59 protein-coding genes, 1 tRNA gene and 1 pseudogene (1 of these 61 cut by a window edge) are annotated in these 57,671 nt (G+C 38.3%); 9 read left to right on the forward strand and 52 right to left on the reverse strand.

Annotated elements, in window-relative coordinates:
• The 5 genes from IGL70_RS09090 to map form a co-directional block, all read right to left on the reverse strand.
• A protein-coding gene (locus tag IGL70_RS09090; protein WP_002286453.1) for a glycosyltransferase crosses the window boundary here: on the reverse strand, positions 1-748 show its 5' portion. Its footprint begins 80 nt before the window's first position; only the first 748 of its 828 coding nucleotides appear in the window; its start codon is at positions 746-748; the stop codon falls past the left edge of the window.
• On the reverse strand, positions 748-1,548 hold the full coding sequence (locus IGL70_RS09095) for a glycosyltransferase (protein ID WP_002286455.1): 801 nt from the start codon (positions 1,546-1,548) through the stop codon (positions 748-750). Before IGL70_RS09095 ends, IGL70_RS09090 begins: the two co-directional genes overlap by 1 nt.
• Entirely contained in the window at positions 1,541-2,680 is a 1,140-nt protein-coding gene (locus tag IGL70_RS09100) for an MraY family glycosyltransferase (RefSeq protein WP_002286457.1), read from the reverse strand. Before IGL70_RS09100 ends, IGL70_RS09095 begins: the two co-directional genes overlap by 8 nt.
• Before the next feature lie 75 nt (positions 2,681-2,755).
• Positions 2,756-3,679: a YihY/virulence factor BrkB family protein gene (locus IGL70_RS09105; protein WP_002286461.1), complete on the reverse strand. Its 924-nt coding sequence runs from the start codon at positions 3,677-3,679 to the stop codon at positions 2,756-2,758.
• Between the two features lie 31 nt (positions 3,680-3,710).
• Entirely contained in the window at positions 3,711-4,475 is a 765-nt protein-coding gene (gene map / locus IGL70_RS09110; protein ID WP_002294533.1) for a type I methionyl aminopeptidase, read from the reverse strand.
• Positions 4,476-4,632: 157 nt separating this feature from the next.
• Here map and IGL70_RS09115 point away from each other — a divergent pair, with 157 nt between their 5' ends.
• Positions 4,633-5,073, forward strand: a complete 441-nt coding sequence (locus IGL70_RS09115) for a flavodoxin (RefSeq protein WP_002297963.1) — start codon at positions 4,633-4,635, stop codon at positions 5,071-5,073.
• Between the two features lie 177 nt (positions 5,074-5,250).
• On the opposite strand, the gene IGL70_RS09120 is transcribed toward IGL70_RS09115, so the two are convergent.
• On the reverse strand, positions 5,251-5,820 hold the full coding sequence (locus IGL70_RS09120; protein WP_002286467.1) for a TetR/AcrR family transcriptional regulator: 570 nt from the start codon (positions 5,818-5,820) through the stop codon (positions 5,251-5,253).
• 255 nt (positions 5,821-6,075) lie between these two features.
• Between IGL70_RS09120 and IGL70_RS09125 the strand changes: the two genes are divergently transcribed.
• A complete protein-coding gene (locus IGL70_RS09125; protein WP_002286469.1) occupies positions 6,076-7,308 on the forward strand; it encodes an aminopeptidase in 1,233 nt (410 codons plus the stop codon).
• Positions 7,309-7,690: 382 nt separating this feature from the next.
• Positions 7,691-7,804 (forward strand): annotated as a pseudogene (locus IGL70_RS09130) (tyrosine-type recombinase/integrase); the annotation flags it as partial.
• A 45-nt stretch (positions 7,805-7,849) separates the two neighbouring features.
• Here IGL70_RS09130 and IGL70_RS09135 read toward each other — a convergent pair.
• A tRNA-Arg gene (locus IGL70_RS09135) sits at positions 7,850-7,923 on the reverse strand.
• Between the two features lie 153 nt (positions 7,924-8,076).
• Between IGL70_RS09135 and IGL70_RS09140 the strand changes: the two genes are divergently transcribed.
• Positions 8,077-8,241, forward strand: coding sequence for a hypothetical protein (locus IGL70_RS09140; RefSeq protein WP_002286676.1), 165 nt, complete (start codon positions 8,077-8,079; stop codon positions 8,239-8,241).
• A 70-nt stretch (positions 8,242-8,311) separates the two neighbouring features.
• Here IGL70_RS09140 and IGL70_RS09145 read toward each other — a convergent pair whose 3' ends face one another.
• The 11 genes from IGL70_RS09145 to sfsA all read right to left on the reverse strand — a co-directional run bounded on the left by IGL70_RS09145 (position 8,312) and on the right by sfsA (position 18,717).
• On the reverse strand, positions 8,312-9,493 hold the full coding sequence (locus IGL70_RS09145) for a GNAT family N-acetyltransferase (protein WP_002286589.1): 1,182 nt from the start codon (positions 9,491-9,493) through the stop codon (positions 8,312-8,314).
• A gap of 122 nt (positions 9,494-9,615) precedes the next feature.
• Positions 9,616-10,029 (reverse strand): DUF3284 domain-containing protein, encoded by a 414-nt coding sequence (locus IGL70_RS09150; protein ID WP_002286592.1) that lies wholly within the window; start codon positions 10,027-10,029, stop codon positions 9,616-9,618.
• Positions 10,029-10,211 (reverse strand): DUF3188 domain-containing protein, encoded by a 183-nt coding sequence (locus tag IGL70_RS09155; RefSeq protein ID WP_002286596.1) that lies wholly within the window; start codon positions 10,209-10,211, stop codon positions 10,029-10,031. The genes IGL70_RS09150 and IGL70_RS09155 overlap by 1 nt, the downstream gene beginning before the upstream one ends.
• A gap of 30 nt (positions 10,212-10,241) precedes the next feature.
• Complete coding sequence (locus IGL70_RS09160) at positions 10,242-10,463, reverse strand: hypothetical protein (protein WP_002286598.1); 222 nt, start codon at positions 10,461-10,463, stop codon at positions 10,242-10,244.
• 67 nt (positions 10,464-10,530) lie between these two features.
• Complete coding sequence (locus tag IGL70_RS09165; protein ID WP_002286601.1) at positions 10,531-11,991, reverse strand: PTS sugar transporter subunit IIC; 1,461 nt, start codon at positions 11,989-11,991, stop codon at positions 10,531-10,533.
• Between the two features lie 107 nt (positions 11,992-12,098).
• Positions 12,099-12,419 carry a PTS lactose/cellobiose transporter subunit IIA gene (locus IGL70_RS09170; protein WP_002286604.1) on the reverse strand — a complete coding sequence of 107 codons (321 nt, stop codon included), beginning with the start codon at positions 12,417-12,419 and terminating at the stop codon, positions 12,099-12,101.
• Between the two features lie 29 nt (positions 12,420-12,448).
• Positions 12,449-12,766, reverse strand: coding sequence for a PTS sugar transporter subunit IIB (locus IGL70_RS09175; protein WP_002286606.1), 318 nt, complete (start codon positions 12,764-12,766; stop codon positions 12,449-12,451).
• A gap of 151 nt (positions 12,767-12,917) precedes the next feature.
• Positions 12,918-15,620, reverse strand: coding sequence for a sigma 54-interacting transcriptional regulator (locus IGL70_RS09180; protein ID WP_002326050.1), 2,703 nt, complete (start codon positions 15,618-15,620; stop codon positions 12,918-12,920).
• 62 nt (positions 15,621-15,682) lie between these two features.
• Positions 15,683-16,960, reverse strand: a complete 1,278-nt coding sequence (locus tag IGL70_RS09185) for a DEAD/DEAH box helicase (protein WP_002294535.1) — start codon at positions 16,958-16,960, stop codon at positions 15,683-15,685.
• Positions 16,960-17,973, reverse strand: a complete 1,014-nt coding sequence (locus IGL70_RS09190; protein WP_002286612.1) for a Gfo/Idh/MocA family protein — start codon at positions 17,971-17,973, stop codon at positions 16,960-16,962. The genes IGL70_RS09185 and IGL70_RS09190 overlap by 1 nt, the downstream gene beginning before the upstream one ends.
• A gap of 15 nt (positions 17,974-17,988) precedes the next feature.
• On the reverse strand, positions 17,989-18,717 hold the full coding sequence (gene sfsA, locus IGL70_RS09195) for a DNA/RNA nuclease SfsA (RefSeq protein ID WP_104765411.1): 729 nt from the start codon (positions 18,715-18,717) through the stop codon (positions 17,989-17,991).
• 164 nt (positions 18,718-18,881) lie between these two features.
• Here sfsA and IGL70_RS09200 point away from each other — a divergent pair, with 164 nt between their 5' ends.
• The 3 genes from IGL70_RS09200 to zwf all read left to right on the forward strand — a co-directional run bounded on the left by IGL70_RS09200 (position 18,882) and on the right by zwf (position 21,593).
• A complete protein-coding gene (locus IGL70_RS09200) occupies positions 18,882-19,223 on the forward strand; it encodes a DUF4828 domain-containing protein (RefSeq protein WP_002294538.1) in 342 nt (113 codons plus the stop codon).
• Between the two features lie 181 nt (positions 19,224-19,404).
• Positions 19,405-20,052 (forward strand): metal-dependent transcriptional regulator, encoded by a 648-nt coding sequence (locus tag IGL70_RS09205; RefSeq protein ID WP_002286616.1) that lies wholly within the window; start codon positions 19,405-19,407, stop codon positions 20,050-20,052.
• Positions 20,053-20,066: 14 nt separating this feature from the next.
• Positions 20,067-21,593: a glucose-6-phosphate dehydrogenase gene (gene zwf, locus IGL70_RS09210; protein ID WP_002286618.1), complete on the forward strand. Its 1,527-nt coding sequence runs from the start codon at positions 20,067-20,069 to the stop codon at positions 21,591-21,593.
• A gap of 48 nt (positions 21,594-21,641) precedes the next feature.
• Here zwf and ileS read toward each other — a convergent pair whose 3' ends face one another.
• From ileS to IGL70_RS09295, 17 genes are all read right to left on the reverse strand, one after another.
• Positions 21,642-24,440 (reverse strand): isoleucine--tRNA ligase, encoded by a 2,799-nt coding sequence (gene ileS, locus IGL70_RS09215; RefSeq protein ID WP_002286621.1) that lies wholly within the window; start codon positions 24,438-24,440, stop codon positions 21,642-21,644.
• Between the two features lie 261 nt (positions 24,441-24,701).
• The gene (locus IGL70_RS09220; protein ID WP_002286622.1) at positions 24,702-25,409 is read right to left on the reverse strand and encodes a DivIVA domain-containing protein; all 708 of its coding nucleotides are present in this window, start codon (positions 25,407-25,409) and stop codon (positions 24,702-24,704) included.
• 20 nt (positions 25,410-25,429) lie between these two features.
• A complete protein-coding gene (locus tag IGL70_RS09225; RefSeq protein WP_002286624.1) occupies positions 25,430-26,212 on the reverse strand; it encodes an RNA-binding protein in 783 nt (260 codons plus the stop codon).
• 48 nt (positions 26,213-26,260) lie between these two features.
• Entirely contained in the window at positions 26,261-26,539 is a 279-nt protein-coding gene (locus IGL70_RS09230) for a YggT family protein (RefSeq protein WP_038809215.1), read from the reverse strand.
• A gap of 23 nt (positions 26,540-26,562) precedes the next feature.
• Positions 26,563-27,162, reverse strand: a complete 600-nt coding sequence (locus IGL70_RS09235) for a cell division protein SepF (RefSeq protein ID WP_002286627.1) — start codon at positions 27,160-27,162, stop codon at positions 26,563-26,565.
• Positions 27,163-27,175: 13 nt separating this feature from the next.
• On the reverse strand, positions 27,176-27,853 hold the full coding sequence (locus IGL70_RS09240) for a YggS family pyridoxal phosphate-dependent enzyme (RefSeq protein WP_002324421.1): 678 nt from the start codon (positions 27,851-27,853) through the stop codon (positions 27,176-27,178).
• 16 nt (positions 27,854-27,869) lie between these two features.
• Positions 27,870-29,111, reverse strand: coding sequence for a cell division protein FtsZ (gene ftsZ / locus IGL70_RS09245; protein ID WP_002286629.1), 1,242 nt, complete (start codon positions 29,109-29,111; stop codon positions 27,870-27,872).
• A gap of 22 nt (positions 29,112-29,133) precedes the next feature.
• The gene (gene ftsA, locus IGL70_RS09250) at positions 29,134-30,459 is read right to left on the reverse strand and encodes a cell division protein FtsA (protein WP_002286631.1); all 1,326 of its coding nucleotides are present in this window, start codon (positions 30,457-30,459) and stop codon (positions 29,134-29,136) included.
• A 155-nt stretch (positions 30,460-30,614) separates the two neighbouring features.
• Positions 30,615-31,835 carry a cell division protein FtsQ/DivIB gene (locus tag IGL70_RS09255; protein WP_073981140.1) on the reverse strand — a complete coding sequence of 407 codons (1,221 nt, stop codon included), beginning with the start codon at positions 31,833-31,835 and terminating at the stop codon, positions 30,615-30,617.
• A gap of 14 nt (positions 31,836-31,849) precedes the next feature.
• Entirely contained in the window at positions 31,850-32,938 is a 1,089-nt protein-coding gene (murG, locus tag IGL70_RS09260) for an undecaprenyldiphospho-muramoylpentapeptide beta-N-acetylglucosaminyltransferase (RefSeq protein ID WP_104873852.1), read from the reverse strand.
• Between the two features lie 25 nt (positions 32,939-32,963).
• A complete protein-coding gene (gene murD / locus IGL70_RS09265; protein ID WP_002325464.1) occupies positions 32,964-34,325 on the reverse strand; it encodes a UDP-N-acetylmuramoyl-L-alanine--D-glutamate ligase in 1,362 nt (453 codons plus the stop codon).
• Positions 34,326-34,338: 13 nt separating this feature from the next.
• A complete protein-coding gene (gene mraY, locus IGL70_RS09270; protein ID WP_002286639.1) occupies positions 34,339-35,301 on the reverse strand; it encodes a phospho-N-acetylmuramoyl-pentapeptide-transferase in 963 nt (320 codons plus the stop codon).
• Between the two features lie 25 nt (positions 35,302-35,326).
• A complete protein-coding gene (locus IGL70_RS09275) occupies positions 35,327-37,519 on the reverse strand; it encodes a penicillin-binding transpeptidase domain-containing protein (RefSeq protein WP_002286640.1) in 2,193 nt (730 codons plus the stop codon).
• Positions 37,520-37,921 (reverse strand): cell division protein FtsL, encoded by a 402-nt coding sequence (ftsL, locus tag IGL70_RS09280; protein ID WP_002294542.1) that lies wholly within the window; start codon positions 37,919-37,921, stop codon positions 37,520-37,522. It abuts the gene before it with no gap.
• A gap of 4 nt (positions 37,922-37,925) precedes the next feature.
• The gene (rsmH, locus tag IGL70_RS09285) at positions 37,926-38,885 is read right to left on the reverse strand and encodes a 16S rRNA (cytosine(1402)-N(4))-methyltransferase RsmH (RefSeq protein ID WP_002286642.1); all 960 of its coding nucleotides are present in this window, start codon (positions 38,883-38,885) and stop codon (positions 37,926-37,928) included.
• A 20-nt stretch (positions 38,886-38,905) separates the two neighbouring features.
• Positions 38,906-39,337 carry a division/cell wall cluster transcriptional repressor MraZ gene (gene mraZ / locus IGL70_RS09290; RefSeq protein ID WP_049142243.1) on the reverse strand — a complete coding sequence of 144 codons (432 nt, stop codon included), beginning with the start codon at positions 39,335-39,337 and terminating at the stop codon, positions 38,906-38,908.
• Between the two features lie 169 nt (positions 39,338-39,506).
• Positions 39,507-39,875: a DUF3397 domain-containing protein gene (locus tag IGL70_RS09295; protein WP_002286647.1), complete on the reverse strand. Its 369-nt coding sequence runs from the start codon at positions 39,873-39,875 to the stop codon at positions 39,507-39,509.
• 170 nt (positions 39,876-40,045) lie between these two features.
• Between IGL70_RS09295 and IGL70_RS09300 the strand changes: the two genes are divergently transcribed.
• Positions 40,046-41,002, forward strand: a complete 957-nt coding sequence (locus tag IGL70_RS09300; RefSeq protein WP_002286649.1) for a magnesium transporter CorA family protein — start codon at positions 40,046-40,048, stop codon at positions 41,000-41,002.
• A 72-nt stretch (positions 41,003-41,074) separates the two neighbouring features.
• Positions 41,075-41,191, forward strand: a complete 117-nt coding sequence (locus tag IGL70_RS09305; RefSeq protein WP_002291876.1) for a DUF4044 domain-containing protein — start codon at positions 41,075-41,077, stop codon at positions 41,189-41,191.
• A 54-nt stretch (positions 41,192-41,245) separates the two neighbouring features.
• On the opposite strand, the gene recN is transcribed toward IGL70_RS09305, so the two are convergent.
• The 17 genes from recN to IGL70_RS09390 form a co-directional block, all read right to left on the reverse strand.
• Entirely contained in the window at positions 41,246-42,928 is a 1,683-nt protein-coding gene (gene recN / locus IGL70_RS09310; protein WP_104873853.1) for a DNA repair protein RecN, read from the reverse strand.
• Positions 42,929-42,945: 17 nt separating this feature from the next.
• Positions 42,946-43,395, reverse strand: coding sequence for an arginine repressor (locus IGL70_RS09315; protein WP_002286653.1), 450 nt, complete (start codon positions 43,393-43,395; stop codon positions 42,946-42,948).
• Positions 43,396-43,501: 106 nt separating this feature from the next.
• Positions 43,502-44,320, reverse strand: coding sequence for a TlyA family RNA methyltransferase (locus IGL70_RS09320; RefSeq protein ID WP_002286655.1), 819 nt, complete (start codon positions 44,318-44,320; stop codon positions 43,502-43,504).
• 8 nt (positions 44,321-44,328) lie between these two features.
• On the reverse strand, positions 44,329-45,219 hold the full coding sequence (locus tag IGL70_RS09325; protein WP_010728499.1) for a polyprenyl synthetase family protein: 891 nt from the start codon (positions 45,217-45,219) through the stop codon (positions 44,329-44,331).
• Position 45,220: 1 nt separating this feature from the next.
• The gene (locus tag IGL70_RS09330; protein ID WP_002286657.1) at positions 45,221-45,445 is read right to left on the reverse strand and encodes an exodeoxyribonuclease VII small subunit; all 225 of its coding nucleotides are present in this window, start codon (positions 45,443-45,445) and stop codon (positions 45,221-45,223) included.
• Between the two features lie 4 nt (positions 45,446-45,449).
• Complete coding sequence (xseA, locus tag IGL70_RS09335) at positions 45,450-46,787, reverse strand: exodeoxyribonuclease VII large subunit (RefSeq protein ID WP_002294545.1); 1,338 nt, start codon at positions 46,785-46,787, stop codon at positions 45,450-45,452.
• Positions 46,788-47,642: a bifunctional methylenetetrahydrofolate dehydrogenase/methenyltetrahydrofolate cyclohydrolase gene (locus IGL70_RS09340; RefSeq protein ID WP_002286660.1), complete on the reverse strand. Its 855-nt coding sequence runs from the start codon at positions 47,640-47,642 to the stop codon at positions 46,788-46,790.
• 96 nt (positions 47,643-47,738) lie between these two features.
• Entirely contained in the window at positions 47,739-48,188 is a 450-nt protein-coding gene (gene nusB / locus IGL70_RS09345; protein WP_002286662.1) for a transcription antitermination factor NusB, read from the reverse strand.
• Positions 48,181-48,606: an Asp23/Gls24 family envelope stress response protein gene (locus tag IGL70_RS09350; protein ID WP_002286664.1), complete on the reverse strand. Its 426-nt coding sequence runs from the start codon at positions 48,604-48,606 to the stop codon at positions 48,181-48,183. Before IGL70_RS09350 ends, nusB begins: the two co-directional genes overlap by 8 nt.
• Positions 48,607-48,851: 245 nt before the next feature.
• Entirely contained in the window at positions 48,852-49,916 is a 1,065-nt protein-coding gene (locus tag IGL70_RS09355; protein WP_002286665.1) for a M24 family metallopeptidase, read from the reverse strand.
• 171 nt (positions 49,917-50,087) lie between these two features.
• Positions 50,088-50,333, reverse strand: a complete 246-nt coding sequence (locus IGL70_RS09360) for a GlsB/YeaQ/YmgE family stress response membrane protein (protein WP_002286666.1) — start codon at positions 50,331-50,333, stop codon at positions 50,088-50,090.
• Positions 50,334-50,471: 138 nt separating this feature from the next.
• Positions 50,472-50,846, reverse strand: a complete 375-nt coding sequence (locus IGL70_RS09365) for a DUF956 family protein (protein WP_002286668.1) — start codon at positions 50,844-50,846, stop codon at positions 50,472-50,474.
• 82 nt (positions 50,847-50,928) lie between these two features.
• Positions 50,929-51,843, reverse strand: coding sequence for a PTS system mannose/fructose/sorbose family transporter subunit IID (locus IGL70_RS09370; protein WP_002286670.1), 915 nt, complete (start codon positions 51,841-51,843; stop codon positions 50,929-50,931).
• Between the two features lie 20 nt (positions 51,844-51,863).
• Positions 51,864-52,667 (reverse strand): PTS mannose/fructose/sorbose transporter subunit IIC, encoded by an 804-nt coding sequence (locus IGL70_RS09375; protein WP_002294546.1) that lies wholly within the window; start codon positions 52,665-52,667, stop codon positions 51,864-51,866.
• A 32-nt stretch (positions 52,668-52,699) separates the two neighbouring features.
• Positions 52,700-53,689: a mannose/fructose/sorbose PTS transporter subunit IIB gene (locus IGL70_RS09380; protein WP_002289456.1), complete on the reverse strand. Its 990-nt coding sequence runs from the start codon at positions 53,687-53,689 to the stop codon at positions 52,700-52,702.
• A gap of 102 nt (positions 53,690-53,791) precedes the next feature.
• Positions 53,792-54,283: a mannose/fructose/sorbose PTS transporter subunit IIB gene (locus IGL70_RS09385; protein WP_002289455.1), complete on the reverse strand. Its 492-nt coding sequence runs from the start codon at positions 54,281-54,283 to the stop codon at positions 53,792-53,794.
• Positions 54,284-54,473: 190 nt separating this feature from the next.
• Positions 54,474-57,281 carry a sigma 54-interacting transcriptional regulator gene (locus IGL70_RS09390; RefSeq protein WP_181042709.1) on the reverse strand — a complete coding sequence of 936 codons (2,808 nt, stop codon included), beginning with the start codon at positions 57,279-57,281 and terminating at the stop codon, positions 54,474-54,476.
• Between the last annotated feature and the right edge of the window lie 390 nt (positions 57,282-57,671).

Here is a 57,671-nt window from a genome sequence, read left to right on the forward strand (position 1 = left end):
CTGTTCTTAACAATAATTGTCGTCGGTGACTGGATAAATGCCTTTGATCATATTCATGATAAAATCGATTTTCTGCTTGTAAAATAGAACGGTATCGATTACTTGAAACTTTTTCATAGTCTAAAACCGAAAGATCATGTTCCATTCGTACAGGAAGGATCTCCACAGTTTTTTCCAACTGATCCACTTTCCAAAACAGCCAATGATCCAAAAAATCTAAAGAAAAAGCAGGATTAAACCCGCCAATCTTTTTTAGAAATTTGACAGACCAGGCAACACCTGAATTGATTGCCATGATTCGTTCAGCTGTTGGGCCTTCAACTTCTACTGCTTGAGCTGTACGATTGATATAACGATCTGAATATAGGGGAGAAACTTGTCGGCTCCCAGAAAAAATCATCGGAACTGCAGCAACACATTCATCTGTAAAGGTTACTTTACGCAATAGTTCAAAATAATCGTCGACTAGCCTCGTATCCTGATCCAGAGTGACGAGACAACGTGTTCCTTCATCTGCTTGAGACAACGCAAAATTATAAGCCACCGCTAAACCAGGATTTTGCGGATCATGATGGTAAACGATATTTTCTTTTTCAAACAGCTCATTTTGCTGCCTTTGAGGACTATTATCGTAAATAATAAGCTGAATTTGCTTTTCGCTAAGTGCTTTGCTTAATGGTCCATAAGCTGGAGATTGACTGAATAGTTGCTGATAAAGCACAACGACTACTAATATTTCTGGTTTCATCAGAAAAAACGCCACCCCCACTTATTGAAAAATTTCATCATAGAAGTCAAAAACACGCGAAACAGTTTTGCATTTCGATGCGCACCCTTCCCGTAAAAATGGATAACTGCATAAAAGGGTGTGTACAATAACTTGTAACCTGCTTTTTCAAAACTCAAACACAAGTCGTTGTCTTCAAAGTACATGAAGAAACGCTCATCAAACCCCTTTATCTCTTTAAATTTATCAATATCAGCTACCATAAAACTACCTGAGATCATCCGTACATAACTATTAGCATCAGTAGGCAATCCTCGGCATTCAAACACAGCCAGTCGTTTGTCAAACTTTTTTTTGACCCATTTGAAAGGCACAAAGCGCAAAACGTAATCAAAAACAGCCAGCTGCTCACGGATGAGGTGCTGAGTTGTTCCATCTTCATTAAGAATCTTAGGTGCTAACATCGCACATTCCGGATGTTCTTTCAATAACAAGACCAATGCTGTAACTGTCTCTTCATCCACTAAAATATCTGGGTTACAAATAATGCCATAGCGAGAATCGCTAGCTATCAGATTGTGATTATGTCCATAACCAAATCCGGAATTTTCATCATGAAAATAGATATCGATGTAGGGATATTTCCTATACTCTGTTAGTCTTTTTTTGTACTCGGGAAGTGAATTGTTGTCAAAAATTCGGATTTTTACTGCTGTTTCATCTTTTACAGTTGAAATAAAATTATCTAGTGTCCGAAAAATTTTATCACTGTTTGCCGTCACAATACTAATAAGGATCGGCTGGTTTAATTTGTTATTCATCTATATGACGGTTCCATTTCTTCAAATATTTCTGTTTTACTTGCGTACGGTACTCTTTATTCCCTAAAAATCGCAATGTTTTTAAAATAAACTGATGTTTCTCATTGATCAGACCAATCAATTCAAATAATAAAATTGCAGCAAACAACATGGCAATAATCAATATGATCGTTCCGATTCTTCCAGTATAATTCATGACCATAGCTGTGAAAGAAAACATCAAAGCCATCGCATAAATCGTCAGGACAGCACCTTTATGAGTAAAGCCTAAACTGATTAGTCGGTGATGAAGATGTTTTTTATCTGCTGTAGAAAAAGAAACACGGTTTGCTTTTCTCCTAATGATAGCAAAAAACGTGTCTGTTACCGGCACTCCCATGACGATCAGCAAAGAAATCGATGAAACAAAAGTCACGTTCTTCAGCCCTTGTAGTGAAAGGACGGCCATCATAAACCCTAGGAATAGAGCTCCTGTATCGCCTAAATAAATCTTTGCCGGATAAAAATTGTAAGGAAAAAAACCGATAATACTTGCTACAAGACAGAAAATAACAACTGGAATATACACTGTAGAAGCATGGAGGAAAAAATATCCAATGATTCCTATCGTAATTAAACCGATCAATGAAATCCCTGCCGCCAGCCCATCCAAACCGTCAATCAGATTGACCGCATTCGTGATACCGAAGATCCAAAAAATCGTTACGGGAAAACTAAGCCAGCCTAGTTGGATATATCCAATAAAAGGAAGCGTGAAGGAATCAATACGTATATCTGCTACAAAATAAATAATAAGAGAAGCAATCAAGATCCCTATACTTTTTTGTTTAGGTGTCAGCTCATATTTATCATCGAGCACTCCTGTGACTATGATTACTAAAGAAGCAATCAAGATCGGTACAATATACGATTGAGGGATAATTTTACGGAATAAGAATAAAGTCGATATAACAAATGAAATAAAGATAGGCAGTCCGCCCGCTGAAGGCATTGGAACTTTATTTATTCTTCTTTCATTTGGTTTGTCGACCATACCTGTTTGTACTGAAATGATTTTGAATACAGGTGTTAATATCAGTGATAATAAAATTGTCAGAAAAAATCTTATAACCATACTAAAAGAAACAAGCATATGGGCACCTACTTTAATTAAGAGTCATAATTATTATAAATTACTGATATAAATTTACAATAAGAACTCTTGTTTCTACTTTTTTTTATGAGAAAATTTAGTTTTCAATTTATTGAACCATTTTCGGCTTGGATCTCGACGTTTTTTGATTTGATGACCCGTCACGTATTCTTGAACAACTGCATTGATGATTCCGCCCAAAATGATGATCGTAGCAGCAAAATTAAGCCAAAGCATGAGTACAATAAAACTTCCTATGATCTGATAACCGCTGATCCTCGTTGCAAAATACCTAGCATAGATACTAAACACTTGTGATAACAGCATCCAGCCGACAGTAGCGAAGATCGTGCCCGGAATGATCGTCTTCAACTTCAACTGAGCATTAGGGACAATTAAATAAATCAAGAACATGATGACAAATAAAGCTACCAATGTGATTGGCCACTTCAAAGTTTGGAACTGATCGATAAAGTTCACGGGTATTTGTACGATTGGCTGAATAGCATCCAAAATCAGCTGTCCCAACCCAAGAACGATAGTTACCCCACTAATAGCAATCATGAACAAGACAATGACAATTAGTGAGAAGAAACGGACGATCAAAAAATTTTTTCTATTTTCTACGCCATACGCTTTATTCATCGCAATTTGCAAAGCATTGATACTTTGACTTGCAGACCATAAAGCCGCTAATGCAGAAACGGATAACAAGCCTCCTGAACTTTGTGTCAAAAGGTCTTTGATTGCAGGACCGATAAACTGGTAAACGGTCTCAGGAATCACTTCTCGTAAATAGGTCAGTACAGTCTCTTGATCGATGTGGAGAAACGGTAAAATATTACCAAAAGCAATAATCAATGGAAATAAAGACAAGAGTAAATAATAAGCAACGACGACAGAGGTCGTACTCATTTCTGAATCAGTGATGCGCTTTTGAGTCGTCTCAATAAAGCGCATCAGATTTTCATTTTGTTTTATTTTGTTCCAAACTTTCATGTACCTCTCCCGTACCTATTGACTGGCTAGATCAATAAGTGCCTTCTTCTCCTTGTGATGTCAAAATTCTTGGACCATCTTTAGTAATAGCCAATGTATGTTCATATTGGCAAGAAAGTCCGCCGTCTCTTGTATACGCAGTCCAGCCGTTAGGATCCATTTTCATTTTCCAAGTTCCGGTATTAACCATAGGTTCGATCGTGATAACCATGCCTTCTTTCAACCGCAACCCTTTTCCAGCTTCTCCGTAATGAGGAACTGCTGGTTCTTCATGAATCGTAGGACCAACGCCATGACCAATAAAATCACGAACGATCGCTAGATTTTCGCCTTCTACATAAGTTTGGATAGCATGACCGATGTCACCAATCCGATTCCCTACTTGTGCTTGCTCAATACCGATGTACAAAGCTTTCTTCGTTACTTCCATCAATCGGTCGATCTCAGGTGTAGATTCTCCAACTACATAGGCCCAACAAGAATCAGAAATGCCGCCTTTCAAATCGATACACATATCGACTTTTACCAAATCACCGTTTTTCAAAGGCTTTTTACGAGGGAATCCATGACAAATTTCATCATTTATACTGATACAAGTCGCATATTCATACCCTTCAAAGCCAATTTGCGCAGCAATTCCGCCATGACTCTCGATATAGTTTCTGACAAATACCTCAATATCCCAACTTGTGATTCCAGGTTTTATAAAATCACGCAGATTTTTATGTACATCTGCTAATAAAGCTCCAGATTCTGCCATCATTTCAATTTCACGTGCTGATTTTAAAGTAATCATATTTTCGTCTCCTTTTTACAAATCCCTCTCATTTTAACATAGCGGCATACATTTAGCCAAATGACATTCCCCAGGTGTCTCTAGGTTTTATTTTCTTTTCAATGATGTTTTGGTATAATTCATAATTGTTAAATAATTATAAACGAGGAGGCACATCATGGCTTTAGCAAAAATCGTATATGCTAGCATGACAGGAAACACTGAAGAAATCGCCGATATTGTTGCAGAAGCATTTGAAAATCTGGATATCGAAGTCGAAATCAACGAATGTACCCAAGTAGATGCAGATGAATTCGAGGAGGCAGATATTTGCGTAGTAGCTACTTATACATACGATGATGGCGATCTGCCTGATGAGATCGTAGACTTTTATGAAGACTTGCAAGAATTGGATCTATCGGGAAAAATTTACGGTGTCTGCGGATCTGGTGATACTTTTTACGATGAATTCTGCAAATCGGTGGATGATTTCGATGCTGCTTTTGCAAAAACAGGCGCATCAAAAGGAGCCGAAAATGTTAAAGTGGATCTGAATGCTGAAGAAGAAGATATCGAAAATTTAGAAGCTTTCGCTAAAGAACTAGTCGCAAAAATTTAATATACTTGCAATAAAAGAGCCATCCAGATTTATTCAATCTGTACGGCTCTTTTATTCATTGCATTCATGGAAGAGTTCTTCGGGAGTTAAAAATGCATACGCTGTAAGAAAAACGAACTTTTCCTTATTTTGACACATCTCTTGTTATCTACTGATTTGTGGAAATTTTGAGTATATTCAATCGATTTCGATTGGTTCTTTGAATTTCAAGATAGCATCTATACTGTCTTGGATCATCTTTTCAATCTGTTCATCAGTTGGATGGATGATGCTTGAAGACATCAAAGCTGCGATCCCAGTAGCTATGATCCATGTCCCATTATACAAAGATTCGATCTGCTCTTCTGAAAGATTCACATAAGCTGGATCGCGTTTCACTGTATTCACAAAGTAAGTATAAGAGAAATTCTGCATCTCTTTTCCTCCACCATATTCTTCTAAGTACAGTGAACGATACAACTTCTTCTCTCTTCTTGCAAAATGGATATAATTAAAAGCAAGATCGATAATCGTATTCCCTGTATGCTCAACAGTGAACACTTCATATTGTAAATGATCATAGATCTGCTCAAAAAGAGCTTGTCTCAAGTCATCCATATTTTTAAACTCAAGATAAATCGGTTGCGTGGAACAATTCATTTTGTTCGCGATGTTTCTCGCAGTAAATCGTGTAAATCCATCGGTGGCAGCTACTTCATAAGCAGCTGCCAAAATCTGTTCTCTAGTAATCGTCTTTTTTCTTGCCATATTTTTTTAATCTCCTTAATTTTTTTATAACGCTTCCACCATTGATTAATTTCATTGTAACATGTTTTTTTTGATATGCAAAATTAGTTTTTGATTTTCTTCACAAGCTGAAATAGCAAGTAGTAACATATATCATGAAACTTAACCTTAAAAAAATAACCTCCTTTTTTTATTTAAAGCCTCATTGTTTGAATCATAATTAAATGGTATCATGCTAATAGTTACCAGAAAAAATGGTGAGGAGGAATTTTTATTATGTTATCTGATTTTAATGAACTTCTAAAAAAATATGCACGCTTAATTGCAGAAACTGGCGTAGCCACAGAAAAAGGACACACAGTTGTTTTACAGATCAGCGTGGAACAGGCACCCCTTGCTCGATTGATCACACAAGAAGCTTATAAACTAGGAGCCGCTGAGGTTATCGTTCAATGGACTGACGACCAGATCCAAAGAGAATTTCTTTTACATGCTGCAACGGATCGTATTGAGAATGTACCACAATCTAAAATCGATCAAGCGGATGAATGGCTTGAAAAAGGAGCAAGCAGGATCAGCGTTGTTTCTGCCGATCCCGATGCATTTGCTGGTGTAGATAGCCATCGAGTAGCGTCTTATCAATCAGCGAATGGCAAAGCACTAATGAATTTACGCAAGGCAACTCAAGCAAATAAAGTCAGTTGGACTGTCGTGGCTGCGGCTGGTAAACAATGGGCAGCAAAAGTCTTCCCAGAACTGCCAGAAGAAAAACAAGTTGAGGCATTATGGGATCAGATTTTCAAAACGACTCGTGTCTATGAAGAAGACCCTGTCTTAGCATGGAAGAAGCATGATGAAAAATTAGCAAAAAAAGCAGAAGAATTGAATCGAGAACAATTTTCTGCCCTTCACTATACTGCTCCCGGTACAGATATCATTATCGGATTGCCTAAAAACCATCTTTGGGAAGGCGCTGGAAGCTATAATGCTCGTGGAGAAAAATTCATGGCAAATATGCCGACGGAAGAAGTGTTCACAGCACCTGACAGTCATCGAGTAGATGGTTACATTTCAAGTACAAAGCCACTGAGTTATGCTGGCACCATCATCTCGGGTATGAAATTTACTTTTAAAGATGGAAAAGTTGTTGATTTTTCTGCCGAACAAGGAGAAGATGTCTTAGCAAAACTGCTTGATACAGATGAAGGTGCGCGTCGTTTAGGAGAAGTCGCACTTGTACCTGACCCTTCACCTATTTCTCAATCTGGCATCATCTTTTTCAATACATTATTTGATGAAAACGCATCGAATCACTTAGCACTAGGTTCTGCTTATGCCTTCAGTGTGAAAGGCGGTACAGAAATGTCCGATGAAGAATTAGCAGAAGCTGGATTGAATAGAAGTCAAACCCACGTAGATTTCATGGTAGGATCTGACAAGATGGATATCGACGGAATCCGTGAAGATGGCTCTACAGTACCGATTTTCCGAAATGGCGATTGGGCTTGAGTATACTTTCGCACACATGCAAAAAATAATATAAAGCATAGAATAAAGGATCTAAGCTATTGGCTTAGATCCTTTATTTCGCTAAACAACCCCACCGTTTTTTTATATGGTACTTTGAAAAGGAAAGTTGTAAGTATTAACCCATCAGCTATTACTAAAAATAATAAAAAGTCATCTCCAGTTCATTCCCATTGGCTTTACGTAAAGCTTCAAGTTATACCGCTAGAGTTAAGAACGATATATCTTTCGTTGGATAGGACTGGTATAAGCCAATCGAAATCGTTTAATTCGAATCTATTGAAGTATGAAAATCAACTACACCGTCGACCTAGTAAGTTTTTCTTTAGTAATCAATTTTTCCCTATTTTCTCTTCGACTGTTTATTGATGGACTAAGACATACGCATGCATCTATTTTACTTTATCAAGGAGTAAATATACTTAGCGTATCGAAACGTTTAGGACATAGCAGTTTAGAAACTACAATGTCTACTTATACAAAATAACCCCCTGTACCGCAAAGGATACAGGGGTTATTTGTACGTTCCTGACTGGAATTGAACCAGCGACCTATCGCTTAGGAGGCGATTGCTCTATCCTACTGAGCTACAGGAACAATTTCAATAAATCAATTGTAGCTTGTTTGTTTTTTACTTGCAAGCTTATCTGCTAAAAAAATCAGCTTATAAGTTAGGCAAAACGTTTTCACTAGTCCTTAACAGATGATAAACTAGAGGTAGAATGAAATAATGTAGGGAGGTTCTTTCCAATGAATGATAAGCCAAAAGAAAAAGTATACGCAGAACGCTTAGATTCATCTAAAAAAAATCGGGAAAAGATTACGAAAGAAGCAATCCAAGACCACAAAAAAGAAAACCCTAAAACAAAAGAAAACAAAAAATTCAAATTTACGAAAAAAGAGGATTTACTTTAACATTTTCCTTCAAATGCCAAATGAAAAACAAAAGGGTGGTGACAAAAATATTGTCATCACCCGTTTTTTATCAAAAATAGTCATTAAGAATTGGCTGTTGCTGTGGCAAGATTGAGCTTAACGTTTCTTCATATTCTTTTGTCACCTGTATTCTTTCTTGGAATACCAACTCTTCCACTTTACGATACCCTAATAATAGCTGCGTGATATGTTGGATACTTCCTCGAACGATTGGGAGTTTTGTTTGTTCTACTTTTGAGAGATGATTTTTTCCATTTTCGATTGTTACTTCCACGATTCCTTCATTCCATTTCGCATAATGATCTTCTTCTATTTGTAGGGCAAATGCAGCTTGTCTCTTTTTAAATGGATAATTTTCCAAAAACAAAGAAATATCTACGATCCTCGCCATCATATAAGGTGTGATCATTACAGAAGCAAATGGATTTTCTAATAGATAATTTTGATCATTACCGCCGTAGCCGCATGAATATTCAAATGTTTCAAAAGCACCATTGTGAGAACTTACGAAGCGAACAAGGCTGCAAAAAGCATCATGATCCAAAAATCCCCACTCCGCAATAATAAAGGAAGACGTTGCAAGCTGATAAACGATATATCCCGTTGCTTCCTCATTATCATCAAAATGCAAAGCAAACTGGTAATTGCCTTTTTGCTTGAATTTATACGTATACCACCAGTCTTCGCGCTTCAGACCAGCTCGTTGGTTTTCCGGCATCTGTTCATAAATTCTTCTGATTGCAGCTTTTGCATCTTCAAAATCCATACGCTTTATTTTTCCAGATTTTTTTTTGATAAACGGCACATCACGACTGTTTAGTTGATAACTGATTTTATCAAATGATTGTTCATAGCCATAGCGCCGATAGAAGGGATAGGAGAATGGCGCCAGATAAGATAAGCTTACTTTACGATCACGGCAATCTTCAAGGATCTTTTCCATGATCTGATTGATCCCGCCTTGTCCCCTTGCTTCTGGATAAGAAGCAACATAGCCAATGCCGGCCATTAGGTACTCTTGTCCGTAAAAATTCACTGGAAAAGGGGTCGCCATGACTTGACTTGTTAGCCGATCCTCCTCATCAAAAAATCCGTAATTCCAAGAATTCTCCGCAAGTGTACGAAAACGTTCTCGCCTTTCAGGTGTATCTGCCCCATTAAATGCATAAGTGGCTAAATCAAACATTTCCTCAATCGAAGATACACCTAGCTCTCTTACTTTGTTTGTCATTTTGCTGCCCCTTCCTACAAAAAAGCTAGTGAGGATTCGCAGGAAAGATCTATCTTCCTATGAAAAATTCCTTCTAGCTTACTTCATTTTTCAATAACTAAATAGTACCATGTTTCATTGATTTAATACGTTGCTTCGATCATATCTAGCATTTTTTTGAAACGTCTCCGTTTAAAATACATCAAGATTGTTCCTAAAAGCATATCATTCAACTTTTGAAGCATGCCATAAGACTCCATTTTTTCTGTGTAATGAACCTCACAGGTCGAATCGTCCAATGGTTTGATTTGATAATGAACGACGAATTCATTCTTCGTTGTCGATGTACGAAACTTATAAGACTGGTTTTCAATGACTTCTTCGATTTTTATGCGAGCCCGGTTATTTTGCGAGAATTGTTTGACGTACTCCAAATTTTTCAGCTGTTTTCTAGTTACTGATTTGCCGGTCGCTTTACGTACATCGAAAAGGACAGAGTCCATAACTTTATCGTAAAAAAACGATGCTGGAATATTTAATTTTTTCGTGATTTCCATTAGTTATTTTTCTCCTTTGCTTCTTCTCTTTTTTTCCCCTTCATGAAGAAATAGATTCCTAATCCTGTTAGAAAAAGACCTGTGACCATACTATACAAATCATACCTTTGCGAATGTGGATTCAAACTATACAACACGATCAAAGAACCAATACTACATAAAAATAAACCGTTTTTTATCATCTCAACCATCCTATCTTTTTAAACCATTTTCTAAACAGCTGTTGATTGAAAATAAAGGACTGTTCCCCAAGGCTGTGCTTTGATTAGTTCCTTTGCTTTTTTAGCCGCAACTTCCGGATCTTCTGCACTTGTTTCAAAGAACAGCTTGATTCCTTGTTTTTCTTTAAATGTAAAAGTCATTCCTTCTTCATTGTATCCTTCTAACAATTCTTTGATTTCATCTTGTTGCATTGCACTGGCAATTGTAATCATTTCAGTTCCTCCTCGAAAATTCATTATGAGGAACGAAACTTAAAGCGTCCCGCTCCTCACGTTCATCTTATTGTTGTTCGCCTGCGGCAGGGTCCATTTTGTTTGCAGAGATGACAAATGGTGCCCAAATCAAGAAAGTCACGACCATACATACTAATGTTACGATCGGTGCCCGCCAATCCGCTCCTGTTGCTAAGAATGACAATAAGAACGGCGGTACTACCCATGTGACTTGCTGCGATACCGGAGCGACTAGGCCAAGATAAGTAGCTGTCCATCCAATTGCTGTTGCTACTACTGGAGCAATCAAGAATGGGATAAACATGATTGCATTCAATACGATTGGCAGACCAAACATCACTGGTTCGTTGATATTGAAGATACCAGGCCCAATGGATAATTTAGCTACTGTTAGATAATCTGCACGTTTAGAGAAAATCAAGATAGCTATCAGTAAGACGATCGTTCCGCCTGATCCGCCAAACCATGCAAAAGCATCGAACGATCCGCGGACCCACATATAAGCTTTTCCATCTTCGATTGCATCTAACACGGCTGGTGTACCAGTTTTTCCGTTATAACCTTTTTGGAAAATATCAATATTGATTAGTTGTGCTTGTCCCCAGATTCCCTCTAGCACTGGTGCCAATACATTTGGTCCATGAATACCAAAGAACCAGAATACTTGAACAAATACTGTGACGATCAATACTGCTCCCAACCCTTGAGATAATCCTAGGAATGGTTCTGCAATATATTTTTGCACCAAATCAATGATCAGTTGCCCATCAGCTACACGACCTACGATATAATTGATAATAGCAATGACGTATAAAGCGATCGTCGCTGGTAAAATGGCTGCAAATGCTTTAGATACTGCTGGTGGTACTGAATCAGGCATTTTGATCGTAATGTTGGCAAGCATCAATTTACAAAAAATAATGACTGAAATAGCTCCCATGATCATAACTGTAAAATAAGCGTTTCCATTCAAATGATCTAGTTTTAGCCAACCCCATAATCCAACTGACAGTGTGCCATCTGCAATCGTTGCACCAATCTCAGAACTATTGATTGCATCTGCGACATTTGAAGGAACATTCACATCTAATGCTGCTGATAATGCTGGACCAAAGGAAATACCTTGAATCAAGGTAGCTAAACCAACGATCCCCCCAGCTAGATCATTTACTCCATAAGCTCGGGCAAGATTATACCCCCAAGAAAAGGCAAAGATCAATCCGGCGATTGCTAGTGTACCGTTCCAGACAAAACCATTGATTCCGATGATGACATTCAATACGGCAAAGATTCCTTTGTCTGCTGCTAAACTGTCAGCATAGGTACTGTTAAACTGTTGCGGTAAATCACGAATAATTGCATTGATCATTACAGCGACTGATCCCGCCATTGTTGCGGGCAGTGTGCCGATAAAAGCATCACGCAAAGCAACTAAATGTTTTTGCGCTCCGATTTTTGCGGCAACCGGCAGGATGTATTTCTCCATCCAACTTGATAGTCCGTTCATTTTTTACTTCCTCCTATAAGTTTTTTATATAAAGAGAGTTCTCCTTATAACAAAATAAAAAATCCGTTCAAAAATTTTTCTTCTTCCGTTCAAAAAAGAAGTTGTATTTATTCGCTGTATACGCGACGATAAAGTTCGATGATTTCTTTTGCTAAATCAGTAAACGCAATAGATGTCATTAAGTGATCTTGACTGTGAACAGTCAATAATGTCACTTGCATATGATTTCCTTGTGCTTCTTGTGTCAACATGTCTGTTTGTGCATGATGCGCTTGTATAAGTGATTCTTCTGCATCAGCGATTTTCCTATCCGCTAACTCAAAATCACCGATTTTAGCAGCCGCAATCGCTTCCATTGCATCGCTCTTTGCATTACCGCCAAACATGATTAACCCCATGATGGCTTCTAGATTTTGTTGATCTTCCACGTTGTTATACCCCCAACTGCATACTTGATTTATTTCATTAGATTTTCTGCTTGTGCAAGAACTTTTTCTCCGTTCATCATGCCATAGTCTTGCATATTGATGACATCTAATGGAATACCTTTAGGCGCAAGTTTTTGTTCAAATTGAGCTTTCATGAAACGTACTTGAGGACCTAATAATAATACATCGACATTCTTAGATTCTAAATTATTATCTGCATCTGAGGCAGAGACCGCAAAAATATCGGCTTCCATCCCTTTTTCTTCTGCTGCTTTTTGCATTTTTGTGACCAATAAACTCGTACTCATCCCTGCTGAACAAACTAACATGATTGTTTTTTTTGCCATTTTTAACACTCCTTTTATTTTTTTACACTTTTATATAACGCAAGAAGCATGCCAATAAAAAAAAGAGCTGAAATAGCGTTTTCATGCTTTTTAGCTCTTTTTTATAGTGCGCACACAGATGTTTAGTGTGTAAACAGTATGATTAGTGTGTTCATTTTTTTATTTTATTTTCAAGAAACATTTGTGTAAGAAATGCGATATCATCTTCTGGAATTTTTACCTGATATTTTCGTTCTAGTGCCATCAAGTTTGCCCGAACGATATCCATTTCCAAACGATAAATTTTTGAGAAAATAGACAGTTTCTCAAATTGCCGATGGCTTTCTTGTTTGATCAATCCGTCTAACATGAAGGCTAAATGGATAACGATTCCAGTATCTACTCCAGGTTCCACGATAATCGACAAATCGGTCTGGATCTGCTGAACTGTCTTTTGCAATGAACGGATCAGTTCATCAATAGAAAAGACATCGCTTAATGATCCAGCAAGTGAATCGACAATTTTAGCTGTCGGGATCTCATCATCAGCTATACGCTTTAAAATATTTAGTTTTTCATCATCAAAAACGTCATAGGCTGAAAAAAATGGGATATTTTGATAATCAACATCAACTGTTCCCGCAATTGCTTTGATCTCATATTCTTCCAATAAGGCATCGATGTGTTTTTTGAATGATTCACGTTCTAAAAACTGCATCTGGATCAGTTCTACCTTATTTTGATTAATCACTGGCATAATACGCTGATATAATTTGGCAGCTACTCCTTCACCAGTAAAGCATGTCACGATTACGGCTTTTTTACGCTGTAAAGTTTCAGACTTTTCCGCTTTGAACTGATCACGTACGATCGATTCAAAGGAAAGCTGGATATTTTGATAAATATCTTCTAAGCTTCTTCCAACACTTGCCATCCGTATCGCTTCTATCACAATCATGGTACTTGTCATCGTGATAGCTTTCGTCCGAATGCCAGTCTCTTCATAAATCAAATCACTGAAGGTGTTTAATGATCCCATATCTGTTAACAAGAGTAGGCCATTCGTCAAATGCTCTTGATAGTTTTTGACATATTGTAACACTTCTTCATACATTGTTTGAACTTCCATAACCAGTGGCATATTAAAAGCTTTCCCTACTTTTGTTCCTAATAGTTCTTGTGCCATCTCCAACATGCTTGAAGCAGTCTGTCTGCCGTGCATCAATACGAGAACATCTACTTTGTTTTCTTTAACAGGCTCACTTTCTCCTAGATTGATAGAAAGAAACATACTAATAAAGCCGATTTCATCAAAAGGAATCTCAACTTGTTCTTCTTCTTCAATGATCGTTGAAAGATCGATTGCTACCTGGAATTCCCTCTTAAAATTTTTTCGTACGTTATTCAAATCTGGATGGACGATCATATGACCTTCTCTCACACGATCCAATGTACTTTGCAAATGCAAAGCAAAAGCAAAACGAGCTTTTTCATTATAAATACGGTCTAACCGTTTTTCAGCCACATCATACAATTGATTGGTTAACCGCCAGATTTCATCTGGCAAAAGATCTTTGGGAATCGAACTTTTAGTCAATTCTTTGACATATGTCTGGAAATAAGCATCCACATCTTTTGAAATGAGGGTCTCTAGATCAATGTTCTCCACACCGGTTTCGGAAAGAGAAGTGACTTTTTCCTCAATATCGTTATAGACCTGCATGTTTCGTTCTGGATCTTGTGACCAGACAACATCAGCAAATCCTGGTTCAAATGTCAAATACTGACTTTTGCTGTCCATGAATCGGTCGAGACGTTCCGGTATTTCCTTGATTTTCAGTAATCCTTTTTGTACTTGAAGGGAAAGTTCTTCTTTTCGAATGATTAGCTTTTTCTCATGATGAGTACGGTAATGTAAAAAAGATTTTGCACAGACTAGTTTCAAGTCTCGTTTCACTTGACCGATATTTCCTTCCGCATCATAAAGCATGAAGGCAAGAATCGCTTCTTTTTCGATATCGATACGTTGATTCAAACGATTCGCTTCTTGTTTGATAAAAAGAGAGATGATTTCATAACGCTCATCCAGTGAACGTGAAGCAAGATTCGGCAAGGTGATTGCCATAGGAATCCGTCGATTGAACGTAGATAAGAAACTTTCTGAAGATTCAGTCGTCGCCCCAATGATCTGAACAGATGCTTCATGTACTTGTGCACTTTCTCCAAGCGGACGGTAAATACCTTTATCAATGAAAGTAAACAGCATTTCCTGCCCTTCCGGCGGTAAACGGTGGATCTCATCTAAAAACAATATACCGCCGTCTGCTTTGGCTATTAGACCGGGACTATCTTGAGCTGCTCCTGTGTAAGCCCCTTTTTTGATCCCAAAGATGTGTCCAAAGAGCAGTTGCGGATTTTGAGCATAATCCGCACAATTGAAAGAAACAAATGGCGCATCTGCAGAAAGCATCTCTGAATCGATTGCAAAATGATACATACATTCAGCAAACATCGACTTCCCTGTACCAGTTTCTCCAAAAATAATCGTATGCAACCCCCGCGGTGGATAAAGAATCGCAGCTTTTGCCTGCTGTATGCTGACTTTTAAAGAATCATTTTCTCCAACGAGTGTTTCAAAAGTCACTTGCGTAGAAGAGTCGACATGCACTTCATCAGATTTTGACTTTTCCGTTGGCAAAGAGTAAACGACTGGTCGGCCAGCGGTTTTTACAATATGATGGGCCTTGTATAGTTCACTTAAATATCGGCTTGCATTGCTTCGATCGATAGTTAAGCGCTCAGCTACATCACTTGCTGTCAATCCTTGTTGGTTTTCTGTCAATAGCTGCAAGATCTCTTCTTGACGTTCTTTCACATAACCCCTCCTCTGGCAACCAATTTTGTTCCCGTTTTCATAATCATAGCATAAAAAGGCGCTTATTTGCGCCTTGCTCCTTTATTTCTCTCTTTTTTTGATTTATTTTTAACTTTTTTTCTTATTTTTTCTTTGTTATATTCTGGGTTCTGCTCCTTTCCAGAAAAAGTTTTCGCATACTTTTTATTTACTGCAGGAGCTGCATCTTCTTTGGTTGGCTGCTCAGTTTGCAGCTTACCTCCGTATAAAAAAATCTCTTCAAGTGTTATATTTGATGGACGTAAAAGCCGTTTTAAATCTCTTAGATTATTATCTTGTACGAGTGTAATTACTATTCCTTCATTACCCATTCGACCAGTTCTTCCCGAACGATGCAAATAAGCTTCTTCACTTAACGGAACTTCTGCATTCACTACATAAGGAAGACCTGTAATATCTAAACCTCTAGCCGCCACATCTGTGGTCAAAAGTGCTCTGACCATTTTCTTTTTGAATTGTTCTAGCGCTGCTTTTCGGAGTAGCTTGTTCTGATCAGAGGCCAGACTTCCTACCGGTACACCTCTATACAGCAATTTTTCTTCCATCACGCCTAATTCAGTCAGTTGATTAAAGAAAATCAGACCATGAAAATCTTCTATATGCGTGAGACGTCTCAAATAGTCATCTTTCTTTCGTATCGGTACACGTAAAAAGTAATGTCTCAGTCCTTTTCGAGAATCGTCCTCTGCTGTCACGTCAATTGTCTCAAACGTTTTCCCAGTGATTTTTTCAATGCTTTCAAGGGAACGATCTGCTGTCGCTGAAAAAAAGGCTAGCTGATACTCTGTTGGAGCTTGATGAAGAATTTGATCAATGATTTGGCTGTTCCCAGCGTCAAATAGCTGGTCTGCTTCATCAAATACCATTGTTTTCACTTGATGTGCTTTTATTTTTTTTGCTTTCATCAATTCCAGTATTCTTCCTGGTGTACCAATCAAGATTTCTGGTTTTTTCTTCAACCCCTCAATCTGACGTTTGACGTTGGCTCCGCCCACCAAAGATTGGACTTTCAACTCTTTGTCTTTTCCCCATTCACGTGCAACATCTGCTACTTGAATAGCTAGTTCTTGAGAAGAAGCAAAAATGACCAACGCACTTGCTTCACCTGGTTCCACGTTTAGTAGTAGAGGCCAAAGATAAGCCAGTGTTTTACCTGAACCTGTAGGAGAAACCGCTACTATACTTTGTTTATTACTTAGTGGCTGAAAAACTGCTCGTTGAATAAGAGAAGGTGAGATAAACCCTTTATCCTCATATTTTTTCTGCCAATTTTCGGGAAATACTTGTACAAATTCGTTCATTAAAAATCTTCCTCATTATCTGCATCGAATTTGATGCCGCCATTTTTTCTTAAATCATAAATCACTTGGTTCACATTTCTAGCTAGCTCGATCCACTCTTCATACAACAATCCCCAAGCTGGATCTTTCGGATGAGCCATGACATTGGCAAAATCCTCTGCTTCATCTGCCATTGGATTTTCTGCAGCTGTTACCGCCAAATCAATGATTTCTTTATGCGCGCGATCATGAAATTGTGCTTGTTCAATTGCATTGACTCCATTCATCACTAGCGTTCCTGAGTCAAAATAAATCTCTGATGGTAAATAAGAATCACCGATTTTACCTGGCTGGATCGATACATCAAAATTCTCATAACGTAAGATCCCCCATCCAAGACCATCTACACCAGTAGAAATCTTTCTTGGGAAATAATGGACTTCTTTTGGCATTCCAAACCAAGCAACAGCTGCATATACAAGGTAAACACCTAAATCCATCAATGCACCACCTGAGAAATGAGTCGAGAAGATATTCGGTTCTTCTCCATCTAATACTTGGTCATAGCGCGAAGAATATTTCATATAGCTGAAATTTGCACCGATTATCTCGTCTTTTAATGGTAAGTAATCGGCAATCTTTTTAAAACCTGATTCATGGATATTTCTTGCTGCTTCAAAAAAATACACATTGTGTTCATTTGCCAAATGGATGATTTCATCCATTTCTTTTGGCGTCGAAAAAGCTGGCTTTTCAACTATCACATTTTTTCCTGCCAAAATTGCTTGCTTAGCTTGACTAAAGTGAAGACTATTCGGAGAAGCAATATAAATGGTGTCCATATGAGTAATATTGAAAAAAGTCTTCAAATCTGTTGCGAATTCGATATCCCCTTCATAATGAGAACCAAATTCCTGTGCTTTTTCCAAATGTCTAGAATATACCGCTGTCAATTCATATTTTTTTGTGCTTAAAGCTGCTTGGACAAATTGATGAGTAATCCAATTTGTTCCGATAATACCTAAGTTGATCATTATTTTACCTTCTTTCTATTGTATAGGATCTTCAAAAGGGATATCTACATCAAATGGAATGGCCTGCTTGACAGTTACCTCATCTGCCGATACTTGACAATTATAGGCGAGGATTTGAACTCCGCTTTGCTGCGCATGTCGAACCATATCAGCTAGTGCTGGTTGCATTTCTTCATGGATCGTTGCCAGATGAAGATGTTCGAATTGAGCAATAAACAAGACATAAGCGGCATAACCATCTTGTGCGGCATACGTTAATTCTCCTATATGTTTCAATCCTCTGAGTGTGGGCGCATCAGGAAAAGCACCAATCGCTTTATTTTCAAGTGTCATACCTTTGACTTCAACAAATGCTTTTTGTCCGACCACCGTCTCTAAATAAATATCAAATTTGGAGTGAAGATAAGTTACTTCACGCTTGTATACCGTAAATGGACCAGTTAATCCTGGTAAAAGGATCGTGCCGTCTAAAATACCATCAATTGCCAGCCGATTAGGCAATTGACTATCGATATTAAACCAGTCACCCTTCTTTTTTACAGCAATCAGATCATAGGCGGTTTTCCGTTTAGGTCCAGGAACAAATACAATAGCCACTTCAGCGCCTGGTATCAGGACCTCTTTTCCTCTACCTGTATTTTTGACATGCGCAATAATTATTTCTCCGTCTTTTTTCATACAATGTGCTATAAACCGATTCGGGCGGTCAATAAAAAAAGCTATTTCCACTTGCTGATACTTCAAATTATGTCACCTTTCTTCCTACTATGTATCCTATCATAATTTGTAGAAAAACAGTAAAAAAACCAGTCGAAAGTCTTAGAGAAATTTTAGCTTTTATTCGGTACAATGAAATAAAGAAGAAAGAATATGTCTATGCGATTATTTTCTCATAAAGGAGTGATTTGGTGATAAAAAAAATGATCTATTTTCTTGGTTCACTCATTACCGTTCTCTCAAGTTTTATTTACTTGAAAAAGAAAAAACAAGCGGAAAAGTCAGAAGGACTCTCAAAGTATCAAGGTACATGGTTCTTTAGTGATAGCCAGCAAAAACAACAATTACAGATTACATCTGATTACACGTTTTTGATCAACGGTCAGTCTCTTGGCACATCTGTGGTAGAAATAGATGAATATCGTTTAGTCGTACGTGATCAGTATGGTTTTTATCTTATCTTTTCTTATCCCGAACAAACTCTTTATGACGAATCTGCAGACACTTCATATAAGTTGTTATCTGAAAAATAGATCCTTCCCAATGTATATATATCCTTTATAAACGAAAGAATGAGTCTTCTCTATCATCTTTCGTTTTTTGTTGTAAAAACGTCTAAAAATCCTTTGTTTTTTATTTAGAAAAATAGTCAATTAACGTTTTTTTTGTTACACTTACTAATGATGGTTTTTTACCATGAAAGGATGATCGAATATGACACCAAATCGAGAAGATTATTTGAAAATCATTTTAGAACTAGGTGGAGATACAACGAAAGTCAACAATAAACAAATCGTATCTAGTCTAGATGTCTCAGCTGCATCTGTCAGTGAAATGATTTCTAAACTTGTGAAAGAAGAGCTTGTAGAACATTCCCCTTATCAAGGTGTACAATTGACTGCAAGCGGACTGCAAAAAGCTAGCAGTCTGATTCGCAAACATCGCTTATGGGAAGTTTTTTTAGTTGAACATTTAGACTATAGCTGGAATGAAGTCCATGATGATGCTGAAGTATTGGAACATGTGACTTCGGAACATCTTGCAGATCATTTAGAAAACTATTTGAATCATCCTGAACATTGTCCTCATGGAGGATCGATTCCTAAAAAAGAGGAAGTTGTCCATGAAGAACGCCGACAAACATTGGAGTCCTATCCTGTCGGTACAAAAGTGCGTATCGCACGAGTGCTTGATGAAAAAGAATTGTTGGATTACTTAGTCACTATTGACCTGAATATCAACGAAGAATATGAGATCGTTGACATCGCAGCTTATGAAGGACCGATCACTATCCAAAATGATAGAAAGAAAATCCCCGTCAGCTTCAAGGCGGCCAGCACGATTTTTGTCGATAAAATATAAAGGAGTGTATCCACATGTCTAATGAAAAAAATGTATTGTTTACGATATTCGGCGGTACAGGTGACCTAGCCCAGCGTAAATTGTACCCGTCTTTGTTCCGCCTTTACAGAAAAGGAAATTTAGGCGAGCATTTTGCTGTAATCGGAACCGCTCGCCGTCCCTGGAGCGATGAGCACTACCGTGAAGTTGTCAAAGAAACAATCCGTGCATTGAATCCTTCAGATGAAGAAGCAACTACCTTTGCAAGCCATTTTTACTATCAATCCCATGATGTAAATGATTCAACGCATTATCAGACATTAAAAGAATTGTCTGACCGATTAGATGGACACTATCAATTAAACGGTAATCGTGTCTATTATTTGGCTATGGCACCTCAATTTTTTGGAACGATCGTTTCTCATTTGAAATCACAAAATATTATGACAAAAAATGGCTTCAATCGTTTGATCATAGAAAAACCGTTCGGTTCTGATTACCAGTCTGCTTTTGAATTGAACCAGCAAATCAGAGAAGTATTCCCAGAACAAGATATTTTTAGGATTGATCATTATTTAGGAAAAGAAATGATCCAAAATATCTCAGCTATCCGTTTTGCCAATAATATTTTTGAGGCTCAATGGAACAATCGCTATATCGACAATATCCAAATTACTTTTGGCGAAAACCTCGGTGTAGAAGATCGCGGGGGCTACTACGATCATAGTGGCGCACTTAAAGACATGGTGCAAAATCATATTTTACAGGTTGTAGCATTACTTGCAATGGAACCGCCAGTAGCATTTTCCGAAAAAGAAATCCGTACAGAAAAGATCAAAGCATTGAAAGCTATCCGCATTTATAACGAAGAAGAAGTGTTAGAAAACTTCGTTCGCGGGCAATATGCTCAAGGTGAATTGGATGGTGTACAATTCAAGGGCTATCGCGAAGAAGACAAAGTGGATGCTCAATCAGAGACTGAAACATTCGTCGCAGGCAAATTCACTATCGATAACTTCCGTTGGTCAGGTGTTCCTTTCTATGTACGTACAGGCAAACGTTTGACTGAAAAAGGGACTCGGATCAACATCGTATTCAAACAAGTTCCTGTTAATGTATTCAAAACATCTGTCGATGAACCATGTGACGATACGACACTTCCACCTAATGTTCTAACGATCTATATTCAGCCAACTGAAGGATTTTCTTTATCCTTGAATGGGAAAGAAGTAGGGCAAGGATTTGAAACGGAACCAATCAAATTGGAATTTAGAAATAGTGCAGAAATGGTTGAAAATAGCCCAGAAGCTTACGAAAAATTACTATTAGATGCGTTGAATGGTGATGGAACGAACTTCTCTCATTGGGAAGAAGTCGCTCAATCTTGGCATATCGTGGATGTCATTCGAAAAGCTTGGGACCAAACACAACCGGATTTTCCCAACTACAAAGCTGGATCAATGGGACCTAAAGCAGCTTTCGAACTACTTGAAAAAGACGGATTCGAATGGATCTGGCAACCAGATAACTGGTATCGTGAACGTGGAAAATTAAACGATTGATAACAAAAGGGGGTGTGACAAAGAACATGTCACACCCCCTTTTCCCTTTTACTTTTCTTCGAATCCTTCAGCTACAGCTTCAGGATAGAAGTCTTCAACGATTTTTGCACAACGACCGCATAGATGAGGAAGTTTTTCGTCTACTCCTACATCTTTACGAACTTGGCGACAGCGATCGCAAGTTTCCCCGTCTGCTTTTTCCACTGTAATAGCAACATCATCAAATACCATAGCGTTATCTGGCACTTGTTCATCTGCTGCCATAACTTCAAAGTAGTCTGGTGAAACGATCAATAATTGTGCAATATCTGCATCCAAAGCTTTTAACATTTCACGAACTTGTTGTTTTGGATAAACAGTTAGTTTTGCTTCCAAAGATTTACCAATCAATTTGCTGTTTCTTGCTTCTTCCAATGCTTTTAAGACATTATCACGGAAGTCCATGAAAGCAGTCCAGGTATCCATCAATTCTTCTTGGTTTGCAAACTCTTCATAACCAGGAAACTCGCTTAACTGAACGTACTCCTCTTCTTCTTTCAGGAATGACCAGATTTCTTCTGCTGTATGCGGAATGATAGGAGTCAATAATTTTGTCAAAGCTACAGCTGTTTGATAGAAAACAGTTTGCATGCAACGACGTTGATAATCATCTTCTGCTTCAATATAAACTACATCTTTAGCAAAATCCAGGTAGAATGACGATAGATCAACCGTCAAGAAGTTCATAACTGTACGATAAATATGCATGAAGTTATATTTGTCGTACCCTTCTTCTCGGATTTCTTTGATTACTTGGTTCAATCGAACGGTCATATATTTGTCTACAGAACGTAAATCATTGTACGAAACAGTATCTTTTTTAGGATCGAAATCTTCTGTATTCGCTAATAAGAAACGCATCGTATTTCTGATTTTACGATATACTTCTGCCACTTGACTTAAGATATCCATAGAAACACGAACATCTGCTTCATAATCTACACTAGATACCCATAAGCGAAGGATATCTGCACCAAATTGTTTGATCACTTTTTCTGGTGCAATGATGTTTCCTAAAGATTTACTCATCTTACGGCCTTCACCATCTAAAGCAAATCCTTGAGAAATAACTGATTTGTATGGTGCTACACCATTGATAGCCACACTAGTCGTGATACTTGAGTTGAACCAGCCACGATATTGGTCTGATCCTTCTAAGTACATATCTGCTGGGAATGATAATTCTGGTCGTTGACGTAAAACAGCTTCATGAGAAGAACCAGAATCAAACCAGACATCCATGATATCTTTTTCTTTTGTAAATTCGCCATTAGGAGAACCTGGGTGGGTAAATCCTTCAGGAAGAAGTTCTTTCGCTTCTTTTTCAAACCAGATAATTGATCCATGTTCAGCAAATAATTTTGCCACATGTTCGATTGTTTCTGGTGTGATGATTGCTTCTCCATTTTCAGCATAGAAAATCGGAAGTGGTACTCCCCATGCACGCTGACGGGAAATTACCCAATCGCCGCGGTCACGGATCATATTATACAAACGTGTTTTACCCCATGGGATAACCCACTCTACTTTTTCTACTTCATCCAAAATATTCTGACGGAATTTATCGATAGATGCAAACCATTGTGGAGTTGCCCGATAGATCACAGGCTTTTTCGTCCGCCAATCGTGAGGATAACTATGAGTAAAGAAATCTAGCTTCAGCAAAGCTCCTTTTTCTTTTAATAGATCAGTGATCATAGGATTTGCTTTGTCATAAAAGATTCCTTCAAATCCAGGTGCTTCTTCTGTAAACAATCCTTTTGAGTCTACAGGTGACACTACAGATAGTTTATATTTGCTACCAGCGATATAGTCATCTTCCCCATGTCCTGGAGCAGTATGGACTAATCCAGTACCAGCGTCTAAAGTAACATGATCGCCTAAAATCACAAGTGATTCACGTTCATAGAATGGATGACTTGCAGTCATATATTCCATTTCTTGTCCAGCAAATTCTTTTAGAACTGTTACATTTTCCCAACCGATTTCTGATTGGACTGTTTCTAGCAAATCTTTCGCTACGACAAACTTACGGCCATCGGCTTCCACCAATACATACGTAAATTTTGGATTTACAGCAATACCTTGGTTTGCTGGCAATGTCCATGGTGTTGTCGTCCAAATGACAAAAGCTGTATCTTCATCAAGAATATCTTTGCCGTCTTTGACATTGAAAGCTACAAAAATAGATGGAGATTTTACATCTTTATATTCAATTTCAGCTTCCGCTAAAGAAGACTCACTTGACGGAGACCAGTAAATTGGTTTCAATCCTTTGTAAATATAGCCTTTTTCAGCCATTTTACCAAATACGCGTACTTGTGCAGCTTCATAAGAAGGATCTAATGTAACATAAGGATGTTCCCAATCTCCTGCAACTCCTAGGCGTTTGAAATCTGCTCGTTGCTTATCTACTTGGGAAAGTGCATATTCACGACATTTTTCCAAGTATTCTGCCATGGACATTTCTTTACGTTTCACGCCTTTATTAGCCAATACTTGTTCAATCGGCAATCCATGTGTATCCCATCCTGGAACATATGGTGCACGATAGCCAGACATTGATTTTGAACGAATGATAATGTCTTTACTGATTTTATTCAATGAATGTCCTAAATGGATATTACCATTGGCATATGGAGGTCCATCATGAAGAACAAAGCTAGGTTTTCCTTCGTTCAACTCTTGTCTTTTTTGGTAGATTCGATTTTCTTCCCATTCTTTTTGCCACTCGCCTTCTCGGTTTGGCAAATTACCACGCATAGGGAATTTTGTTTTTCCTAATTGCAAGGTTTCTTTCATTTTCATTCAACCATACACTCCTTTATTTGTTTTCCGGACACAAAAAAGCATGTTCAGCCGCAAGGGACGAACATGCCGTGGTACCACCCAAATTTAGTTGCATCTATCTAGTGCAAACTCTCTGTGACCAATAACGAGGTCAGCCGCTGCTTCTTACTCTAATTTCGGAAAAGCAGGTCTCAAGTAGAGGATCTTTCACCATGCAGTGTCTTACCGAACTTCCACTCTCATCGGCTCGCTTTAAGAATAACAAAGTGCTTTTCTGTTCTACTCGTTTTCATTTTCACCAGGCACGATCGAGATATCAATAGCCTGTGTATCAAATGCCGTCATAGGTGCTTCTATGACTCCTGTGTCTGAGTTTACATCAGTATCATTTTCATTGTCAAGCTGTTTTGCTAAAACTTCTTTGATCACTTCATGGCTGTCAGTCACGTAGCTGGAGAATGGTTGTAAAATTTCATCCCATTCCGGACTTTTCACTTGTTCTAATTGAGACTCAAGCATCAAGCTGATACGTTGATGGAATACTCGTGTTTTTTTCTTAAGATCTTCAGTTTCTGTCGCAAGCTGTCTTGCTTTTTCTGTTGCATCTGTCAAGATTTTTCTTGCTTTTTCTTCTGCATCAGTTGTTAATTGATGTGCACGTTTTTCAGCGTTCGCAACTAACTCATCTGCTTTGTTTTGTGCAGAAGTAACGATCACTTCGGATTCCTTGCTTGCACTTGTTTTTACTTTATCAGCCGTATCTTGAGCTACGATGATTGATTGGTTCAAAGCATCTTTTAATTCATTGAAGTACTCAAGTTTTTCTTCAGAATGTTTGACTGCTTTTTCTAATTCTCGATTTCTTTGAGTCAATTCCTCATAGTCACGAACAACTAAATCTAAGAAATCATCTACTTCGTCTTGATTATATCCCCGCATTTTTGTCGGGAATGTCTTATTTTGGATATCTAATGGAGTTAAAGCCATGAGTAAACCACCTTTTTATTTTATTTACGTAATACACCGAACAGTACCCTGTACTTTTCTTTTTTCGTCTTCCCCTCAAGTTCTTGGATCTGGACTCTGCCATAACCTCTGACTGAAATAATATCTAATAGTTCAAGTACAAAATCAGGTCTTGTATTTTCTGTCCAGTTCACTTTTACTTTACCAGCTTCGATCAGCTGCTTGGACCGCTGTCTGGAAATATTATAAATCTCAGAGATCACACTGTCTAGTCGCATGGAACTAACTGTTCCTCTTTCTTGTGTCCAGCTATCTTTCGGCATAATCATTTCTGTGTATTTGATTGGTTCCAAGCGTACAGCAACCTTTCCAATCTTTGTTACTTGTGCAGCAACAAAATGATCCACCTCATTTGCAATAAATACTTGCCAGCGATCACCGTCCGAGATGATATCGCCAAAGTAAGAGCGTTTGATCCCCGTTCCCACTAAAGTTCCAAGGATTTTCCCATGACTTAGGCTGGCAAATTTGCTAGGATAATGGATTTCATACAATGCTGTTTCAAAATCTTCCTCTACAGGTTCGTAATAATCGGGGAAAATCAAACATCTTTTTCTTTCTGCCTGTTCATATCCGCCATAAAACATGAAACGCAAATCACTGCTTTGTCGAATCAGTGTTTCTAAAATATAGGATTGTCTTGGGTCAAGAAATTCGGTCAGATAGGGTGCATATTGTCCTTGAACTTGTTCAATCCAATCGCCTACCGAATCGATAAATGTACGTTCATCTGCCCGAAAGTGCTGGTATACATTTGCATCCAAAATTTTCCCCTCCTATCTATTCTGAGAATAAAGATTTTGTTGCTTCAATCAATAAACTAAATGGACAGTTATCCATATAATGATCTGTGCTAAACCTTGTACGGCTAAGTTCAAGATCAGGATTGCCCCTAAAATTGTGAAATCCAAGGGTCCAATCCTCAAAGGCAGACGATCGAACAAACTGATATACGGTTCGCAGATCTTAGCTAATAATCGTCCTAGCCCTGATTGATACCCGCCTGGAAACCAAGAGAGCAATGCATATACCATCAAGATAATGCTATAGAAATAGGCTGCCCGTTGAAGTAAATGAAGTAATAGTGCAATAGTATAAATCGTAGTTCCTCCTCTTACAGATCAAACAAATTCGCATCTGCAAAAGATTGAGCGGTTGAACTGTCAATCTCCATCCCAGTCGGTGTACAAAGAAAAATCTCATCTCCAACACGTTTGATATCTCCATCTAGTGCATAAACTGTTCCTGTTAGAAAATCAACGATTCTTCTCGCTTGTTTTTCTTCTACTAAATGAAAATTCACTAAGGTTGCTTCTCCAGCAATGATTCGTTTAGCAATCGCCATAGCTTCAGAATAAGCTCTTGGTTCCATTACAGTGATTTTTCCAGCAAGATTTGCTTTAGGTTGTGTAGAGGTTCTTGAAGCTGTTCTTTCTTTCGCTACAGTTTTTGTAGGTGATTGATGTAGTTCAATTACTTTTTTCTTTTCAGCCGGCTGAATACTTTCATGCGTTACAGGACGTGAAGTCGCCGTTTTTTGTTTTTCATGAGTATTCGCAGCAGATACAGAATGAGTTGATTGATTCTGTGTTGTATTTTTTTTAGTTGGCTGTACAGCCTTTTTTGTTGTTTCAGGATAATCTTGGTATTCGTACTCTTCCTCATCAGCTAATCCGAAAAAATTAGCAATTGCTCCTCTGTTTAAAAGCGGCATTTTTGTTCCTCCTTTATTCGTCTTTGAATAGCGCTGTTCCTACACGGATAAATGTTGCACCTTCTTCAATCGCAATTTGAAAGTCTTGACTCATCCCCATACTTAATTCACTACATGGTGCATGGGCATAACCTTTTGCTTGAACAAGATCACGCAATTCTTTCAGCGTACCAAACACTTTATGGATTTGCTCATCAGAAGCTTCTTTAGGCGCCATAGTCATTAACCCAACAACCTTGATTTTTGTGCAGGCAGCTAAAGATTCCACAAACGGTAAAAGCTCATCTGGTGAAATTCCATGTTTTGATTCCTCACCAGAAACATTTACTTCAATAAAACAGGATAATTCTTTCTCTAACCGCTTCTGGATTTCTTCTGCTAATCTTAAACTGTCCAACGCATGAAAGTAATCAATTTCATTTACAATCAATTTTACCTTTCTGCGCTGTAAATTACCAATTAAATGCCACTTTATTTCAGGAAAATCAAATAAATCTTGTTTCTTTTGTAATAGTTTATCTACTCGGTTTTCTGCACAATTCATAACGCCAGCTCTAACCAATTCTTCAGCTTGAGCGGATTCAACAGATTTTGTTACAGCTACTAATGTAACTTCTTTCGGATCACGATGAACAAGAGCACACGAATCCTGAATTTCTTGCTTGATTTTCTGCAAGTTGTCAGCAATCATGTGCTCTTCCTCTCCTTTATTTTTTACGACGGAAAAACGGTGGCGTATTTAATTCATCATCGCCATGAGATTTTGTTTCTTCGCGGTTGAATGTATCAAATTCTTTTTTTTCGATATTGTCAAAATTGGAATCATCAACTCTAGGACGAACATTTTGTTCACGTCTGATATCCCAATCGCCAAAACTGTTTTCTTCTTCTGAAGAAGTTGGTTTAGCTTGATCCATATCTAATACAGTCTTTTGAGCAGGTGATTGCATTTGTGCTTGTCTAGCTGGTCGGCTAGACTTGCGTTCCTTTTTTGATTCATCGATACCTGTTGCGATGACCGTCACACGGATTTCATCGCCCATTTCTTCATTGATAGATGTACCTAGAATGATATTTACATCGCCAGTTGCTGCATTTGCTACGATATCTGAAGCATCTTGTGCTTCGAACAATGTCATATCCAAACCGCCTGTGATGTTAAGGAGTACTTGTTCAGCTCCATCAATAGATGTTTCAAGCAATGGAGAGGAGATTGCTTTTTTCGTTGCTTCTACTACGCGATCTTCTCCACTAGCCACACCGATCCCCATCAATGCTGTACCTTGGTTTTCCATCACTGTTTTCACGTCAGCAAAGTCAAGGTTAACGTAACCTGGCGCTGTGATCAAATCAGAGATACCTTGTACACCTTGTCGTAAAACATTATCTGCTTCACGGAAAGCTTCAAGCATCGGTGTCTTTTTATCTACAACTTCTAATAAACGGTTATTTGAGATAATTAATAATGTATCCACATTTTCTTTCAAACGAGCGATACCTTCTGCAGCAAAACGGCCACGTTTCGGTCCTTCAAAAGTGAATGGACGTGTCACGACACCAACAGTCAATGCGCCCAATTCTTTCGCGATACCTGCAACGATTGGTGCAGCACCTGTACCGGTTCCTCCACCCATTCCTGCAGTGATGAAAATCATATCTGCACCGTCTAAAGCTTCGCGTAAGGATTGTTCACTTTCTTCTGCCGCTTTTTGTCCAACTTCTGGCTGAGAACCAGCACCTAAACCACGAGTATATTTGGGGCCTAATTGGATAACTGTTTCAGCTTTTGAATTTTTTAATGCTTGCACGTCTGTGTTGGCTGTAATGAATTCAACACCTTTAACGTTTTCTTCAATCATTCGGTTTACAGCATTTCCACCGCCACCACCGACTCCGATGACTTTGATTACTGCGCCGTCATTGATATTATTATCAATTGAGAATTCCATATCTTATTCCTCCCAGGATGAATTAATCAAAAATATTTGTAAAGAAACCCTTGATTTTATTTTTTACATTTTCTCCGGACTCTTTTGGTTCCGGCTCATCGTAGATTGTTTCTTCAGGTGCTTCATAGCTCTCATATGTGTTTGTTGTTTCTTGTTCAACTACCATTTGACGAGCTGCTGAGGTTTCACCCGTAACAGCAATTTTTGCCAATTGATACACTTCACTCAAGTTTGCTGAATAATCCACGATACTTATTACATTTGTAAATACCGGGTTTCTCAGCCCCATGTGATTTGGAACATACAATTTTACATTTACGCCGAAGATTTCTTGTGCCAAGTCCACAACACCAGGAAGACTAGCAGCTCCGCCTGTCAATACGACGCCACCTGGCAACTCTAATGCTTCGATTTGGTCCAATGCATCTTTTGCTTTGTTGAAAATCTGTTCCATTCGAGCTGAAATAATTTCTGACAAGTAGCGTTCATCGACTTTCACTGGTTCTGACTGACCAATCACATCTACTGGAAATTCTTCATCTGGTGATGTCCGTTCTGGGTATGCATCACCGTAGTTTATTTTCAACGCTTCTGCATTGTTAAATGACGTATTTAATACAATAGAGATATCTTTAGTGACAAATTCGCCACCTTCTTGGTCAAGATTGGTAAACTTCAATTGCTTATCATGCATAACAGCCGTTGTTGTTTGGCCGCCACCCATATCAATGACGATCGTACCAAAATCTTTTTCTCCGTCAGAAAGAATTGATTCAGTCAGCGCTAAAGGAGTAATCACCATTTCATTGACGATTAATCCGGCATTTTCCACGCATTTACGTATGTTATGGATGATCGTTTTAGGTCCTGTAAACAACAGACCGTACATTTCTAATCTTACGCCGATCATTCCACGAGGATCTTTGATTCCCTCGAACCCATCGACAGTAAAATCTTGTGGCAATATTGACACGATTTGACGTTCAGGAGGTATTGAACGAACAAGGGCAGCTGAAGCCACATTTCTGACATCTTCATCGGTGATTTCCTTTGAATCTCCGTTAACTGCAATCATTCCCTGGCAATTTTCTACTTCAAGCATGTTTGCTGGCAAACCGACACTTACGCCTTTGATCTGGATACCTGCTTTTTCTTCTGCTTGTCGTACTGCTCGTTGTATCGCTTGGACCGTTTTATCGATATCAACGATAATGCCTCGGTTAATCCCTTCTGATTTTGCGTTTCCTACTCCAATAATATTCATTTGGCTGTCGATATATTCAGCCACGACAACTTTAACAGATGTCGTTCCAATATCAAGGCCTACATACATTCCTGTTTTTGCCATGAATGGGATTCCCTCCTACTTACTATTCCATATACAAGCGAACAACTAGCGTCCGTTTTAAAATATACTTATTAATAGATATATTCACTGCTTCCAATTCTACCATAAATTACTGGTTTTTAGAAAGTACATTCTTACTTTTTAAAGTTGTTTTATCAATTTTCATTTAAACTTGACGGAGTTGTACTTGGATTATCTTCTATTTGACTTGTTTCACTTGAATCATTTGAATCAGATGATCCGTTTGTGTTAGACGATCCAGGTGTTTGTGCTTCTTGCGTTTCTGCCTCTTCACTTGATTCGTTTGTTTGATCCGCATTTTCTTCACTTTCAGTTGTTTCTTCCGATTGGCCCGATTCTTCCGTTTCTTGAGTGCTACCGTAAGGATGCGAGAAGATACCAACTTCCATGTCGATCACACCTTTTTCATCCATATCTTTGGCTACTTGCGAATAATATTTCATTTGGTTCGCAAGATTATTGATATTTACAATAACTTGATTGCCGTCATTCATATTCAATTGGATCAGATTTTTATTGCTTGCTCTTGGCGTGTACTTGATTTCAGAAATTGCTTTTTGTAATTCTGATGATAACTGATTGTATTGCTTTGTTAGTTCTTTGATTTTTGCAGAGTCTTTGAACTCTTCCAAGATAGGGAGATTTTTTGTAGGATTTGCTACTTTTTCATCTAATACTGTTCCATTTTCAATCACTGGATAGTATTGATTGTTTTTTGCGATCAAAGCAATCTCTTTATATTCTGTTACATCCAAATCGAATTCATTCATTCCTTTGAAATGTATATTTGCTGTTTCGATTCTTGGCTGTGCTTTTTTAAGGCGATCGATATAAGTAGATCGATGAAAATACTGTCCCCAAACATTTTCTCCTAATGACAATTTTGTATCAGAGATGATTTCTTGGCTGTTGACTGTCTTATTGCCTGATACTGCAACTGCTTGTAATTTGCTATAAGGAGAAACATAATAGATCAAAAAAATCAGCGGTATACCCAATACAGTGATGATCAAAGCTAACCGACGAAATAGTACTTTGTGCCGTTGACTTTTTAAATTGGGCAGCCGGTTCAAAAAAGAACCGTTATATGGCCCACCGTTTTTCTTTTGCTTGATCTCTTCAAAAAATTCGATTTTTTTCTCGGACTGGCTTTCTTCTTGCTGTTCCTCTTGAACCGTTTTTTCTTCTTCAGAATCTGAAAGGGGTGTATCTAATGTTATGTCTTCTTTTTTTGGCTCTTGGTTTTTCATCTCTTGTTCTGCCAGATATTTTCGGTTAGCCTTTTGCCAAGGAGTCAAATTGTTTTCATCAGAAGACGGATGAGACAATTTTTTTGGTTCTTTTTTCTTACTCACTAAGACCACCGCCTTTATTTTTTGATTATTTGTTTTACTAAGTCATAAAGACGTTTTGAAGCATCAGGGATTCCTTGTTCTTTAGAAGCTCGGCACATTTGCTTTTGCAATTCTTCATCACCTATGATTTCATTGATTGTCTGACTTAGTGATTCACCTGTTAGTTCATTATCTGCAATCATTTTTGCTGCTCCTGCGTGAACAAGACTCATTGCATTTTTAGTCTGATGATCATTCGTAACATATGGGCTGGGAACCAACACTGCCGGTAACCCCAGAGCTGTGAATTCTGCGATCGAAGTTGCACCAGCACGCCCCACCAGCAGATCACTGGAAGCCATGACCTCTGCCATATTTTTGATATAAGGCTGGACACTAATATTTTGTATTTCAGGATTTATTTTATTTAGGATCTCTTCATAATATCTATCTCCTGAAGCATACAAAACTTGGTAAGAAGAAGGAATATATTCACTTAAAAAAACTGATACTGCTTGATTGATTTTAAGTGCTCCTTGACTACCGCCAAAAATCAAGACTGTTTTCTTTTCTGGATCCAAACCAAATGTTTTCAAAATATCTGATTTTTTATTATCTGCTACTTCTTGTGCTCGAGGATTACCTACAAGAACTGCTTTGTTTTCAGGAAAAAAGGAAGCCGCATCTTTAAATGAAAGAGCGATCCGATCCACATATCGGCTTAAAAATTTATTGGTAACACCTGGTACACTGTTTTGTTCATGGATAATTGTTGGAATACCCATTTTGGCTGCAGCGTACACTACCGCTCCGGAAACATATCCTCCAGTACCGATAACGATATCTGGTTGAAAATCACTGAGGATTTTTTTTGCTTGACGGATACTCTTAAGAAACAATCGGACCGTCTTGATGTTATGCATGGAAATTTTTCGTTTAAATCCTTGAATCTCCAAGGTATGGAAAGGCATTCCTGTATCAGGGACGATTTTGTTTTCTAGACCTCGTTTTGCTCCCACATACATGAATTCAGCATTCGGTTCTTGAGTCTTTACATAATTGACAAAGGCAAGAGCTGGATAAATATGTCCCCCTGTTCCTCCGCCTGTAACCAAAATTTTCATTTTTTATCGCTCGCTTCTACTTTTTCTATTTTAATCGGTTCACAGCTTCCATGAATCTGTTTCCTCTAGTTTCAAAATTTGGGTATTGATCCCAGCTGGCATTCGCTGGTGATAATAAAACTACATCACCATCTGTACTGTTTTCTAATGCTAAAGGAACTGCTTGTTCTACAGAATCGGCTGTTACTATTGTCTCGATGCCTGCTTTTTTTCCAGCATCCATCAACTTTTCTTTTGTTTGGCCAAATACGACCATTGCTTTGATTCCTTTTAATGAAGGAATTAATTCATCAAATGTATTTCCTCTGTCTAATCCGCCAGCCAATAACACGACCTTAGACGTTTCAAATCCACTTAGAGCCATTTTAGTCGCTAAAATATTGGTTGCTTTTGAATCATTATAAAATTTTCTGCCTTGGATTTCTCCTACATATTGCGTACGATGTGGTACGCCATGGAATAAATTCAACGTTTCTCGTATAGCTTCATTTGATATACCATACAATTTTGCTACAGAAATAGCAGCTAGTGCATTTTCTACATTATGCTTACCTGGTACGCCAAGTTCAGATATTTCCATTATTTTTTCTTTTTTATAGTATATTGAGTAATCGTCAGCATACACACCGTCTTCCAACACTTCTTTTGTCGAGAAAGGCAGTACGCGTGCTTTTGTTCTTTGCGCTAATTCTTGTAGTTCTGACTGATTCCAGTTAAGGATCAGATAATCTTTTTCTGTCATGTTTTTTTGAAGGTTCCATTTAGCTTTGACATATTCTTTTCTTGTACCATGATAATCAATATGTGCTTCATAGATATTGGTAATCACCGCTATATGAGGGCGGAAATCTGTGATTCCCATGAGTTGAAAACTAGATAACTCCATCACGATTTTATCTTCTGGTTTCGCTTCTTGCGCGACACCACTTGCTGGATACCCAATATTTCCTGCTAAACGTGCAATTCCTTGATCTGCTCCTGCATTCAGTAGTAGTCCTGTCATCGTTGTTGTCGTTGTTTTTCCGTTCGTTCCTGTAATCCCAATAATTGGGCATTCCGCTACTTCGTAAGCTAGCTCAACTTCCGTAATTACCGGAATACCCATTTCTTGGGCTTTTGCTACTAAAGGATGACTGTAGGGAATCCCTGGATTTTTGACCATCAATGAAAATTCTTCATCCAACAATTCGATTGGATGACTACCTGTTATTACTTTTATCCCTAAAGAAAGCAGCTCTTGTGCTTCCGGATTTTCGTCAAAAGGTTTTCCATCATTAACGGTGACAAGTGCGCCCAATTCATGTAATAATTTGGCCGCACTTACTCCGCTTTTTGCGAGTCCTAAGACAAGCACTTTCTTATTTTCATATGTTGATATTTTTTTCATTTCCCGTCATCTCCTACCAAACGATCCATAATGTGATCAACGAAGTCACAATGCTGATCAACCAAAAAACTGTATCAATCTTCCACTCCGACCATCCGCACATTTCAAAGTGATGATGAATTGGAGACATTTTAAAAATTCGTTTTCCTGTAAGCTTAAAGGAAGTAACTTGAAGCATCACACTTGCTGTTTCCATAACATAGATCAAACCAATCAAAAGCAATGTCCATTCTTGGTTTAGCATTATAGAAATTGCCGCTAAAAGTCCGCCCAACGCTAATGAACCGACATCTCCCATAAAAATCTTGGCAGGTTTTCTGTTGTAGACGAAGAAACCCAGTAAACCTCCTAAAACACTTAAGCAAATGATTAATACATCATACTGATGCTGATGCCAAGCAATTAGACCGTAAGCTGCAAAAGAGATACTTCCTAAGCCAGCAACTAATCCATCGATGCCATCTGTCAGATTTACTGCATTTGAAAATCCAACAAGCCAGAAGAGAGCGAAAATACCATAAATGATTCCTAAAGGTAGATCTAGTCCGAAGAAATTCAATACACCTGGATAACCTTCAGAACGGTAAACAAGATAAAAGATGATTCCCCCTAGAATCTGTCCAATCAATTTCTGCTTAGAGTTCAGTCCCATGTTTCTTTTCTTGAATATTTTTATAAAATCATCAAGAAAGCCGATTACTCCGTATAACGCTAATACAAAAAGCAAGATGAAAAGAGTAGGAGTTAGCTGTTTTTGCCAAGCTCCAACCCAAATTCCTGTCAAAATAGAGCCGATCAGAAACACTAAGCCGCCCATTGTAGGAGTTCCGGCTTTGCTATTGTGCCACTTTGGTCCCTCCTCACGAATCGCCTGACCTTGCTTTTTCATTTGAAAATAACCAATAAATAGCGGCATTGCGGCAATTGTCATTGCACAACTGCTGACAATGGGAATCAATGCTTGTGTCCATTCCATGCTCTTTTCTCTCCTATTTCTCTTCTTATTCTTCTAAAGTAAAACTAAGTTTGTCTTCAGTGATTTTTTCATATGGAGCAAGTTCTTGTTTGACACAATAACCATCTCCATCAAAACTAACTTCAATACCGAGGATTTTCCCCAGCTTCATGATATCTGCTTTTGACCATCCTGTTACGTCAGGCATCAGCTTATCACCACCAGTATATAGGATCAGTTTTTCTCCAGAGATCAACTGATCACCGTTGGCAGTAGATTGTTTTTGTACTTTTTTACCATTACCGATCACTACAGGTTGCAGTCCACTTTTTTGAGCATCAGCTGCTGCAACGTCCGCTTCAAGATTACGATAATCGGCTACGGATACTTTTTCTGTTTTTGTTTCTGTATCTGAATCTTCTTCAGTTTCTTTAAAATCCATTGCCCGTTTCATCAATGGATTTGCGATTTTAGCCAAGGCCATTCGATCATATGTCTTAGGGTGTTTCATTGTTAGATACAAGACATAGTCTGGATCTTCAGAAGGAACCATCTCCACAATCGAATACAGGTAGGCTGTATCTCCTGTTTGATATCCCCCTGTATCAGAAGCGATTTGGGCTGTTCCTGTTTTTGCCGATACATTGTATCCAGGTACACTATATACACCATAAGCACTACCGTAGTTTTCGCTTTCGACAACATCTCTCATATATTCACGGACTTTTTCTGTTGTTTCTTTTGAAAAAGGTTGCCCTAGAACTTCTGTTTGAGTTGTTCGCTCTTCTCCAGTTTGGGGATCCACCACTTTGCTGATATATCGAGGTTGAATCATTGTACCGTTATTCGCAATAGAAGTGAAAGCTTTCATCATTTGGAAATTCGTCACACCTACCGCTTGTCCATAAGCACTCATTGCTCGGTCGACAATATTTGATGTAGGTAAAGCACCGTTTACTTCATCATCTAGTCCAGAATGAGTACTTTGTCCAAATCCCAGTTTTTGTAAATAGTTATACCATCGTCCGCCTAATCGCTGTTCCAGTATGACCATCCCGACGTTACTTGACCATGAAAGAGCTTGACGCATGGTCAGCACACCTTTTTCACCAAAGTCATGGTCATTGATCGTAGCATCTTCTACTTGGATTTTTCCAGATTGGAAGGTTTCATTCTCGTTGAATTCTCCTTCTTCGATAGCAGCTGCAGTAGTGAAAACTTTCATGGTTGATCCTGGTTCATAACTATCTTGTACCAAGAAATTACGCCAGATAGCATCTTTTCCAGTCAATCCTTCCATTGTTTCAGGATTGAAAGTAGGTCGTTGTCCCATTGCCAAGATTTCTCCGGTTTTTGCTTTCATCAGGACTGCTGTCAATTCTTCTGGCTGATATTCTTCATTTACTTGATCCATCAGTGTTTCTAAATAACTTTGTAGTCTGCTGTCTAAAGTCGTGTAGATATCTTGTCCGTCGACAGCTTTTTCTTCTTCTGCCACTGTACCTGGCAGAGGATTTTGAAAATTATCTTTTTGATAAATAATCTTACCATCTTTACCGCTCAAGATATCATTGTAAGCAGACTCCAAACCTAGTTTACCAACTAAGCCATTCTCATCTTTGTCTGGAACTGCGTATCCAATAAAATGAGAAGAAAAGACGCCATTTGGATACATCCGAGCCTGATGGTCGACAAAGTAAAGACCAGCGACACCTTCTTTTTTCATGTCCGCTTCGATGTTTTGCTTGGTTTCTTGGGAGATATTTTTCCCATAGCTACCAAATTCAACTTGATACAGCTCTTTTTTTGCGCCGTCTTCTAAAATATTCAGTGCATCTTTTTTGTCTATAGAAAGATTCTTATGCAGGATTTCTGCTATTTTATCAAAATTCTTTTCTTCAACATACAGTTTTTTATCCCCAGAGGTATATGTTTTTGAGAGTATCGCTTTAATTGAATAAGAGGAGGCATCTTCTGCGAGCGCCACACCGTTACGATCATAAATCGTTCCTCTTTTTGCTTTTACTACTTCACTTCCTTGGTACAACTGTTTTGTTTTTTCAGCTAATGAGGTACCAGCAACATGACCTCCAATAACGATATACGAGAAACGGACGGCAAATAAAAAGAACAATCCAATACTCGTAGCAAATAAAATGATACCTACTTTTTTGCGATTGTTCATCGGATTTAGATTTTTCTTTTCCATAAACCGCCGAATTTTATTTTTAAGACTCATTTACTTCACTTTCCTTAAATTGTCGTCATTAATAGACAATCCTTTTTCTTCTGCGATTTGTTTAATCCGTTCAGTACGAGAAAGTTCGTTTTTTTCTTGTTCTAAACTCGTTTTTTCTTGCTTTTTATCATTGATTTCTGTTTGTATTGACGTGATTTCTTTTTCAGCTCCGCTGATATTTGTGCGCAGCATAACTGTTAAAACACATAAAGCAACAATAGCAATCGCCACGCTTGCCACAGCAATTTTTTCCAAAGCAGAAATCTGCTTTAATCGTTTTGCCGGTGATTGTGGAAGAATGATTTCTTGATTCGAAGAAGAATCAGGCATTTGTTGTTCCGGCTGATCCACCAATTCAGGTAAATCATATTCGTAATCTTGCATTTTCTTTAATTCTGCCATCATTCTACTCCTCTTTCATTCTTATTTTTTCTGCAATACGTAACTTTGCACTGCGTGATCGATTGTTTTCTGTTAGCTCTTCCTCTGAAGGAAGGATTGGTTTACGAGTAATGACTTTCAGTTCTGGTTGGAATTCGTCAGGTATGACAGGAAGTCCCGGTGGTAGATCTTGTACCGTACTATATTCTTTAAACATACTTTTGACAATTCTGTCTTCCAATGAATGGAATGTGATTACGCTGATTCTTCCATTGACTTTCAATAACCGGATTGCCTGTTCTAAAGAGGCCTCTTCGGCACCGAGTTCGTCATTTACTGCAATCCGCACAGCTTGAAAAATTCTTTTTGCAGGATGCCCGCCTTTTCTTCTTGCGGGAGCTGGGATGACTTGTTTAATGATTTCGACAAGCTCACCAGTTGTTTGGATTGGTTTTGTTTTTCGTACTCGTTCGATTTCACGAGCAATTTGTTTGGAAAATTTCTCCTCGCCATAGCGGAAGAAAATCTTTACTAATTCATGGTAGGAATATTCATTAATTACGTGATAAGCGGATAAAGGAGCTGACTGATCCATGCGCATATCCAACGGTGCATCTTGATGATAACTAAATCCACGTTCTGCTTCATCTAGCTGAGGAGAGGAAACCCCTAGATCATACAAAATGCCGTCTACCTTATCTACATGTTCACTCAAGCGTTCTTCTAATTCTCTGAAATTCGCTTTGATAAATGTGACCATACCTTGTTCGACATAAGAAGCTAAACGCAGCTTGGCGTGATCGATTGCTTTTTGATCTTGGTCAAACGCATACAGATGCCCTTTAGAACTTAGTTGGCTTAATAAATATTCACTATGTCCGGCACCGCCGAGTGTACAGTCTACATAAACGCCATCCGGTTTGATGTTCAATCCATCTACCGTTTCTTTCAACATGACTGTATAGTGTTGAAATGTTTCAGTCATTAGTCAGCCTCTTCCTATTCTTATAGTCCGAAATCAATCATACTTTCAGCAATTTCGTCAAAGTTATCTTCTGCTGCTGCAGAAAAATCTTGCCATCGTGTCTCATCCCAAATTTCAATTCGGTTAGATACACCGATGACTACGCAACCTTTTGTCAAAGCTGCATAATTTCTTAACGTGCTGGGTATATTGATTCGTCCTTGTTTATCAAGTTCGCATTCAGTGGCAGCCGAATAGAAGAATCGCACAAAAGTACGTGCGTCTTTTTTAGCCAACGGCATTTCGTTCAGTTTAGCTTCCAGATTTTCCCATTCGCTCATCGGATAGCCGAAAAGACAGCCATCCAATCCGCGTGTCAGAACAAACTTTTCGCCAAGTTCTTCACGAAGTTTTGAGGGCACGATTAAACGTCCTTTTGCATCAATATTATGTTGGAATTCACCCATCAACATTGAAAGCCCCCCATTCCTCCACTAACTAAAATTAGTCTACCACAATCCCCCACTTTCTACCACCTTTTCTGGGAAATCCGGGAACAACTTTTTTTATTCATAAACATTTTTTTAAAAATCAAGCTGCAAAAAGCCTTTTAAAAGACTTTTTACAGCTTTTCTATTTTTTTCATAGGTAAGAAAGTATGTTCACAATGATCAAGACAGCGTACAAGACGATTGTCAACAGAAAAACCAAACGCCAAGTCATCTTGAAATAACGCGGATAAATAATTTCTTCATAATAATATGCTTGGAAAACAGCAATACAAATTCCCATTAGCAAAACAGAAATAAAGAAAAACGGTAAGATAGAAATTGTCCCTGTATTTCTAGACAATGCATGCATACCGCCCCACAAAAAAGGAATCGCCAAATCAGGGGCTTTTATTTTAAAACGACGATTTAACGAAAATAATTTTACAAGAAATTGGCAACCAAACAAAACGATTACCGGGTAAATATACCAAAACAAGATAAGTGGTGTGAATGTGCCCATGAACGTAAACTCCTTTTTTATCGTTGCTTCAAGTATACTGTATATACTTTACACAACTGTTTCATTTTATTTAAATTTATGCAGTTATATTCTATATCTTACAAACACATTCCATGTATTCCAATTCCCTATCCGTTATAATAAAAGAAACAGGCAACAGGAGGAAAATCATGATCAAATATTTTACATTAGATAATGAGAAACTGCGTAATACCGGAAAGGAAACTGACCAAACGATCTGGTATTGTGTAGAACGTCCTAATCAAGAAGAGATTCATCAGCTGACACATCAATTTGAAATTCCGTCAGATTACATCACTTCCATATTGGACGATGCAGAAAATTCCCGTACAGAAGAATTCAATCAATCAAAGTTGACAAAGCCAGCGTTATTATTGTTACAATATCCTTTTGCTAAAACAAGTCCTAGCGGTTATTTTCAAGTGGATACATACCCGCTCTCTATTATTTTGACGCCCAAAAAGAAGCTTATCACAATTACGAATCATGAACCACTGTTTTTAAAGAAAGTCTTTAGCCAGACCTTTCCAAAAAGTGATATTTCGCCTAATCTCAATATCTTCTTTCAATTCATTTGGCAGGTCACACTCTCTTACAACAGTTATTTAGCTACGCTTCAATCTCAATGCGATACTTTGGAAGCCAAACTTCAAGTATCCACTGAAAACAAACAACTTTATCAAATCATGGATATCCAAAAAAGCCTCGTTTATTTCAGAGAAGCGACTTCTGCTAATTTAGATGCATTGAAAGAACTAGCGCAAAATAAACTTTTCCAAGAAAATCATGCTTTGAAAAATCATTTACGTGATGTATTGGTGGAAACAGAGCAGGCAATGACTACTTCTCGCATTCAATTAAAACTAGTAGAACAAATGAATCAGACTTTTTCAGCAATCGTATCGAATAATCTGAATAATATTATGAAAATTTTAACTTCTTTAACGATTATTTTAACTATACCGACAATCGTCGGCAGTATCTATGGAATGAACATTAAGTTACCTATTGCTGAAAGGGATGATGCCTTTATATGGCTAGTTCTATTAACATTATTTATTTGTATCGTAACTACCTATTATTTAAAAAAAGGGAAGTTTTTATAAAAAAGCCCTCTTGTGGAAATGGAAAAAAGATTGTACACTTGAATCAACTAATTAATGACGAGGTTGAAAACAATGCGTGAAAAAAAACAAACAAGTACTTTTGCTAAAGTAACAAAATTTGTCATTTGGACAATGCTGATTTTAACGATTGGATCTGTTGTATTGACTGCTGTAATGAGTGTCATGTAAAAATAAAATATAGCTATCAGCTGCTGAAAAGGACCTGAACCACTGCGAGGTGGCTCAGGTCCTTTTTGCGAGTTTCAATAGTTCTTTTGCATGTTCGAGTGTGAGTTTTGTAATCTCACTTCCAGCCAGCATACGTGCAATTTCTTCTTCTCTTTCTTTTGTTTTCAACTCTGAAACAGAAGTTTGCGTACGTCCATCAATCACTGCTTTCACAATATAATATTGATAGTCGGCGACTGCAGCAACTTGAGGCAGATGAGTGATGCACAAAACTTGAGAGTATTTCGATATTTGAGAAATTTTATCTGCGATGGCTTGTGCAACTCTTCCGCTCACACCTGTATCCACTTCATCAAAAATAATACTTGTCACACCTTGCTCAGAAGAAAAAATAGTTTTCAAAGCAAGCAACATCCGAGACAGTTCGCCACCAGAAGCGACTTTCACCAAAGGCTTCAGTGGCTCTCCTGGATTGGTCGTAATGTAAAATTCGATTTGGTCAAATCCATCATGATTCAATTGTCTATTTTCTTCTTTTAAGAAACGTACCTCAAACTCAGTGTTTTCCATATACAGACTTTTCAATTCATGCAGAATGGATTTTTCCAATTCTTTTGCGATTTTTTTACGCGCTTCATGAAGATCTGCGGCTTGTTGCTGAAGTAGAAGCTCTTTTTGCTCTAGTTCCTCTTTCATTTTGTCCAATTGACCTTCTGAAAAATCAGAAGAAGCTAGCTCTTCGGTGATTTCGTCATAGTAAGCCAATATTGACTCAATGGATTCGCCGTATTTACGTTTCAACTGTCGGATTAATTCTAAACGTTGCGTCACTTCTTCTAAACGACTCTCATCTAACTCCAATAAATCAATCTGACGACTCATATCGCCGATTGCATCTTGCAGCAAATAGTAAGCACTTTGGATATTTTCATAAATTGCTTCATACTCCACATCTAGATGGGCGATCCCTTGCAGTTCTGAAACGGCCAAGCCAACACCATCTACACTGTTTTGTTCATTATTCGTCAGTGCTCCGTAACCTGCAGCTAATCCATCAGCAATTTTTTGATAATTGCTAAGTTTTTCTCTTTCTTCTTTTAATTTCTCTTCTTCTCCGACTTGCAAATCAGCAGCAGCTATTTCTTCTTGCTGGAAATGGAGCATATCTATTCTCTGAACATAGGATTTTTCATTTTGCTGCACTTTTCGTACCCTTTTTTCCAGCTCACGATAAGAGATATATTCTTGCTGATAACTCTTTTTCTTCTGTTGGAAAGCTACATCTCCAAAACGATCCAATAAAGCAAGATGTGATTCAGGCTGGAGCAGTTCCTGATGTTCGTTTTGTCCTTGGATATCTACTAAATAACTGCCGATTCTTCTTAAATTAGCTAATGTGATGATATGACCATTCACTCGACAAACATTTTTTCCAGTTAAGGACATATCCCGTCGAACAATCAGATTGTCCTCATCTGTTTCGATCCCTAATTCATCCATCAGTTCAGAGAATCCTTCTTGTTTTGGTAGTTCAAACAACCCTTCAAGCACACATTTTTCTGCTCCTTGACGTATATAATCGCTTGAACCTCTTCCTCCTGCTAACAGACCTAAAGCATCGATAATAATGGATTTACCCGCACCAGTCTCTCCGGTCAGCGCGGTCATTCCTTCGTGAAAAGAAAGCCGCAATTCCGGAATAATCGCAAAGTTAGTAATACTGATTTCTTGTAGCATCACATTCGCTCCTCAACTTAAAGGTAATGCAGGAAGTCTTTCTTCAATAAAACTGCCTGGTCTTCAGTTCGTGTAATCATCAAAACATTATCGTCATCATTGATAATCGAAAATAATTCTTTCTTGTAACGTTTATCAATCAAATTTGCTGCTGCCGAAGCATTTCCCGGCAATGTTTTCAAAATAACAAATTTTTCCATTTGGTCAACTGCCACGAAAGCGTCTTTTAATAGTTTTTCCAATTTAGTATTTACATCTTCGTTTGTTTCAGCTGGTATGCTATAACGGTAGCCGCCATCTGAAGCCGGTACCTTGATCAGTTTCAGTTCCTTTATATCTCTGGAAATCGTAGCTTGAGTAACAGATATTCCTTTGCTTTTCAGGATTTCAACAAATTCTTCCTGCTTTCGGATATCTTGCTCACTCAACAATCGAGTAATCAAACGATGCCGATCTTTTTTTCTCATTACGTCTTCGCTCCTTAGCATATTCTTCTTAATCAATGATAGCTTATTTCCTTGGTATAATAAAGAAGAATCCGCATACTTCTCACTTGATTTTCACAGTTACAATTTATTTATGGTCAAACTGTTCGTGTGCATTTGAAACCACTTCTGCCATATTAATAGCTGAATTGATTGTTCCGCTTTCGGGTACTTTCCTCAAGTGAGCCAAGAACTCGATATTTCCTTCTCCCCCCGTGATCGGAGAATAACTTAATTCCAGCACATCATATCCACCTTGTGCCGCAAATGACAAAATGTCTTCTAAAACTTTTTGATGGGTCTGAGGGTCACGAACAATTCCGTTTTTCCCTACAGCTTCTCTGCCTGCTTCGAATTGGGGTTTGATTAAGGCAATCACTTCTCCCTCTTCTTTTAAAATAGCATGTAATGGAGGCAGCATCAGTTTTAGTGAAATAAAAGAAACATCGATAACAGCAACTTCTGGAATTCCTAAGGTAAAGTCTTCGGGTTTTGCATAACGAAAATTCACTCTTTCCATTACGACGACTCTAGGATCTTGTCTTATTTTCCAAGCTAGCTGATTGTAGCCAACGTCTAAAGCATAACTCATTTTTGCGCCATTTTGCAAAGCTGCATCAGTAAATCCGCCAGTGGAAGCACCAATATCTAACAATGTTTTTCCTTCAACAGATAGATCAAATGCTTTGAGTGCTTTTTCTAATTTTAATCCACCCCGAGAAACATAAGGAAGTTTTTTACCTTTGACTCTTAATTCACTACTCACTGGAATTTTTTCTCCCGGTTTATCAAACCGCTCGTTTTTTTCGTTGTAAATCAAACCAGCCATAACTGAACGTTTGGCTTGTTCTCTTGTTTCAAATAATCCTTGTTTGACCGCTAATACATCTACGCGTTCTTTTTCCATTCTTTCCCTCATTTCTCCACATCAAATTGCTTGATCATCTGGCGCATCAGCCCGCCATCAAAAGAAAAAACGTCCTCTTCTAATTTGTCTATGATCTTGTTGGCGGATAACAGCTCAATCTCCAACGCCTCACGTGTCTTTTCTAGGCCTAATAAACGCGGGTAAGTATTTTTTTCCATACGTTCATCTTTACCAGCTGTTTTCCCTAATGTTTTCGTTGTACCAATCACATCGAGTAGATCATCTCTTATCTGAAAAGCTAAACCTAAATGTTCGGCTAATCGTTGAAGTAGCAATAAGATTTCTTCAGGTTGCTTCGCTAATATGCCACCAGCCAGCAAGGCATAACGAATCAAATGCCCTGTCTTTCTTTCATGAATAAATGCTAATTCTTCTAAAGAAAGCTTTTTCGATTCGCCCTCGATATCTGCAGCTTGCCCAGCAACCATACCTTGTGATCCCGCACAAACAGCTAATTGCTGAAGCAGCAGAAGCTTAGGAGAATTACCTAAGTGTGCCATACTGATTAGCTGGAATGCTCCTGTAAGCAAACCATCTCCGGCCAATATAGCTAATGCTTCGCCGAATACTTTATGATTGGTAGGTTTTCCTCTACGAAGATCATCATTGTCCATCGCAGGCAAATCATCGTGGATCAAGGAATACGTATGCACCATTTCTAAAGCAGCTGCTACTTGATAGACGGGAACATCAATAGGCTCATCAAAGGAAGCAACGGCCGTTAAAAGTAATAAGGGACGTATTCTTTTCCCGCCTGCTTTCACTGAATAACTCATCGCATCATAGAGTCCACTATCCGTTGTATGCTCATCTAAAAAAGACAAGATTTCTTTTTCTACAGCAGGTAGATGAATAGCTGAAAAGTCAGTTAATCTCATCTCAGCTTTCCTCGTTTCCGTCAAAATCAACTTCTTCATTTGATTCTGTCATCATTTTCGTCAAGGTCTCTTCTGCTTTAGCTAATGTATCTTGGCAATGTTTGCTTAATTCCATTCCTCGTTTAAACGAATCTAGAGCTGATTCTAATGGAACGTCTCCTTGTTCTAACTGCATGACAATTTTTTCTAATTCTTGCAGTGACTCTTCAAAAGTTGGATTTTCCATATTTTTATTCTCCTTTGTCTATCTCTTGTACTTGTCCTTTAACGATTCCATCTTGATAATGGATCGTCAGCAAATCCCCTTGATGAATCTCGGAGACACTTTTTACTACTTGATCATTTAACGTCGTATAGCTGTAGCCTCTTCCCATGATTTTCAATGGACTCAACAAATCAAGAGATTGAACAGCTTGAGCAAAACGCTGCTGCTGTTGTTTCATATATTGTTGGATTTTCTCTTCTAAGCGTTTTTCTAGATAAGCAGTTTCTTGGCGAGCTGCTTTAACTCGATAAAGCGGAGCCACTTGTTCCAATTGGTGGCTTAATGCGATCGTTTGTTTTTCTTTCGCATGATAAATTTGCTGTGTAGCTTGATATAATCGCTGTTTCAACTGGTCTAATTTGATGGTCTGACCTTCATACAATCTTTCAGGCTGCCGAAATACATAGGAACGTCGAGCACGCTCGAACCGTTCTTGTTTGCGCTGGATCTGGCGTACAAACGCCTGCTGCAATCTAGCTTGCCGTTCTTGAATGCGCATCAACTCTTCTGACAAAACAGGAACAGCTAATTCTGCAGCTGCTGTTGGAGTGGCAGCCCGAACATCTGCTACTAAATCAGCGATCGTGGTATCTGTTTCATGTCCTACAGATGAAATCACCGGCGTATTAGCTTGATAAATCGCCCGAGCAACCCGCTCTTCATTAAACGGCCATAAATCCTCAATCGAACCACCCCCACGACCGATGATCATTGTATCGAAATTGCCCATCTCTTCTACTCTCTGGATATTCCTGACAACATTGTCCGCTGCTTGGTTTCCTTGTACAACTGTTGGGAACAAAACCAATTGGACAATTGGATATCTTCTTTTCACCGTCGTGATGATATCGCGGATAACCGCTCCGCTTGGACTGGTAAGGACCGCGATTCGCTTTGGGAAACGTGGCAGCATTTTTTTAGGCCCTTGAAAAAGGCCTTCCTTCATCAGCTTTTCTTTTCGTTCTTCCAATTCTTGATATAAAGCACCTATTCCATCAGGCTCCATGTGCTCTACATAGATTTGATAAGAACCTCCCGCTTCATATAATGAAATACGCCCAACGACAAGGACTTTCATTCCTTCTTTTGGCTGGAATCGTAATTTTTGGAATGCTCCTTTGAACATAATAGCAGATATTTTTGCATGGTCATCTTTTAAGCTGAAATATTGATGGGCATTGGCACGTAAACGGAAATTCGATATTTCGCCTGTTAAATATACGCGTTCTAAATAAGGATCGGCATCAAATTTTCTTTTCAAATACTTCGTTAATGTAGTGACAGTTAAATATTCTTGTGCCATCTATTCACCTGCTCCAAAAGCTTCGGCAGATTTTACGGTTTGATACATCAGCATCGTGATAGTCATTGGCCCTACACCCTTTGGCACAGGAGTGATCCAGCCTGCAATAGGCTCCACTTCATCAAATTTCACATCACCGATCAGCTTACCGTTAGCATCACGGTTCATCCCTACATCTATCACTACAGCACCTGGTTTTACGAATTCTTTTGTGACAAAATGTCCACGTCCTATTGCTACGACTAAAATATCTGCTTCTTGTGCCAGTTCAGCCAGATTTTCGGTTTTAGAATGAGCAACAGTAACAGTTGCATCTGCCATCAAGAGTAGCTGAGCCATCGGTTTACCGACGATATTGCTTCGTCCGATAACTACTGCTCGTTTACCCGCCGGATCGATAGAATAAGCTTCAAACATTTTCATGATGCCGTATGGAGTACAAGGAATCTTGTCCGGTTTACCCGCAAGGAGTCTGCCTAAATTCATCGGATGAAAACCGTCTACGTCTTTTTCAGGGCGGATAGCTAACAGGATCTTTTCTTCATCTATATGCTTTGGCAATGGTAATTGGACCAATATACCATGAAAACTAGGATCTTGATTGTATTTTTCAATTTCTGCAAGTAGTTCGTCTTCAGAAATCGTCTCAGGATAACGCTCTACCAATGAATGGATTCCGATTTCTTTTGCTACACGTTCTTTATTTCTTACATAGATTTGGCTGGCTGGATTTTCCCCTACCAATAAAACGACTAATCCGGGATGGATACCATTATCTTTCAATTTTTGGATTTTTTCAGCAATCTCTGCCTGCATTTTTTCAGCTAATTCTTTTCCGTTAATCAATTCTGCCATCTAACCACTCCCAGATATTTTTTGTGTTTTCATTCTACCATAGAATTTTCCCGATTTATAACAGGTTTATGATGATTCATAGAAAAAAGCTAGGACTTACGCCCCAGCTTCTAATTCTTTCAATACATTGGATAAAACACCGTTGACGAATTTACGTGAACGGTCATCACTAAATGTTTTTGCCAACTCGATTGCTTCATTTAAAGCAACAGCCGCTGGTACATCTGTCACATAAGTCATTTCAAAAATCGCGATACGCAAGATCACCAAATCCATTTTTGAGATCCGATTGATGTGCCAATTGTTTTTTAAATGTTTTTCAATCACTTTATCCAATTCATCTTTTTTTGCACAGACACCGCCAACTAGCGTATCAAGATAAACAGGAACAAACTCTGATTCATCTTCGTTGATCATGTCGCGGTGGTCTAATTCGATTGCGTTGAAAATCGCATCTTCTTTTGTTAGGTCTGCATTGAAGTCTAATGGAAATAAAGCCTGCAATGCCATTTCCCGAATCTCGTGTCTTGATAATTCTTTATTCATTCTCTTCCTCTTCGTCTTCAAAAAGTTCTTCGATTGTTGGTTGTTCTAATTTTTCAGGAACAACAGCTACTACATGGATATTGACTTCAGATAAATCGATATCCGTCATGAAAAGGACTTGCTGGCTGACCCGTTCCTGCATTTCCATTGCTACTTTAGGAACTGAAACACCATATTCTAGATAACAGTAAAGATCTACTTTCAAGCCATCTTCCTCGTTTGCTAAGTAAACACCTTTTCCGTGAGCTGCACGTCCTAATAATTCAGTGACATTGCTGGCAAAAGTTCCGCGCATTCCGTATACGCCTTCTACTTTAGAAGCTGCAATCCCGATAATTACTTCGATGACTTCAGGAGCGATCACGATCTCTCCTAAATCTTGGTTTGCGTTTAAAATCAAATTTTTTTCATCTGCCATTTATTTATTCCTCCCTTTGCCTAAGCACGAGATACATCCGAATTCTCTATGATGCGGCATAGTGATCACGTGGTAAGAAAACTGCCGCCGATCAGCTGCAAACTGCTATGAATTGGAGAAAACACCCAACTTTATTATCTCTTACAGCTTAAAAGTTCTTCTATAGTGTATCATTAAATCGAGTGATTTTCTATAACAAAGTCTGTGAACACTGATTTTTACGCTTACTTCTTCTATTGATGAAACTATAAGATGATCAATTCTTTTGGTGAACGAGTCAACACACGATTTCCATCTTCTGTGATCAACAAGTCATCCTCAATACGTACTCCACCGATTCCTGGTAAGTAGATCCCTGGTTCATCAGTGATCACATTTCCTGGTACAAATTGCTTTTCTGCACGAGAAGAAACGTTTGGTCCTTCGTGGATCTCTAAACCGATCCCATGTCCTGTAGAATGTCCAAATGCTTCCCCGTAACCATGTTTTGAAATATAATCTCTAGCAACTGCATCTAATTGGACACCAGTCATTCCTGGTTTTGCAGCATCAATAACTGCTAATTGAGCATCTAAGACTATTTGATAAATTTCTTTTAATTTTTCCCCAGGATCACCAATAGCGAATGTACGTGTCATATCGGAAACGTACCCTTCGTAATAGCAACCAAAGTCCAATGTGATCAAGTCGCCTTGTTCGATGATTTTTTTGCTTGCTACACCATGCGGCATAGCCGAACGCAATCCGCTAGCAACGATCGTATCAAAAGAAACACCTGAAGCGCCAAGAGAACGCATATAAAAGTCTAGTTGATTTGCGACTTCAATCTCAGTCATGCCCGGTTGGATCATTTTCAGGATGTGATCATATGCCATATCCGCAATATGACATGCTTTTTCGATAATAGCGATTTCTTCTTCATCTTTCACTTCTCTGAGTTCTTCGATCATCTGTGAAACAGGTACTAATTCCGCATCGATGATTTCTTCTAAAACCGAATATTCTAAAAATGAGACTGTTGTTTCCTCAAAAGCTAATGAGTGCAGTTCTTCTTTGCGTACTAAGTTTGCTACCTCATCAAAAATAGGTCCGACATTTTTAATAATTTCAAATCCTTGAGCCTGCGCTGCCGCCTGCTCGGTATAACGAAAATCAGTAATAAAAAATGCTTTTTCCAAAGTAATAACAGCTAATCCTGTCGTACCTGTAAAGTTCGTTAAGTAACGAAGATTGTACGGACTGGTAACCAAAAATGAATCCAAATTTTCTTCTTGCATTTTTTTGCGCAATTTTTCTACACGTAGCATCATAATGAAACTCCCTCTTTCTTTGCACGCTTTTTTCCATTATAGCAAACTTTTCTTCGTACACGACAGTTAAATAAAAATTTCCGGAAAACTTCTTTTTATTTTAAATAAATAAAGCCAAAAAGGAGTCACAGTCTCGCTGCAACTCCTTTTAGTTTACTATTTTGTAAAAACTTATGATCGTTTTCCAAAGAAAAATGAGACAACTGCTACCAAAATCACTGCGCCTAAAATAGATGGAATAAGTGCCATACCTGCAGCTTTTGGTCCCCATTCGCCGAAAATCGCTTGTCCAATACTTGAACCGACTAGTCCAGCAATGATATTCGTTACACAGCCCATCGAATTTCCTTTACTGGTGATCGCACCTGCAATTGCTCCGATCACGGCTCCAACAATCAATGTCCATAACCAACTCATAATATAACCTCCTTCTTTGCTAATCAATTTTAGCATATGGGATTTAAAGGGGACAAATAATTGGTTTTGCTATTTCATATTTTCTTCTGCAAAGTAAAAAAATAAAGAAAACCTCCTCTTAGAAGTTTTCTTTATTTTTTACTTGCGTTTAAACATACTACGAATACCACGTTTCACTACATCAAAGAAACTCAATGATTGTACCATTCTATCTTCATCTACATATTCTCTGATCGCACGAAGCACTTTTTTAGGTTCTTTGGAAGAAAATGTGTATGTACCATTTTTTTTCGTTTGAATGGCATATCGAGGAATCCATTTTCCCTTTAGCATGACTGATGCTAGTACATAATCCACTTCTTCCCATGGAATTTGGATATATTTGCGTCTATCTCGCGCATGGTAAAACTCAAAACCATTATCACCTATCATGATTTGCCCGTAATCTGTCAGACCCGTAAACGAAGTAGCATCAATTACCAAGTCTACTTTTGTATTGATTGATTGAACCATTTTCTCCCTCCAGATATTTGTTTATGAACAGTATACTATATAAAAAAAGCTCGGGACAACGCCCGAGCTATATTTTTATGGATTATAAAAGTCCGATGACGTGTCCAACAACACCGACTACGAATAAACCAAGGATGATAACGATTGGAGAAACCTTTTTCTTAAGCAACCACATACATAACAATGTTAATCCTAATGCAGCTAAACCAGGAATCAATTGGTCTAAGTTGTCTTGTAATGTTGTTACCTTTTCAGGAGAAAGGGCTAAGCCATTATTAACTTGTTCAAATGCACTCTTGATTCCTTCACCACCTGAAGGCAATTTATCCCATTCGATGTAAGCACCTTTATCTAATTTTACAGTTGATACAACTGGTAAGAATTTGATTGATACCCATCTTTGTACAAGGGCAGCTAATACGAACATCCCTAAAATTGAAGCACCTTTTGTTACGTCTTGTAACAATCCGCCAGAAAGGTCATCAGTAATTTTAGAACCAGCTTTGTAGCCAAATTCTTGTGTATACCACATGAATGCCCAACGAATAATGTTCCAACCTAAGAAGAAGATGATTGGTCCAAGGATATTTCCTCCCATAGCTAATGAAGCACCTAGTGCACCTAGCATTGGACGTACTGTAAACCAGAACACTGGGTCACCAACACCAGCTAAAGGACCCATCATACCTACTTTAACCCCTTGAATCGCTACATCATCAACAGGCGCGCCATTCGCACGTTCTTCTTCCAGAGCCAATGTAACCCCTAAAATTGGAGAAGCAATGTATGGGTGTGTATTAAAGAATTCCAAGTGACGTTTTAATGCTGCAGAACGTTCTTCTTTTGTTTTGTATAATTTTTTGATTGCTGGAATCATAGAAAATGCCCAGCCACCGTTTTGCATACGTTCGTAGTTCCATGAACCTTGAATGAAGGTAGAGCGCCACGCAACAGCTAAACGATCTTTTTTTGATAATTTGATTTTTTCTTCTGCCATTTTATTTTCCTCCTTCAAGATTAATAGTCATTCAAAATGTCGCCTAAAGGGTCACCAGAGTTGCTTCCGCCTCCATTATTTGATGAACCACCCATTTTAGAAAGGTTCAAGTAAATAAGAGCTAATGCAACACCTAAAGCACCTAGAGCAATCAATGTTAATTGAGAAATTGCAGCTACAACGAAACCAATAACGAAGAATGGCCATACTTCTTTTGTAGCCATCATGTTGATTACCAAAGCGTAACCTACAGCTACGACCATTCCCCCACCGATAGCCATACCATCTGTTAACCATGCTGGCATTGATTCAAGGAATGATTGCACAGTTTGTGCTGGGATAAATAGCAACGCTGCTGCTGGGACCGCGATACGAACCCCTTGTAAACATACAGCAATGATGTGCCACATTTCAACCTTACGGATGTTTCCTTCTTCAGCAGCCGCATCCATCAAATGAACGATTGGAACAGCGATTGTACGTACGATCATTGTTAAGAACAACCCTGCAACAGCCAAAGGAACGGCAATCGCGATCGCAGAAGGAACACCTTTAACACCTTGTCCACCTAAAACTAAAATAATTGCTGATGCTACTGATGCTAATGCAGCATCTGGTGCTACAGCGGCACCGATATTTGCCCAACCTAAAGCGATCATCTGAAGCGTACCGCCAAGTACGATACCAGCTTCGAGGTTACCGGTAACTAAACCGATCAATGTACATGCCACTAGTGGTTGATGAAATTGAAATTCATCAAGAATACCTTCCATACCAGCTAGAAAGGCAACTAATACGACTAAAATTATTGAAATAATAGACATGATAAGCCTCCTATAAATTTTAATATTATTTATTACGCTTTTGCTAATTCAGCTTTTGCTTTTTTCAAAATATCATCCATGTTATCGCGTGAATCATTAGGTACTTTACGTACATCGAATTTCACACCTTTTTGTTCAAGCTTCTCAAACGCTTCAACGTCTTCTTGTCCCATAGACAATACTTTACTTACAACGACTTTACCAACCGAATGCGCCATTGACCCAACATTTAATTCTTTGATGTCTACGCCACCTTCAACAGCTGTCAATACGTCTTCAGGATTTTCAAATAAAAGCAATGCTTTGGTATTTCCAAAACGAGGGTCTTTTGCTACTTCGATCATTTTGCTAATAGGAATAACATTTGCTTTTACACCTGGAGGAGCAGCTTGTTCGATTAGTCTCTTACGCAGATCATCCTTTGATACTGCATCTGAAACAACGATAATACGGTTTGGTTGCACTGCTTTTGTCCAAGCTGTCGCAACTTGTCCATGTAACAGACGTGAGTCAACACGTGCTAATACATATTTGATTTTTCCGTCTCCGACCACAGTTCCTTCTGGAAGTGCTCCTTTAGGTTGTGCGTCTTCAACTGCTGCTTTCGGTGCTTCTGCCGGTTCTAATTCTTCCGGTTTTACTTTTACACCGTCTTTTGCTGTTTCAATGATGTGTGCTGCAATTTCATGAGCAGATTCCATTGAAAAGCGTGATGCGTAGGCTTCAATCAACATTGGTAAATTCAAACCGCTGACGATTGCCCATTTATCTTTGTGCTCTTCGAATAATGTGTTTGATTGATTGAACGGTGTTCCGCCCCATAAATCAACTAAGAATAACACTTCGTCTTGATTATCAAAAGAAGCAACCGCTTCTTCCAATTTGGCTCTCAAGTCATCTGGACCTTCACTTGGTTTCAAAATCACGGCTTTGACGTTTTCTTGTTCGCCAAAGATCATTGAACCGGATTGTAAGATTCCTTCAGCAAATTGTCCATGACTTGCTAGGATAATCCCTACCATATTTATACCTCCTATTTACTTTTGTTGTAACAAATTCAAAAATATTAATAATTGCTAACCATTACAACAGAATTATTTGACCTTTTCCAACAACCATTCTTGCTACACCTTTTTGATTTTCGCTAGTAGTTCCATCAAAAGGATTTTCCTGTCAGCAGGTACTTTTCGAATCTCTAACTCCACTTCTTGACTGTTCAAGTAACGAAAGGAATCAATATCTTGTTGATTTACTGAAACAAAATTGGTAATCATTGATTTGCCTTCAGTAAAACTCATACCGCCGATATTCAACGACTTCAACTGTACACCGCAGCGGACAACCGCTTCAACATCTTGGGGATTGGTGAATAAAAGCATCACTTTTGCTCGTGATAATAATCCACTATGATAGATTTGAATCATTTTCTGCACGGTTATTACATTTGCTGTGATCCCCGGCGGTGCAGCTTCTTTTAGTAGAAACTTTCTCAATTTATCTTGAGCGACTACATCGCTGATCACAATGATACGTTCAACACCTGTTTGCTTCGACCAAACTGTTGCGACTTGCCCGTGGATTAAACGATCATCTATACGTGCCAATCGAATATCCATCTGCAAAACTCCTTCTTCCTCACTACTTCACAGAAACCCCTATCATTTCTGTGTGAACAACCACCTCCTAGCACACACTACTATAAGCAAAAAGCGTGCCAACTTTTTTACGATACACTAATTGAATTTAAAGGATTCTTAACCAATACACAAAAACGATACACTATAAAAGTGTATCGTTTTTGTGTATTCATGACACAGTGTATTCTTTTTTATCTAACTGATTATGGACTAGACGTAGCAGATAATACATTTCTTCTATCGGCACTTTTACTTTTATCTGATCTTCCAACAGAACAACTGAGGCTGCCAATTGGCTATAAAGAGGATCATTCGTTGTATTTGTCAATTCGTTTTCTTCCACAGTCAATGGTTCATTCCGAATAATACGTTCGATCATTCCTGCTGTGTGCATCACTAGGTTGATTTTGAATCCATATTCTTCATCGCCGATTCCCGTCGTCTGAGAGATTTGTGTAGAAAATTGCCACATTGGATCGATTAACTTACTACCATTAATAAAGATGAAGTTATCAGAGATAAACTCAACACACGTATTTTTAGCTGACTCTTCATCTAGGGAGATGAATTCAGTTTCCTCCAATTCTGATTCCATCAGCAACTGATCCAAAATGACTTCGATATTTTGATCAATAAAACGTTCTAAAGGAATAAATGGGGCTTGGATATTCAAATCAGTAATCCCAGTAGTAGCTATGATCTGATATTCTTTTTGGATAACTGGCAGTTCTTCTTTCACTTCCACAATCGACAAAGCTAGAACTTCTAATTCTGTTTCTTGACGCTTGTTTACCGCTCGTTCAATCAATTCTTTGATTCTTTGTGCTGTACCTTCGCCAGATGCGCAGATAGCCAAAACAGCTTTTTTCTTATGAATAGGTTTTGCTTCCTGAACAGATTCTACAGAAGATATTTCTGCGTAACCTCGAAAATTTTTCAATGATTCATGCAACATATCTAGATCTGTCCCTAATACTGAGACCTTTCGTACAGTTTCCAAAACTAGAGAAGTTGTTACCATATCAACAGTACGTACTGGAATTCCAGTGTCTCTTTGAATTTGCGAATTAAACGACGCAAGGGACCCCATATCTACTAAGAGTATGACCCCGCTTCCTTCATCTACTTCTTGTACATTGCGTTCAATTCGGTCCAATGCTGTTTTCGGATCCATATCCAAAGGCATGTCTACTGCTCGTACGTTCTCTGCATCTAACAACTGTTGGACAACTTGGACCATACTGCTTGCTGTGCTGTTTCCGTGAGCTGCAACGACTACACCGATTCTGCCGCTTGCTTGATTTGCCCGTAACGAGACGAGTAGAACGGTCAAGTAATAGTCTTCACTTTCTGGAATCTCCACTTGAAAATACGTTTCGATATAACTACGCACTTCTTTCGCAACAGCATATTCATCTGGAAAATCAAAAGCCATCTCACGGATGTTATCATTCGTATGCCGTTCTTCTCCTAAGTTGATTTTTTTCAAAAAAGAACTGATATGCAAGCTCATAGCATAAATAAAGTTTTGCTGAAACTCATATGGTAAAGATCTTTTGACCATTACATAAATCTGATTGGTCACTTCTATGATTTTCGGATCTACAAATTCTGCTAATTTGCTGTCTGCATTAAAAGAAAAACCATGGTCTTTATAGAAAGACTTCAGATGGATGTTGATATCTGTAGAAATGAAATGATTGATTGCTTCTTGATCCAAACCATCCGACTTCAGTAAAGCTGCTTTATCTCCGATGATATCATATAGATTATAAGGTAACTCATAGGAGTCCGATTGGATTTTCATGATCGTATCATTTGGTGCTACAGTTATCTTTGGCTCCAATATTTTAGAAAGCTCTGCCATTGCACTGCGGTTGCTTGCTAATTGAATCAATCCGCTACGAATCCCTTCTGTCAAATCATCGATTGTGATCGAGATTTCGGGTGATTGCATATGATTTAGAAATCCTCGTGCACATACTAACTGGATATTTGACTTCAATTGTCCTATATTTCCATAGGTCACACTGCCGATCAATGCTTTTGCTACATCTTCTGTCAAAGAAATCTTTCGCTGCGTGCGGTTTGCTTCGTGGGCAATCATGATTTTTACTAAATCGACTTTCTCATTTGCAGGACGTTTTTCAAAAGCCGGAAGTTTGATATTGATTGGGATACGCCGAACAAAAGTTTCTAATAGAGAAGAACCTGGGTCTTCTGTGGTCGCACCTACGATCCGTACATTTGCTTCATGGGATTTCGTTGTTTCCCCAAGACGACTGTAAGTTCCATGATCCATAAAGTAAAAGATCATTTCTTGACCTTCAGGCGGCAACCGGTGAATCTCATCCAAAAACAGCATACCGCCATCCGCTTGATCGATAATCCCCATTTTTTCTTCATCTGCGCCTGTAAAAGCACCTTTTGCGTACCCAAATAAATGACTCATCAAAAGCTCAGGGTTATTGGCATAATCAGCACAATTGAAAACAATCAGTTCCGTTTCCTCATCTATTACATGATGCGCTTTTGCAAAATGATACATCGCGTGTGCAAAATAAGTCTTTCCTGATCCGGTAGGTCCTGTAATCAAACAATTTAATCCTCTTGGCGGATACAAAATCGCAGCTTTTGCCTGTTCCACTGAATTTTTCATGCTGCCGTTAGCTCCAATGATTTTTGCAAAGATATCCTTAGTATCTATTTGGAGTGTATTTTTTTCTTCAGAGACCGGCGTTTCTTTGTAACTGACTACATGTTTTGTAACTGGCTTTACGTGCGTAACGAGTGTTTGATATATGTAACGTACTGGTCGTCCGTCTGTCTTTATCAGTTTTCCTTCGCGCACTAGCTGATTCAGATCTTTACTGCTATTTGTTCGCTGAATCCCTAACACTTCAGCAATTTCCTGTGTTGTTACTCCTTGATCATATTCTGCCTTTGTTAAATGAGCGGTTTTTTCTTTGACATACATATAAATTCGGTCAATGCGTTTTGCCAATGGTATCGCTCCTTTTCTATAGACTGTTGTACTTAGGCTTCAAAACATAATACTATGTATTTATTTCTGTTTCGTCAACTATTTACCTGATTTTGTTTTGTTGATAACACGCGGATAGATAGAAATGTTCAATTTAAAAGAACGAAAAATCCCGATACGATTTTTATAATGGAAACAAGAAAAAGAACACTGTTTACCATATAATTATTTCACTGATAGCAAACAATATAGCTTCCATCAATTGAAAACGATAGTTATCAAAACATCCTGATTCCAAATTGGCAAAAAAATATTAAGTGTAAAAAGACAAAGTAAACTTCGTAGCCTCCACTACAACTTTTATTTTTATAAACAAAAAAGGCT

The sequence above is a fragment of the Enterococcus sp. DIV0901a genome, from assembly GCF_051711525.1.
GTDB lineage: Bacteria > Bacillota > Bacilli > Lactobacillales > Enterococcaceae > Enterococcus_B > Enterococcus_B faecium.

Bases quoted from the DNA above. Each gene is read 5' to 3' on its own strand.
- IGL70_RS09340 (WP_002286660.1), bottom strand. From the start codon at position 47,642: ATGGCAGAATTGATTAACGGAAAAGAATTAGCTGAAAAAATGCAGGCA.
- ftsZ (WP_002286629.1), bottom strand. From the start codon at position 29,111: ATGGAATTCTCAATTGATAATAATATCAATGACGGCGCAGTAATCAAA.
- IGL70_RS09390 (WP_181042709.1), bottom strand. From the start codon at position 57,281: ATGTATGTCAAAGAAAAAACCGCTCATTTAACAAAGGCAGAATATGAT.
- IGL70_RS09165 (WP_002286601.1), bottom strand. From the start codon at position 11,991: ATGAACGGACTATCAAGTTGGATGGAGAAATACATCCTGCCGGTTGCC.
- IGL70_RS09190 (WP_002286612.1), bottom strand. From the start codon at position 17,973: ATGATCAACTTAGGTATTATCGGAACAAATTGGATTACTCATCAATTT.
- IGL70_RS09370 (WP_002286670.1), bottom strand. From the start codon at position 51,843: ATGGCAGAAGAAAAAATCAAATTATCAAAAAAAGATCGTTTAGCTGTT.
- zwf (WP_002286618.1), top strand. From the start codon at position 20,067: ATGTCTAATGAAAAAAATGTATTGTTTACGATATTCGGCGGTACAGGT.
- IGL70_RS09115 (WP_002297963.1), top strand. From the start codon at position 4,633: ATGGCTTTAGCAAAAATCGTATATGCTAGCATGACAGGAAACACTGAA.
- IGL70_RS09325 (WP_010728499.1), bottom strand. From the start codon at position 45,219: ATGAGATTAACTGACTTTTCAGCTATTCATCTACCTGCTGTAGAAAAA.
- ftsA (WP_002286631.1), bottom strand. From the start codon at position 30,459: ATGGCAAAAACAGGAATGTATGTAGGCCTTGATATTGGAACGACATCT.
- recN (WP_104873853.1), bottom strand. From the start codon at position 42,928: ATGCTACAAGAAATCAGTATTACTAACTTTGCGATTATTCCGGAATTG.
- IGL70_RS09160 (WP_002286598.1), bottom strand. From the start codon at position 10,463: ATGATTACAATTGCCAGTGCAATGCAACAAGATGAAATCAAAGAATTG.
- IGL70_RS09140 (WP_002286676.1), top strand. From the start codon at position 8,077: ATGAATGATAAGCCAAAAGAAAAAGTATACGCAGAACGCTTAGATTCA.
- IGL70_RS09220 (WP_002286622.1), bottom strand. From the start codon at position 25,409: ATGGCTTTAACTCCATTAGATATCCAAAATAAGACATTCCCGACAAAA.
- ileS (WP_002286621.1), bottom strand. From the start codon at position 24,440: ATGAAAATGAAAGAAACCTTGCAATTAGGAAAAACAAAATTCCCTATG.
- IGL70_RS09240 (WP_002324421.1), bottom strand. From the start codon at position 27,853: ATGATTGCTGACAACTTGCAGAAAATCAAGCAAGAAATTCAGGATTCG.
- IGL70_RS09365 (WP_002286668.1), bottom strand. From the start codon at position 50,846: ATGGTTCAATCAATCAATACAAAAGTAGACTTGGTAATTGATGCTACT.
- IGL70_RS09100 (WP_002286457.1), bottom strand. From the start codon at position 2,680: ATGCTTGTTTCTTTTAGTATGGTTATAAGATTTTTTCTGACAATTTTA.
- IGL70_RS09235 (WP_002286627.1), bottom strand. From the start codon at position 27,162: ATGCCGCTTTTAAACAGAGGAGCAATTGCTAATTTTTTCGGATTAGCT.
- ftsL (WP_002294542.1), bottom strand. From the start codon at position 37,921: ATGGCAGAATTAAAGAAAATGCAAGATTACGAATATGATTTACCTGAA.
- nusB (WP_002286662.1), bottom strand. From the start codon at position 48,188: ATGAATAAAGAATTATCAAGACACGAGATTCGGGAAATGGCATTGCAG.
- IGL70_RS09105 (WP_002286461.1), bottom strand. From the start codon at position 3,679: ATGAAAGTTTGGAACAAAATAAAACAAAATGAAAATCTGATGCGCTTT.
- IGL70_RS09320 (WP_002286655.1), bottom strand. From the start codon at position 44,320: ATGGAAAAAGAACGCGTAGATGTATTAGCGGTCAAACAAGGATTATTT.
- IGL70_RS09305 (WP_002291876.1), top strand. From the start codon at position 41,075: ATGCGTGAAAAAAAACAAACAAGTACTTTTGCTAAAGTAACAAAATTT.
- murG (WP_104873852.1), bottom strand. From the start codon at position 32,938: ATGAAAATTTTGGTTACAGGCGGAGGAACAGGGGGACATATTTATCCA.
- IGL70_RS09350 (WP_002286664.1), bottom strand. From the start codon at position 48,606: ATGGCAGATGAAAAAAATTTGATTTTAAACGCAAACCAAGATTTAGGA.
- xseA (WP_002294545.1), bottom strand. From the start codon at position 46,787: ATGGCACAAGAATATTTAACTGTCACTACATTAACGAAGTATTTGAAA.
- IGL70_RS09300 (WP_002286649.1), top strand. From the start codon at position 40,046: ATGATCAAATATTTTACATTAGATAATGAGAAACTGCGTAATACCGGA.
- IGL70_RS09185 (WP_002294535.1), bottom strand. From the start codon at position 16,960: ATGAACGAATTTGTACAAGTATTTCCCGAAAATTGGCAGAAAAAATAT.
- mraZ (WP_049142243.1), bottom strand. From the start codon at position 39,337: ATGTTGATGGGTGAATTCCAACATAATATTGATGCAAAAGGACGTTTA.
- IGL70_RS09120 (WP_002286467.1), bottom strand. From the start codon at position 5,820: ATGGCAAGAAAAAAGACGATTACTAGAGAACAGATTTTGGCAGCTGCT.
- mraY (WP_002286639.1), bottom strand. From the start codon at position 35,301: ATGGAATGGACACAAGCATTGATTCCCATTGTCAGCAGTTGTGCAATG.
- map (WP_002294533.1), bottom strand. From the start codon at position 4,475: ATGATTACTTTAAAATCAGCACGTGAAATTGAAATGATGGCAGAATCT.
- IGL70_RS09205 (WP_002286616.1), top strand. From the start codon at position 19,405: ATGACACCAAATCGAGAAGATTATTTGAAAATCATTTTAGAACTAGGT.
- IGL70_RS09095 (WP_002286455.1), bottom strand. From the start codon at position 1,548: ATGAATAACAAATTAAACCAGCCGATCCTTATTAGTATTGTGACGGCA.
- IGL70_RS09380 (WP_002289456.1), bottom strand. From the start codon at position 53,689: ATGGTAGGGATTATCCTAGCAAGTCATGGACAATTTGCTGAAGGAATC.
- IGL70_RS09355 (WP_002286665.1), bottom strand. From the start codon at position 49,916: ATGATGCTACGTGTAGAAAAATTGCGCAAAAAAATGCAAGAAGAAAAT.
- IGL70_RS09375 (WP_002294546.1), bottom strand. From the start codon at position 52,667: ATGTCTATTATTTCAATAATTTTAGTCGTATTAGTTGCCTTTCTAGCT.
- IGL70_RS09385 (WP_002289455.1), bottom strand. From the start codon at position 54,283: ATGGATATTCGATTGGCACGTATAGATGATCGTTTAATCCACGGGCAA.
- murD (WP_002325464.1), bottom strand. From the start codon at position 34,325: ATGAAAAAAATATCAACATATGAAAATAAGAAAGTGCTTGTCTTAGGA.
- IGL70_RS09360 (WP_002286666.1), bottom strand. From the start codon at position 50,333: ATGAGTTGGTTATGGACATTGATTGTTGGAGCCGTGATCGGAGCAATT.
- IGL70_RS09145 (WP_002286589.1), bottom strand. From the start codon at position 9,493: ATGACAAACAAAGTAAGAGAGCTAGGTGTATCTTCGATTGAGGAAATG.
- IGL70_RS09275 (WP_002286640.1), bottom strand. From the start codon at position 37,519: ATGAGTCTTAAAAATAAAATTCGGCGGTTTATGGAAAAGAAAAATCTA.
- IGL70_RS09175 (WP_002286606.1), bottom strand. From the start codon at position 12,766: ATGGCAAAAAAAACAATCATGTTAGTTTGTTCAGCAGGGATGAGTACG.
- IGL70_RS09330 (WP_002286657.1), bottom strand. From the start codon at position 45,445: ATGGAAAATCCAACTTTTGAAGAGTCACTGCAAGAATTAGAAAAAATT.
- IGL70_RS09125 (WP_002286469.1), top strand. From the start codon at position 6,076: ATGTTATCTGATTTTAATGAACTTCTAAAAAAATATGCACGCTTAATT.
- IGL70_RS09150 (WP_002286592.1), bottom strand. From the start codon at position 10,029: ATGGAAATCACGAAAAAATTAAATATTCCAGCATCGTTTTTTTACGAT.
- IGL70_RS09295 (WP_002286647.1), bottom strand. From the start codon at position 39,875: ATGGGCACATTCACACCACTTATCTTGTTTTGGTATATTTACCCGGTA.
- rsmH (WP_002286642.1), bottom strand. From the start codon at position 38,885: ATGACTGAAACATTTCAACACTATACAGTCATGTTGAAAGAAACGGTA.
- IGL70_RS09155 (WP_002286596.1), bottom strand. From the start codon at position 10,211: ATGATAAAAAACGGTTTATTTTTATGTAGTATTGGTTCTTTGATCGTG.
- IGL70_RS09315 (WP_002286653.1), bottom strand. From the start codon at position 43,395: ATGAGAAAAAAAGATCGGCATCGTTTGATTACTCGATTGTTGAGTGAG.